Source organism: Xanthomonas sp. LF06-19 (assembly GCF_034105425.1).
Classification (GTDB): domain Bacteria; phylum Pseudomonadota; class Gammaproteobacteria; order Xanthomonadales; family Xanthomonadaceae; genus Xanthomonas_A; species Xanthomonas_A sontii.
Genome location: NZ_JAXGGH010000016.1, coordinates 1 through 45658 on the forward strand (window position 1 = coordinate 1; position 45658 = coordinate 45658).

33 protein-coding genes and 1 pseudogene are annotated in these 45658 nt (G+C 69.8%); 29 read left to right on the plus strand and 5 right to left on the minus strand.

Annotated elements, in window-relative coordinates; all coding sequences use genetic code 11:
* Positions 1–363: 363 nt before the first annotated feature.
* The 11 genes and pseudogenes from SLW55_RS20310 (at position 364) to SLW55_RS20360 (ending at position 14899) form a co-directional block, all read left to right on the plus strand.
* A complete protein-coding gene (locus tag SLW55_RS20310) occupies positions 364–2304 on the plus strand; it encodes a M1 family metallopeptidase (protein WP_320745627.1) in 1941 nt (646 codons plus the stop codon).
* Positions 2305–2723: 419 nt separating this feature from the next.
* The gene (locus SLW55_RS20315) at positions 2724–3074 is read left to right on the plus strand and encodes a cupin domain-containing protein (protein ID WP_267123418.1); all 351 of its coding nucleotides are present in this window, start codon (positions 2724–2726) and stop codon (positions 3072–3074) included.
* Positions 3075–3107: 33 nt separating this feature from the next.
* A complete protein-coding gene (locus SLW55_RS20320; RefSeq protein ID WP_267092830.1) occupies positions 3108–4127 on the plus strand; it encodes an alpha/beta hydrolase in 1020 nt (339 codons plus the stop codon).
* A complete protein-coding gene (locus SLW55_RS20325) occupies positions 4124–4843 on the plus strand; it encodes a hypothetical protein (protein ID WP_320745628.1) in 720 nt (239 codons plus the stop codon). The genes SLW55_RS20320 and SLW55_RS20325 overlap by 4 nt, the downstream gene beginning before the upstream one ends.
* A 5-nt stretch (positions 4844–4848) precedes the next feature.
* Entirely contained in the window at positions 4849–5487 is a 639-nt protein-coding gene (locus SLW55_RS20330; protein WP_017914832.1) for an HAD family hydrolase, read from the plus strand.
* Between the two features lie 405 nt (positions 5488–5892).
* Entirely contained in the window at positions 5893–7905 is a 2013-nt protein-coding gene (locus tag SLW55_RS20335; RefSeq protein WP_267109885.1) for a methanol/ethanol family PQQ-dependent dehydrogenase, read from the plus strand.
* 80 nt (positions 7906–7985) lie between these two features.
* Positions 7986–9650: pseudogene (locus SLW55_RS20340) on the plus strand (quinoprotein dehydrogenase-associated putative ABC transporter substrate-binding protein); the annotation flags it as partial.
* 77 nt (positions 9651–9727) lie between these two features.
* Positions 9728–10306, plus strand: coding sequence for a c-type cytochrome (locus SLW55_RS20345; RefSeq protein WP_320745630.1), 579 nt, complete (start codon positions 9728–9730; stop codon positions 10304–10306).
* Positions 10303–11322: a beta-propeller fold lactonase family protein gene (locus SLW55_RS20350; protein WP_320745631.1), complete on the plus strand. Its 1020-nt coding sequence runs from the start codon at positions 10303–10305 to the stop codon at positions 11320–11322. Before SLW55_RS20345 ends, SLW55_RS20350 begins: the two co-directional genes overlap by 4 nt.
* A gap of 53 nt (positions 11323–11375) precedes the next feature.
* A complete protein-coding gene (locus SLW55_RS20355; RefSeq protein ID WP_043094692.1) occupies positions 11376–12485 on the plus strand; it encodes an S-(hydroxymethyl)glutathione dehydrogenase/class III alcohol dehydrogenase in 1110 nt (369 codons plus the stop codon).
* A gap of 17 nt (positions 12486–12502) precedes the next feature.
* Positions 12503–14899, plus strand: a complete 2397-nt coding sequence (locus SLW55_RS20360; RefSeq protein WP_017912441.1) for a TonB-dependent receptor — start codon at positions 12503–12505, stop codon at positions 14897–14899.
* A gap of 446 nt (positions 14900–15345) precedes the next feature.
* Here the strand turns inward: SLW55_RS20360 and SLW55_RS20365 are convergent, their stop codons facing one another.
* From SLW55_RS20365 to SLW55_RS20380, 4 genes are all read right to left on the minus strand, one after another.
* Positions 15346–17328 (minus strand): sigma-54-dependent Fis family transcriptional regulator, encoded by a 1983-nt coding sequence (locus SLW55_RS20365; protein ID WP_043094693.1) that lies wholly within the window; start codon positions 17326–17328, stop codon positions 15346–15348.
* 312 nt (positions 17329–17640) lie between these two features.
* Positions 17641–19386 carry an XVIPCD domain-containing protein gene (locus SLW55_RS20370; RefSeq protein ID WP_295918651.1) on the minus strand — a complete coding sequence of 582 codons (1746 nt, stop codon included), beginning with the start codon at positions 19384–19386 and terminating at the stop codon, positions 17641–17643.
* Positions 19387–19429: 43 nt separating this feature from the next.
* Entirely contained in the window at positions 19430–19942 is a 513-nt protein-coding gene (locus SLW55_RS20375) for a hypothetical protein (RefSeq protein WP_152180764.1), read from the minus strand.
* A gap of 505 nt (positions 19943–20447) precedes the next feature.
* A complete protein-coding gene (locus SLW55_RS20380) occupies positions 20448–21380 on the minus strand; it encodes a carbohydrate kinase family protein (protein ID WP_017911561.1) in 933 nt (310 codons plus the stop codon).
* A gap of 260 nt (positions 21381–21640) precedes the next feature.
* On the opposite strand from SLW55_RS20380, the gene SLW55_RS20385 reads away from it, so the two are divergent.
* The 14 genes from SLW55_RS20385 to SLW55_RS20450 all read left to right on the plus strand — a co-directional run bounded on the left by SLW55_RS20385 (position 21641) and on the right by SLW55_RS20450 (position 39484).
* A complete protein-coding gene (locus SLW55_RS20385) occupies positions 21641–22687 on the plus strand; it encodes a rod shape-determining protein (protein ID WP_010343692.1) in 1047 nt (348 codons plus the stop codon).
* A 170-nt stretch (positions 22688–22857) separates the two neighbouring features.
* Positions 22858–23964 (plus strand): rod shape-determining protein MreC, encoded by a 1107-nt coding sequence (mreC, locus tag SLW55_RS20390; RefSeq protein ID WP_267092826.1) that lies wholly within the window; start codon positions 22858–22860, stop codon positions 23962–23964.
* Entirely contained in the window at positions 23961–24446 is a 486-nt protein-coding gene (mreD, locus tag SLW55_RS20395; RefSeq protein WP_010343694.1) for a rod shape-determining protein MreD, read from the plus strand. Before mreC ends, mreD begins: the two co-directional genes overlap by 4 nt.
* A 1-nt stretch (position 24447) precedes the next feature.
* Positions 24448–26508 (plus strand): penicillin-binding protein 2, encoded by a 2061-nt coding sequence (mrdA, locus tag SLW55_RS20400; RefSeq protein WP_017907586.1) that lies wholly within the window; start codon positions 24448–24450, stop codon positions 26506–26508.
* The gene (rodA, locus tag SLW55_RS20405; RefSeq protein WP_017907587.1) at positions 26505–27611 is read left to right on the plus strand and encodes a rod shape-determining protein RodA; all 1107 of its coding nucleotides are present in this window, start codon (positions 26505–26507) and stop codon (positions 27609–27611) included. The genes mrdA and rodA overlap by 4 nt, the downstream gene beginning before the upstream one ends.
* A 325-nt stretch (positions 27612–27936) precedes the next feature.
* A complete protein-coding gene (locus tag SLW55_RS20410; RefSeq protein ID WP_320745632.1) occupies positions 27937–29277 on the plus strand; it encodes an AcvB/VirJ family lysyl-phosphatidylglycerol hydrolase in 1341 nt (446 codons plus the stop codon).
* On the plus strand, positions 29274–30704 hold the full coding sequence (locus SLW55_RS20415) for a glycosyl hydrolase family 28 protein (RefSeq protein ID WP_267121999.1): 1431 nt from the start codon (positions 29274–29276) through the stop codon (positions 30702–30704). Before SLW55_RS20410 ends, SLW55_RS20415 begins: the two co-directional genes overlap by 4 nt.
* Before the next feature lie 274 nt (positions 30705–30978).
* On the plus strand, positions 30979–32118 hold the full coding sequence (locus SLW55_RS20420; protein ID WP_295943047.1) for an NAD(P) transhydrogenase subunit alpha: 1140 nt from the start codon (positions 30979–30981) through the stop codon (positions 32116–32118).
* A gap of 3 nt (positions 32119–32121) precedes the next feature.
* Positions 32122–32436, plus strand: a complete 315-nt coding sequence (locus SLW55_RS20425) for an NAD(P) transhydrogenase subunit alpha (RefSeq protein ID WP_017909700.1) — start codon at positions 32122–32124, stop codon at positions 32434–32436.
* Positions 32437–32440: 4 nt separating this feature from the next.
* Positions 32441–33847 carry an NAD(P)(+) transhydrogenase (Re/Si-specific) subunit beta gene (locus SLW55_RS20430; RefSeq protein WP_320745633.1) on the plus strand — a complete coding sequence of 469 codons (1407 nt, stop codon included), beginning with the start codon at positions 32441–32443 and terminating at the stop codon, positions 33845–33847.
* A gap of 65 nt (positions 33848–33912) precedes the next feature.
* Positions 33913–35304, plus strand: coding sequence for an NAD-dependent succinate-semialdehyde dehydrogenase (locus SLW55_RS20435; protein WP_267103894.1), 1392 nt, complete (start codon positions 33913–33915; stop codon positions 35302–35304).
* Between the two features lie 195 nt (positions 35305–35499).
* The gene (gene mltB, locus SLW55_RS20440; RefSeq protein WP_152180747.1) at positions 35500–36636 is read left to right on the plus strand and encodes a lytic murein transglycosylase B; all 1137 of its coding nucleotides are present in this window, start codon (positions 35500–35502) and stop codon (positions 36634–36636) included.
* Positions 36633–38123: a septal ring lytic transglycosylase RlpA family protein gene (locus tag SLW55_RS20445; RefSeq protein ID WP_267122002.1), complete on the plus strand. Its 1491-nt coding sequence runs from the start codon at positions 36633–36635 to the stop codon at positions 38121–38123. Before mltB ends, SLW55_RS20445 begins: the two co-directional genes overlap by 4 nt.
* A gap of 149 nt (positions 38124–38272) precedes the next feature.
* Positions 38273–39484, plus strand: coding sequence for a D-alanyl-D-alanine carboxypeptidase family protein (locus tag SLW55_RS20450; RefSeq protein ID WP_017913472.1), 1212 nt, complete (start codon positions 38273–38275; stop codon positions 39482–39484).
* Between the two features lie 158 nt (positions 39485–39642).
* Here SLW55_RS20450 and SLW55_RS20455 read toward each other — a convergent pair whose 3' ends face one another.
* Positions 39643–40698 (minus strand): lipid A deacylase LpxR family protein, encoded by a 1056-nt coding sequence (locus tag SLW55_RS20455; RefSeq protein ID WP_150409629.1) that lies wholly within the window; start codon positions 40696–40698, stop codon positions 39643–39645.
* Positions 40699–41054: 356 nt separating this feature from the next.
* Between SLW55_RS20455 and SLW55_RS20460 the strand changes: the two genes are divergently transcribed.
* The 4 genes from SLW55_RS20460 (at position 41055) to SLW55_RS20475 (ending at position 45471) form a co-directional block, all read left to right on the plus strand.
* Positions 41055–41333, plus strand: a complete 279-nt coding sequence (locus SLW55_RS20460) for a YbeD family protein (RefSeq protein ID WP_010343116.1) — start codon at positions 41055–41057, stop codon at positions 41331–41333.
* Positions 41321–42028: a lipoyl(octanoyl) transferase LipB gene (gene lipB, locus SLW55_RS20465; protein WP_267099716.1), complete on the plus strand. Its 708-nt coding sequence runs from the start codon at positions 41321–41323 to the stop codon at positions 42026–42028. The genes SLW55_RS20460 and lipB overlap by 13 nt, the downstream gene beginning before the upstream one ends.
* Before the next feature lie 22 nt (positions 42029–42050).
* Positions 42051–43061: a lipoyl synthase gene (gene lipA / locus SLW55_RS20470; RefSeq protein ID WP_043094712.1), complete on the plus strand. Its 1011-nt coding sequence runs from the start codon at positions 42051–42053 to the stop codon at positions 43059–43061.
* Positions 43062–43293: 232 nt separating this feature from the next.
* Positions 43294–45471: a carboxy terminal-processing peptidase gene (locus SLW55_RS20475; RefSeq protein WP_017908122.1), complete on the plus strand. Its 2178-nt coding sequence runs from the start codon at positions 43294–43296 to the stop codon at positions 45469–45471.
* Positions 45472–45658: the final 187 nt, after the last annotated feature.

Sequence of the window (45658 nt, forward strand, 5' to 3'; positions counted from 1 at the left end):
AGCCGGGATTCGGGAATCGGGATTCGGGAATCGTAAGAGCAGGCGATCGGTGCTGACTGATCGCGGGCCCTGTGCCGTCTTTGTGGGAGGGACTTCAGTCCCGACGCGCGGTCCGACGGTGCCGGCGCAGCATCTGCCACAGGACGCGAAGGCAAGGGTGGAAGCAGCCGGCTTCGCCCGCAACCACTACAAGAACCTAGCCGGCGGCATCGTGGCGATCCACTCGGCTACAAGATCTGAGTGGAGCCGGGATTGGGGAGTGAAGATTCGGGATGCGTAAGCGCGCCGGCTGTTCGCTGCTGCGAATCCCCAATCCCGGCCTTCCGGTAGACTTCGGGTTTTCCCGAACCGGTGCTGTCCGCCATGCGTTCCCCGTTCCTGTTGTTGTCCCTGGCCGCGGTGATCGCGTCCGGGTGTTCCCGTGAAGCGTCCGCGCCCGATGCGGCCGCCACTGCCGCCAAGCCGGCACCCGCCGCGGCCAAGCCGGCCGACCGCAGCCACGACGAGACCTCCTACGCCGAGCCGTCCAAGGTCGTGATCAAGGATCTGGCGCTGGATCTGAAGCTGGATTTCGACAGCAAGCAGATCGGCGGCACCGCCACCTACACGCTCGACTGGAAGGACAAGAGCGCCAAGCAACTGGTGCTGGATACGCGCGACCTGACCATCGAGAAGGTGCAGGCCGACGACGGCAAGGGCCAGCAGGCGCCGCTGCAGTACGCGCTGGCGCCGGCGGACAAGATCTACGGCAGCAAGCTGACCATCGAGGCGCCGACCCAGCCGCAGACGATCAGCATCACCTACCACACCGCGCCGACCGCCTCGGGCCTGCAGTGGCTGGAGCCGTCGATGACCGAGGGCAAGAAGCTGCCCTTCATGTTCAGTCAGTCGCAGGCGATCCACGCACGTTCGTGGGTGCCGCTGCAGGACACGCCGAGCGTGCGTTTCACCTACAGCGCGCACGTGGTCTCGCGTCCGGACGTGATGGTGCTGATGAGCGCCGACAACGATCCCAAGGCGGTGCGCAACGGCGACTACCGCTTCAAGATGCCGCAGCCGATCCCGTCCTACCTGCTGGCGATCGCCGCCGGCGACCTGGTGTTCAAGCCGATCTCGGCGCGTTCGGGCGTGTGGGCCGAGCCGGCGATGGTCGACAAGGCGGCCAAGGAGTTCGAGGACACCGAGAAGATGATCGTGGCCGCCGAGACGCTGTACGGTCCGTATCGCTGGGGCCGTTACGACATGCTGGTGCTGCCGCCGTCGTTCCCGTTCGGCGGCATGGAGAATCCGCGCCTGACCTTCGCCACCCCGACGGTGATCGTCGGCGACAAGTCGCTGGTGTCGCTGATCGCGCACGAACTGGCGCATAGCTGGTCCGGCAACCTGGTGACCAACGCCAGCTGGAAGGACATCTGGCTCAACGAAGGTTTCACTACCTACGTGCAGGCGCGCATCACCGAGGCGCTGTACGGCCCCGAAGCGGCGGAGATGGAGCGCGAGATCGACCAGACCGATCTGCTGGCCGAACTGAAGGGCATGAGCCCGGCCGACCAGGCGCTGGCGCTGCCGGCGCTGACCGAGCGCGATCCGGACGAGGCACTGAGCCAGGTCGCCTACGTCAAGGGCGCATGGTTCCTGCAGTTCCTGGAGCAGCGCTTCGGTCGCGACACCTTCGATCCGTTCCTGCGCGGCTGGTTCGACGACCACGCGTTCCAGAGCGCCAACACCGACCAGTTCGTCGAGTACCTGAAGACCCACCTGCTGTCGAAGAAGCCGAACGCGGTGACCGCGCAGGAACTGCATGCGTGGCTGGACGAGCCGGGCATTCCGGCGTTCGCGCAGAAGGCGCGTTCGCGCAACTTCGCCATGGTCGACACCGCGCGCATCGCCTGGACCGGCAGCGGCACGTTGCCGGGCAAGCAGGTGACCGATGCCTGGAGCACCCAGGAGTGGACGCGCTTCCTCAGCGGCCTGGGCGAGAAGCTGACCCCGGCGCAGCTCAAGCAACTTGACGACGCCTACCACTTCACCGGCACCGCCAACGGCGAGATCGCCATGCGCTGGTATCCGCTGGCGATCCGCAGCGGCTACGTGGACGCGCGCCCGGCCGCCGGCGAGTTCATCGCCCGCGTCGGCCGCCGCAAGCTGATCCTGCCGATCTACGCCGAACTGGTGAAGACGCCGGACGGGCTCGCTTTCGCCGAAGAGGTGTTCGCCAAGGCCAAGCCCGGCTACCACCCGATCACCACGGTGTCGGTGCAGGACATGCTGGACAAGGCCAAGGCCGGCAGCACCGCGCACTGACGCAAGTCGCCCGCGAAAGACCGCGCACACGGCGCCGGGAGCACTCCCGGCGCCGTGTGCGTGTGTGCGGCCGGCGTGTTGCGACGATCGCGTCGCGCGGGGAGGGTGCGATGGTGGCGGCATGGCCGCGCCTGCGTTGCAGGACGTCGTCATCTGCGGCGTCGCATGCGCCGCCGGCATGAGGCGCGTGCCTGTGCAGTGCCGCCTTAACGGATTCCACACGCAACGCCGTCGATCAGCACGACCTGCTGCCACGCATTCGCGATATCCTCGGCAGTCCCGATGGTCCTCGGTCCATGCGCGCATGACATCGTTCGCCACCGCCGCCCCGGTCTCCGCTGCAAGCGCCAGTGCCATGGCAGGTCGTTGCCGGCGCCGATGCGCGCGGGCCTGCATGCGCCCCCCGAGGGGCTGCTGAGATGACCGACGCGCCCGTGCTGTCCGGTTCCTTGCTGGACGCATTGCCCGATGCCCGCGGTGGCGAAATCTTCACCGAACTGCTCCGGCGCTCCGGTTGCCGCGTCGAGCGCATCGTCTCGCACGGGCAGACCACGCCGCAGGAGTCGCCGTACCTGCAGGCGCACGACGAATGGGTGCTGGTGCTGCGCGGTCGCGCGCGGGTGGCGCTGTGCGATCGCGAGGTCGCGCTGGCGCCGGGCGACCATCTGCTCATCCCGGCCGATACGCCGCATTGGGTGACCTTCACCGATCCCGGGCAGCCGACCGTGTGGCTGGCCCTCCATCTCGGCGAAGCCGACGTGGTGGCGTGAGCGCATGAGCGACCTGCGCGCTCCGGTGTCCCCATGGTGATGGCGACCCTGGTCTTGATGATGCTGCTGCTGCTGGCTGGCGCCCTGGCGTTGCTGGTGTCGCTGCTGTGCGTGGCGCTCGTGGCGATGCCGATCGGGGCGCTGCTGGTGGCGCGCGATCCCTTCCTGCTGGTGCGCCTGGAGAGCCTGCGCCAGCGCCGCGGCAGCGGGCTGCGGCGGCGCCAGTCGCAGGTCGCCGGGCACACCTGGACCTATCTGGTGCGCGCCGCGGCCGATCCCGCCGCGCCGACCCTGCTGCTGGTGCATGGCTTCACCGGCAGCAAGGAGAACTGGCTGCCGCTGGCGCGCGCGCTGGGCACGCGCTATCACCTGGTGATCCCGGATCTGCCCGGCTGGGCCGAGAGCCAGCGCATCGCCGGGCAGGACTACGGCTTTGTGGCGCAGGCCGAGCGCGTGGCCGCGTTCGCCATGCAGTGCGCGCGCCGTGCGGGCAGCGAATGCGTGCTGCTCGGGCATTCGATGGGAGGCGGCATCGCGGCGCTGGCCGCGGCGCGCCATCCGGCGGTGTTCGACCGGGTCGGCCTGTTCAACGCCGCCGGCGTGCGCTTCGCCGACAACGTCTTCGGCCAGGCGGTGCTGGACGGGCACAATCCGTTCGCGGTGCACGATGCCGCATCGCTGCAGCGCTACATCGACACCGTGTTCCTGCTCGAGCGCGCCAAACCGCGCATCCCGCGCTGGGCGGTGCCGGCGGTGGTGGCCTGGCGTCGCCGCGAGGCCGATTTCGAGCAGCAGGTGCTGGCGCGCATCGGCCGCGGCGAGGAGGCGTTCCTGCCGTTCGAGGAGGCCGCGCGCATTCGCCAGCCGGCGCTGCTGCTGAATTGCGTGCAGGACGCGGTGATCGACGCCAGCGCGCTGGCGCTGTACGCGCAACGCCTGCCGCAGGCGATCCAGGTACTGCTGGACGGCAGCGGCCACATGTCCATCGTCGAGAAGCCCGTCGAGGTCGCGCAGGCCATCGACACCCTGATCCAACGAGGAACCCCACGATGAAACGCATCCTGCTCGGCGCGCTGTGCGCCGTCGCCCTGGCCGCTTGCGGCGATCACGAGGCCGAGCGCAAGGCGCAGGCCGCGGCCGAAGCGCAGGCCAAGGCGCAGGCGGCCGACGACCTGGCCAAGCAGTACGACGCCGCGGTGAAGTCGGGCAACTGGGACCTGGCCCGGATCCACGGCGCGGCGCTGCTGCAGCAGTACCCCGGCTCGGACGCGGCCGAACGCATCCAGCCCGGCTACGCAGAGGTCAAGGCCAAGGGCGAAGCGGCGCGCGAGCTGCGGCGCATGCAGGCGGCCTGGCAGTACTCGCAGGTGCCGGCCGGCAAGGGCGTGCAGCGCTCGGCGATGCTGTACAGCCGCGACAAGGTTGATGTGGACGGCAGCGGACCCAAGCCGGTGCAACTGGTGTTCCGCGACCATCCGGAATGGAAGCGCAGCGCCTACCTCGTGCTGCAGTCCGGCGATTTCCGCTGCGCTGGCGGCTGCAAGGTGGAACTGAAGGCCGACGACGCGCCGCCGCACGCGGCCGCGGCCTGGCGGCCCAAGACCGACGAGGCCATCGCCATGTTCATCAGCGACGACAAGGCGCTGTGGAAGCTGGCGCGCAAGACCACGGTGCTGCAGATCACCTTCCCGGTGAAGGCCGGCGGCACCCGCACCGCGGTGTTCGAGACCGGCGGCCTGGACGGCGCGCAGATGCCGGACTGGGATTGAGCGCGATGCATGCCGCCATGCCACCGCCGGCCGAGGCGCTGTGCCAGGTGCGCCACTGGGTGTTCGACATGGACGGCACCCTGACCCGTGCCGTGCACGATTTCGCGCTGATCCGCCGCGAACTGCAGATCCCGCCGCAGGCCGACATCCTGCAGCACCTGGCGGCGCTGCCGGATGCGCAGCGCGCCAGCAAGCACGCCTGGCTGCTGGAGCACGAGCGCGTGCTTGCCCAGGAGGCCACCGCGGCCAACGGCGCGCCGGCGCTGCTGCGCACACTGCACGCGGCCGATTGCCGGCTGGCGGTGCTCACCCGCAACGCGCGCGAGCTGGCGCAGCTGACCCTGGAAGAGATCGAGGTCGACGACCTGTTCGAGGACGTCACCATCCTCGGCCGCGACGAGGCGCCGCCCAAGCCGCATCCCGGCGGCCTGCTGCAGTTGGCCGAGCACTGGGGCGTGGCGCCGCAGGCACTGGCGATGGTCGGCGACCACGCCTACGACCTGCAGTGCGGGCGCCATGCCGGCGCCACCACCGTGCTGCTGCATCCGGACAATCCCTGGCCGGCGCTGGCCGACCTGCATTTCGCCGATTGCGCCGCGCTGCTGGCGTGGTGGCAGGACCGCGTCGGGCCGCAGTCGCACTGACTGCTGCGCGGCGGCTGACCGCCGCCGCGCGCCGGACCCTCCTTGGCGAGATCGGTGCAGGCGTGCCGGATGCGCACTCCCCGTCGCGCGCCTCGCCGTGCGCATCCGTGTGCGCCAGTGTGGCAAGCGCAGCGATGGCGCAGGGTGTGCCACCGGCACATGTGCTCACACTGCGCCACGTCCGGTGCAACCGTGTGGCGCAAAGTGTCACGTTTCTGAGACACCCTCGACCGCGCTGGTGGGCGTCTCCGCGACGACAACCGGCGTCGTGATCCGCACGTCAAGGGATGTTGCATCGCAGCGCCACGATGGCATGGACGTTGCTCGTATACATCCACGCTTCAGGTTCCGTGGCACACGCCGATAGGTGAAGTGACGCGGCTCTTCAACGAGGGGAGTAGAACGATGCACAGTCATTCACGTCGTACCCAGGCTTGTACGCTGCTCGCGCTGGCCACTGCGCTGGCATTGGCGGGTTGCAAGAAGCAGGAAGAGGCTCCGGCGCCGGCCGCACCGGCCGCCGCACAGCAGCCACCGGCCGCCGCGCCGGCCGCGGTTGCCGATACCGACAGCGAGTTCGCCACCAATGCCGCCAACCCCGACAACTGGGGTGGCATCGGTCGCGACTTCGGCCTGAACCGGCACAGCCCGCTGGCCGAGATCAATCGCGACAACGTCAAGAACCTGAAGATGTCGTGGGAGATGAAGACCGACGCCACCCGCGGCCACGAAGGCCAGCCGCTGGTGATCGGCAGCACCATGTACATGGTCAGCGCCTATCCGAACAACGTGTTCGCGATCGACCTGTCGCAGGAAGACAACGGCAAGGTGCTGTGGAAGTACACCCCGCAGCAGGACGAGCGCGCGGTGGCGGTGGCCTGCTGCGATACGGTCAACCGCGGTGCGTCCTACGCCGACGGCAAGGTGGTGTTCGGCAGCCTCAGCGGCGACGTGATCGCGCTCGATGCCAAGACCGGCAAGGAAGTGTGGAAGCAGAAGCTCGCCTATCCCGAGAAGGGCGAGACCATCACCATGGCCCCGATCATCGCCGACGGCAAGGTCGTGGCCGGCATCAGCGGCAACGAGTTCGGCGTGCGCGGGCGCGTCGCCGCGTACGCGCTGGCCGACGGCAAGCAGGCCTGGTCCTGCGAAGCCACCGGCACCGACAAGGACATCTGCCTCGGCCCGGACTTCAACAAGGCCAATCCGCAGCACGGCCAGCTCGGCGACCTCGGCCAGAAGACCTACCCCGACGAAGGCTGGAAGCGCGGCGGCGGCGCGGCCTGGGGCTGGTACAGCTACGACCCGAAACTCAAGCTGGTCTACTACGGCACCGGCAATCCCGGCCTGTGGAGCCCGTCGTACCGCTGCGGCAAGACCACGCAGAAGGAATGCGATACCGGCGAGTACGACAACAAGTGGTCCATGACCCTGTTCGCGCGCAAGATCGACACCGGCGAGGCGGTGTGGGGCTACCAGAAGACCCCGTTCGACCAGTGGGACTACGACGGCATCAACGAGCCGATCTTGGTCGACCTGACCATCGACGGCAAGCAGGTGCCGTCGGTGGTGCAGTTCGACCGCAACGGGTTCGCCTACGTGCTCGACCGCCGCGACGGCACGCTGCTGCGCGCCAACAAGTTCGTGCCGGCCAACTGGGCCGAGCGCATCGACATGAAGACCGGGCGCCCGGTCAAGGTCGCGGCGCATTCGCCGCTGGAACGCGGCCGCAAGGTGGAGGCGTTCCCGTCGGCGATGGGCGGCAAGGACCAGCAGCCATGCTCGGTGGATCCGGCCAATTCGGCGGTGTTCTTCTGCGGCACCAACAACTGGCACATGGAGCTCGACCCGCAGGAGCGCGGCAACACCATGATGGGCCTGCCGTACGTGTTCGCCAACGTGTTGATGAAGCCCAACGAGCCGGGCGCACTGGGCATCGTCAAGGCGTTCGACGTGGTCGAAGGCAAGTCCAAGTGGGAGATCAAGGAGAAGTTCCCGGTGTGGAGCGGCACCCTGGTCACCGACGGCGGGCTGGTGTTCTACGGCACGCTGGACGGCTGGTTCCGCGCCGTGGACAAGGACACCGGCAAGAAGCTGTGGGAGACCAAGCTGCCCTCCGGCGTCATCGGCAATCCGATCGCCTACAAGGCCAACGGCCACCAGTACGTGGCGGTGTTCTCGGGTATCGGCGGCTGGATCGGCCTGCCGGTCGCCGCCGGCCTGGATCCGGGCGATCCGTACGGCGCGTTGGGTGCCGCGGGCCTGGCCTTCAGCAACGGCTTCGACAAGATCCCGTTGGGCGGCATGGTGCACACCTTCCGCATCGACGGCGCCGGCAAGACCGTCACGCCCACCACGACCGCCACTGCGGCCGCCGGTGGCGGCAGCGCGGCGGTCGCCGCCAAGACGGTGCGATGAGCCGGCGGCGCCGCGTCCAGGGTGCGAGCGGGTGCCGGATGGCACCCGCCTCGCGGCGCCTGCCTGCGGGCGCGCGCGCCGTGTTGCTGTTGTGCAGCCTCGGACTCGTCGCCGCGGGCTGTACGCGCGAGCCGTCGTCCGCGACGGCTCGCGCTCCTGCTGCCCCGCCCGCCGTTGCGGCACCGGCATCCGCCGCGCCCGCCACGACGCTGCCGGCCGATGCGCCGGTGCTGCGGGTCTGTGCCGATCCCGGCAACATGCCGTTGTCCGATCGTGCAGGCGAGGGCTTCCAGAACAAGATCGCCCAGGTGGTGGCCGCGGAGATGGGCCGGCGCCTGGAGTACGAGTGGCGCAGCTACTACCAGCGCGGCCTGGCGCGCAGCACGATCAACGCCGGGCGGTGCGACGTGCTGATGGACATGAACAGCGATTTCGAGATGGGCCTGCCCACGCGCCCGCTGTATCGCTCCACCTATGTGCTGGTCACCCGCAAGGGCCTGGACCTGCGTCCTGCCTCGCTGGACGATCCGGCACTGAAGAAGCTAAAGGTCGGCGTGTTCCAGAGCTCGCCGGCGCGGCAGGCGCTGTTCGACCATGGCGTGCAGGGTGAAGTGCAGTACCTGTTCTACGATTCGGCCAGCGCGCCGCAGGAACATCCCGGCAAGCTCGCCGAACAGGTCGCCGCCGGCAAGCTCGATGCCGCCGAATCCTGGGGACCGGTGGCCGGCTACTACGCCGCGCGCGGCGGCCTCGGCGTGGTCCCGCTGAACGTCATCGACAACGAGGTGCTGGAGTATTCGATGGCGTGGGCGGTGTCGCGCAAGAACGCGGCATTGCGCGATGCGCTGAACGCGGCGATGCAGCGCAGCGCCGGCAAGATCGACGCGATCCTGCGCGACTATCACGTGCCGCTGGTGGCCTGCGCCGATTGCATCGTTGCCGGCAACCTGCGCTCGCACGGCTCCTACGCGGTGCCCGACGACCAGGACGACACGCCGAGCGCGCAGGCCTCGTCGGACATGCTGGCGCAATTGCAGTTGCGCATCGCCGGTGGCGCCGATCCCAACGAGGAGTTGGCGCACGCGCTGGATGCCGGCGATGGCGTGCGCGTGGCCTGGCTGCTGCGTCATGGCGCCAGCGCCGACAAGCCCAACCTGCTCGGCGAGCCGCCGCTGCAGCAGGCGATCCGCAACCAGGCGCCGCTGCTGGTCGGCGAGCTGCTGGCCGCCGGCGCCAAGGTCGAAAACCGCGACAGCAATGGCTGGACGCCGTTGATGAAGGCGGCCTGGTCCAACGACGGCAAGAGCGCCGCGCAATTGCTGGCGCATGGCGCCAAGGTCGAGGCGGTGTCCGCCGACGGATGGACGCCGCTGGACCTGGCCATCTCCTACGCCGACGCCGACCTGGTACAGGCATTGCTCACCGCGGGTGCCAGCGTGCGCCGTGTCAACCCGGCCGGCTTCACCCCGGTGATGTTCGCGGTGGCGCGCAACGACCCGAAGATCCTCGATCTGCTGCTCAAGCGCGGTGCCGAAGCCGACCGTGCCAACCGCGCCGGCGTCACGCCGTTGATGCTGGCTGCCGCTGCCGGCCGCGAGGACAGCGCCCGGCGTCTGCTCGCCGCCGGCGCCAGCGCCGATGCGCGCGACGCCGACGGCAAGACCCCGGCGGCGCTGGCCCAGCAACGCGGCAATGCCGAACTCGCCCACCTGCTGACGGAGGCCCAGCACCGACGCACGCAATGACCGCTTTCCGCCGTTCCGTACACGCCGCTCGCGCGGCCTGCTCCTCCCATCGTGCACTCCGCAAAGGTTCTGCTCCCATGCGCTCTGCTTCCGTCCGTCGTCGTGCCGTCTCCGTGCTGTTGCCCGTGTCCCTGTTCGCCTCGCTCCTGTTGCTGGCCGCCTGCGGCAAGCAGGAGACGCCCGCCGCGCCAGCGGCCACACCCGAGCCGGCTGCGGCGCCGGCGCCTGCACCGGCCTCTGCGCCGGCGGCGACCGCGCCCGCCGCCGCTGCTCCTGCCGCCGCACCGGCCCCCGCTGCGGCGGTGACGCCGATTCCGAAGGGACCGCCGGTCAAGGTCACCCCGGAACTGGTCGCCGAAGGCAAGGTGCTGTTCAACTCCGCCGGCTGCACCGCCTGTCACGGCGGCACCGGTGGTGGCGGCATGTGTCCGCCGCTGACCAACGACATCTGGGTGTACGGCAGCGACGACGACACCTTGCGTACGCTGATCACCGAAGGCACCGCCGGCATGACCGCGCACGGCAAGACCCGGATCGGCCACGAGAAGGTGGTCGGGCAGATGCCGCCGTTCGGTCCCGTGCTCAAGCCGGGCGATACCGAGAAGCTGCTGGCCTTCATCCATTCCATCAACAAGACCGCAGGCGCCACGCAATGAGGAAAGCGTTGCGCCTGTCCGCCGTCGTCGCGCTGTCGCTGTTCGCTGCTGCGTGCCAGCGCACCACCGCGCCGACGGCGGGGGCCGATGCGGCGGCGGCCGCGCCAGCGCCTGCGGCCGCGACCGCGGCGCTGGCCTACGTCCCGAACCAGCGCAGCGGCACCATCTCGGTGATCGACACCGGCAGCGACCGCGTGGTGCGGACGCTGTCGGCGCAGGGCCAGCTCGGCAAGCGCCTGCAGCAGGTGGTGCCGGGGCCGCCCGGGCATCTGTACGTCATCGACGCGCAGGGCCATCGCCTGCTGGACCTGGATACCGTGCAGGACCGGGTGCTGCGCAGCGTCGACATCGGCGAGAACGCCGAAGGCGTGGCCGCGTCGCCGGACGGCCGCCAGCTGGCGGTGTGCGTGGAGGGGCAGAACCAGGTGATGCTGATCGACCCGGCCAGTTTCACCATCGGCGCGCACATCGCCACCCGCGGGCAGGCGCCGGAACACTGCGTCTACACGCCGGATGGCGCGCTGCTGCTGACCAGCAACGAAGGCTCCAACGACCTGGACGTGATCGACCTGAAGGCCGGCACCTCCACCGGCGTGATCGCCACCAGCGGGCATCCGCGCGGCATGGCGTTCGCGCCCGACGGCAAGACGGTCTATGTGGCGCAAGAAGCGGCCAACGTGGTCGACGTGATCGACCTGGCGGCGCGCACGCGCGTGGCCAGCATCCCCGCCGGGCAGCGCACCGCCGGCATCGCCATCGCCCGCGACGGCAGCCGCGTGTACGCGTCCAATGGCGCCGGCACGGTCAGCGTGATCGATCCGGCCGCGCGCCGTGCGTTGGCGGAGATCCCGGTGGGGCAGCGGCCCTGGAACCCGGCGCTGAGCCCGGACGGCAAGAAGCTGTATGTGGCCAATGGCCGTTCCGACAGCGTCAGTGTCATCGACACGGCGGCGATGAAGGAGATCAAGCAGATCGCGGTGGGCGAGATGCCATGGGGTGTGATCGTGGCGCAGTGAGGTGAGGCGAGCGGCGCTCTCGGGCGCCGCGACGGGAGGCGGGGAGAGCCGGAATGAAGACGCGAGCCGCGGTCGCCTGGGCGGCGAACCAGCCGCTGGCCATCGAAGAGGTGGATCTGCAGCCGCCCAAGGCCGGCGAAGTGCTGGTGCGCATGGTCGCCAGCGGCATCTGCCACGGCGACGACATCGCCCTGTCCGGTGCCGATGCCGATGCGGCATTCCCGGTGATCCTGGGCCAGGAAGGCGCCGGCGTGGTCGAAGAGGTCGGCGTCGGCGTCACCAGCGTGCGCCCGGGCGATCACGTGATCCCGCTGTACATGCCCGAATGCGGCGTGTGCAAGTACTGCCGTTCCAACCGCACCAACCTGTGTCAGGCGATCCGAAGCACCCAGGACCGCGGGCTGATGCCCGACGGCAGCAGCCGCTTCTCGCTGCATGGACGCCCGCTGCTGCACTACATGGGCACCAGCACCTTCGCCGAGTACACCGTGCTGCCGGAGATCGCGGTGGCCAGGATCCATCCGGCCGCGCCGCTGGACAAGGCCTGCCTGCTCGGCTGCACGGTCACCACCGGCATCGGCGCCGTGCTCAACACCGCGCGGGTGCGTCCGGGCGAGAGTGTGGCGGTGTTCGGGCTCGGCGGCATCGGCCTGTCGGTGGTGCAGGGCGCGGTGATGGCGCGCGCCGAACGCATCATCGTGGTCGACATCAACCGCGACAAGTTCCCGCTGGCGCGCGCGCTGGGCGCCACCGACTGCCTGGATCCGAAGGATTTCGGCGCGCCGGTGCAGCAGGTCATCGTCGACCTCACCGACGGCGGCGCCGACCACAGCTTCGCTTGCGTCGGCGACGTGCGCGCGATGCGCGCGGCGCTGGAGTGCTGCCACAAGGGCTGGGGCGAAAGCATCATCCTCGGCGTGGCGCCGAGCGCGCAGGAGATCAGCACGCGGCCGCTGCAACTGGTCACCGGCCGCGCCTGGCGCGGCAGCGCGTTCGGCGGGGTCAAGGGCCGCAGCGAGCTGCCGGCCTATGCCGAGCGCTACCTGGCCGGGGAGATCCGCATCGACGAACTGATCAGCGAAACCCTGCCGTTGGACCACATCAACCGCGGCTTCGAGGCGATGCGCGCCGGCCGCGGCATCAAATCGATCGTTCTCTACTGAGCCCTCAAGGAACCGGCATGACCCACACCCCAGGACCGCATACTCCGCCGCCGAGCCTGCTCGCGCTGGCCGTCGCCACCGCCATCGGCCTGCTCGCCGCACCGGCGCACGCGCAGACCACGGTCAATGCCGACGATGCGCAGATCACCGCGCTGGACCGGGTCGAGGTCACCGCCACGCCGATCCCCGGCACGCTGATCGATGCCGACCTGCTGCCGTACACGGTGCAGACCGCCAATGCCGACGACATCGCACGCAGCCAGGCCGGCAACCTCACTGACTTCCTGCTGCGCGAAATGAACGGCGTGGACACCAACGAGGTGCAGGGCAGCCCGTTCCAGACCGACCTGACCTTCCGCGGTTTCCGTGCCTCGGCCTTGCCGGGCGCCTCGCAGGGCGTGTCGGTGTACCTGGACGGTGTGCGCATGAACGAGCCGTTCGCCGACATCGTCAGCTGGGACATGATGCCGGAGGCGGCGATCCGCAGCGTCGCGCTGATGCCGGGCTCCAACCCGCTGTTCGGTCCCAACACGCTGGGTGGCGCGCTGGCCTTCACCACCCAGTCCGGCCTGACCGCGCCGGGCCTGCGCGCCGACCTGTCGGTGGGCAGCGGCGCGCGCAAGCGCCTGGATGCGTCCTACGGCTACGCCGGTGCCGACGGCCTGCATGCCTTCGTCGCGGCTACCGGTTTCGACGAGAACGGCTGGCGCGACGCCTCCGCCGGCCGCCTGGGGACCGTGTTCGGCAAGTTCGGGCGGCAGGGCGAGCGCACCGACTGGGACGTGTCGCTGCTGCACGGGCGCAGCCGCCTGGTCGGCAATGGCCTGCTGCCGAGCTATCGCTACACCGACGAGGGCACCGAGCCGGGGCTGTACGAGGCCGATCGCGCCGCGGTCTACACCTCGCCGGACCTGACCCGCAACCGCAACACGCTGCTCACCGGACAGTTCGACCATCGCTTCGACGAGCGCACCGCACTGCATCTGCTCGCCTACTACCGCCAGGGGCGGCGCGACACCGTCAACGGCGACATCAACGACGACTACGAAGAGTTCGTCGACGATTGCGCCGACGGCTACGCCGCCGACGGCACGCCGCTGGACGCCGGCTGCACGGTGTCGCGCGCCGATGCCGACGCGCTGCACAGCGGCGTGCTCAACACCACGCAGATGCGCCAGCACGCCGAGGGCGTGGCACTGAACCTCAGCCACCAGGCCGGCGCGCACGCGCTCAGCATCGGCGCCACCTACGACCGCAACCGCGTGCGCTACCGCCAGTACGAGCAGGAGGCGTTCGTGCAGGACGATCGCTCGGTGGTCGCCGATCCGGACGAGGATCGGGAGTTCTTCTCCGGCGTCGACGGGCGCAGCAGCACCCTGGGCCTGTTCGCCGCCGATACCTGGGAGCTGAGCGAGGCCACCCACCTCAATGCCGCGCTGCGCTGGAACCGCGTCGCCGTCGCCAACACCCTGTCCACCGCCGACGACGGCGTGCTGCCGCGCGAGCGCTTCGTGTTCGCCAAGGCCAATCCCTCGCTGGGCATCACCCAGCGCCTGGGCGACGGCTTCACCGCGTTCGCCTCGGCCTCGCAGAACAGCCGCGCGCCGACCGCGATCGAACTCGGCTGCGCCGACCCGGAACAGCCGTGCCGGTTGCCGACCGGGCTGCAGGCCGACCCGCGCCTGGAGCAGATCGTCTCGCGCACCTACGAGCTCGGCCTGCGCTGGAACCCGACGCCGGCGCAGACGCTGAACGCCTCGCTGTACCGCGCCGACAACCGCGACGACATCCTGTTCCTGCGCGCACCCAATTCCCAGCAGGGCTATTTCGACAACGTCGACCGCACCCGCTATCAGGGAGCCGACCTCAGCTACCGCGGCAGCCACGGCGCGCTGCGCTGGTTCGCCGGCTACAGCTACCTGGACGCCACCTACCGCAGCGCCGGCGAACTGCTCTCCGGCGAGCGCACGGTGACCTTGCGGCCGGGCACGCGCATCGCCGGCCTGCCGCGCAACACGCTGAAGCTGGGCGTGGACTGGCAGGCGCTGGCGCAGCTGACGCTGGGGGCCGACTTGCGCGCGGTGTCGCGGCGCGTGGCCAGCGGCAACGAGGACGGCCTGGTCGAAGACCCCGAGGAAGGCGAGGCGCCGGCACGCCACGACCTGTCCACCGGCGGCTATGCCTTGCTCGACCTGCACGGCACCTGGGAACTCGCCGAAGGCCTGTCGTTGTACCTGCGGGTCAACAACGTGTTCGACCGCCGCTACGAGACGTATGCGGCGATCGCCGAGGACCTGTTCCCGGGCGGCGCCCTGGCGCGCCCGCAGGACGCTGCGGTCGAGGACGGCCCCTCGCGCTTCGTCGCCCCCGGCGCCCCGCGGCAATACCAGGTCGGTTTGCGCTGGCGCTTCTAGCGGGCGGTTTGCGGTTCGTGTGGTGGCACCGCTCGGCGCGTGCCATCCGCCGTGTTCAAGACGGCTGCAGGCCAGTCGGCGCGGGCGACTGGCGCGGCTGACGCCGCTCCTGCCTGGGTTCGCGCTTGGTCACCGGCGCAGGGCTTCCTGCAGGAGCGGCGTCAGCCGCGACCTCGGACGGAACCTATCCGGCTCCGTCCGCAGTCGGGACTGAAGTCCCTCCCACAGTGTGCGATCTCAACGACCCGCAAGCTGTTGTCGTAAAAACGGTTGTCGTAGGAAGCGGCTTCAGCCGCGACATCGAAGCCAGACGTCCTCCAGCCGCCTCAACGGTTGGGACTCCAATACCCCACAGCACTCACGCCGCTACCGAATGGCAAGACGCGACAGGCGGGGCTTCATTCGCGACACGCAGCAAACCCCTTGAATCGCGATGCCGCCGCCGCTCAAGCCGTCGCCAACCCGTGCTTGCGCAGCTTGCGATACAAGGTATTGCGGCTGATGCCCAGCGCATCGGCGGTGCGGCTGACGTTCCATCGGTGACGCTCGAGCTGCTGCTGCAGCACGCTGCGCTCGGCACTGTCCAGGGCGACGCGGCCGGGCATGCCGTCGCCGGCATGCGCATCGTCGCCGAGCAGGCATGGGCCGCTGTCGGCATCGACGATTTCCTGCGGCAGGTTGGGGATGCGGATGACGCCATCGGCGCACAGCACCGCCGCGGTACGCAGCACGTTGCGCAGCTGCCGCAGGTTGCCGGGCCAGGCATAGCTGAGCAGCTTGTGCAGGGCGTCCTCGCTGATGCGCACCGTCTGCTCGCCGCTCTCCTCGCGCAGCAGGGTGCGGATCAGTTCGGCCTTGTCGCTGCGCTCGCGCAGCGGCGGCAGGTGCAGCACCACGCCGTTGAGGCGGTAGTACAGGTCCTCGCGGAAGCCGCCGCTGCCGACCATCTGCGCCAGGTCGCGGTGGCTGGCGCTGATCACGTGCAGTTCCAGCGGCACGGCGCGGTCGCTGCCCAGCGGGGTCACGCTCTGTTCCTCCAGCACCCGCAGCAGGCGCGTCTGCAGCGGCAGCGGCATGTCGCCGATCTCGTCCAGGAACAGGGTGCCGCCGCTGGCCTGCAATAGCTTGCCATGCCGTCCTTCGCGCGCGGCATCGGTGAAGGCGCCGCGCGCATAGCCGAACAGCTCGCTCTCGATCAGCGCTTCCGGGATCGCCGCACAGTTCACCGCCACGAACGGGCGGTCGGCCCAGGGCGAGCTGCGGTGCACCGCCTTGGCGAACTCTTCCTTGCCGGTGCCGGTGGCGCCGCACAGCAGGATCGACACGCGGTGCTTGGCCAGCTTCAGCGCATTGTCCAGGTTGTGCAGCATGCGCGGATCGGAGCCGACATGATCGTTGGCGCGCGCGGCCTGGCCGTCCTCGCCCGCGGCGCGCGTTCGGCCGGCAGCGCTGCGCGCACGCGGCGGCTGCGCCAGGGCGAAGAAGCGGCGGCCGTGGCAGGCGCAGCGGATCGACCACAACGTGCTGGCGTCTTTGCGCGCGCGCTGCTCCAGCGTGTCGAAATCCAGCTGCATCACCTGGGCGATGTCGCGCCCGACCAGTGGCGAACGGTCGGGCTTGCCGAGCTGTTCCAGCGTGGCCTCGTTGACCGCCAGCACGCGGCCGTCGCCGCCGACCGCGATCAGCGCCTCGTGCAGCAGGCCGGCGAACTCGGGGCGGCTGTGGAAGCGCAGGATCCACGCATGCCGGTACTGCTCCAGGAAGTACGCGCGGGCGATCTGCGCCGCCGACATGCGCACCAGCGCGCCGGTATGGCGCTGCACCAGCTTGGTATCGCGTGCGTCGGGCGTGGAGGCGTCCAGCACCGCCAGCAGATGGCCTTGCGGGTCCAGGATCGGCGCGCCGCTGCAGGACAACGGCAGGTGCCGCTCCAGGTAGTGTTCGCCGCGGTGCACGCTCAGCGCACTGCCCTCCACCGCACAGGTGCCGATGCCGTTGGTGCCCTGGTAGCGTTCGGCCCAACTGGCGCCACAGAACAGCCCGGTCTCGCGGAACGCGCGCAGCAGCGCCGGATCCTGCACGCTGTGCAGCACCGTGGCCTCGGTGTCGGCGAACACCACCGCGTAGCTGCCGCCGGCGATCTGTTCGTAGAGATTTTCCATCTCCACCTTGGCGATGCGCAGCAGCGCCTCCAGCCGCTGCTGGCGCTCGCGCAACTCACCGTCGTCATGGACCATCGGCGAGGGGTGGGTGTCCGGGGCCAGGCCGTACTCGTCGAGGCAGCGCCGCCACGAGCGTGCCAGCGCCGGCGGCAAGGACTCGATCTGGCGGAAATGGCGCATGCGCGCCAGCGGCGCGCAGTCGGCCTCGGCGGCGGATGGTGCGACGACCTTGGCTTGCGCGAGGCTGGCGACAGTCGACTCGGACATGGGCGCGCTCTCGTCCCCCCCAGGGGCCCTTGCGCAAGTGACGCACAAACCAGGCCTGGGCTCAACCCGCAGTGCAGCAAAGCGATGGCGTCGCCCGCCGTCGATCCCCCGGTCGCGCTGGGATCCTCGCTCCATCATGACTGTCGGTGGGCGTGCAGGACACGCCGCGCTCCGGCAGCGCCATGTCGTAGTGCATCCGCATCCACCGTCGCGCGGGGGGGACGGCGACGGTGCGAATCGAATCGAGTGCCGCACCGCCTGCTACGCAGACGGCGCGCTGCGCGCTGCCGCATGCGCCCGGCCGAAGTCGGGTTATGCCAGTGCCGGGCCGTTGCGGCTCGGTGCGTCCCGCTCGCGCGCCAATTCCTGCTGTTGCGTGAGTTGCCGTTCGCGGTCGATCGCCTGGTTCGCGGCCTGCAGTCGCTGGTCGGACTGCTCCACCGGAGTGGCGAGCGCCACTTGCACATCCACGCTGGCGCGCTTTTGCGCCGGGTCGCGCTGTTCACCTTCGACCACCACCAGATGGCCCTTCTCGGTGAGCGCCACGCGATCGGCCCGTTCCAGTGCGTTCGACGCCAGCGGCGCGTTGCCGGGGCCGCCATTGTCCCGGCAAGCGGCCAACGCAGCACGGCTCAGGCGTTCGCTGGCCGCATCGTACGGTTTGCCCAGATCCTGGTCGATCCTTCTGACGCCCTCGCGGATCTGCTCGAGCAGCGCATGATTCGGGTGGCTGGCGTCGTTCGGGCCGGGCGCCGACGCCGGGGTGCGATCCGGCGCAGGCGTTTGCGGTTGCTGCTGCTCGCTGCGTTCGCGCAACTGCGCCGGGGTCGGTACGTGCAGCAGCGTTTCGCTCTTGCCGTCCTTGCGCAGTTGAAGATCCACGCTCTGATCGGCATTGCCGACGCGCTTGACCTCGTCGCGCTGCACCGCGCTCCACTTGCCGCCGACGAAGGCGGTACCGTGACCGTTCCCATCGAAGACGACCACATCGTTGTCCGCGCCGAACAGGCTCGACGACTGCGCCACCGTCTTGCCGTTCCGGCCTTTGAGGTTGTAGCCGAACGCACTGTCCTGGTCGAGGGCGCTGATCAGTTTTGGCGACTGGCCGTTCTGCAGGAACAGGGTCTTGGTCGCGTTGTACTGATGCAGCGCATCCGCGTGGGCGGTATCGCCCTTCAGGTCGACCGGGCTGCGCAATGGGTCGGCGGAGACCGCCGCAAAAGCATCATGCAGGGGATTTCCAGGCTGCGCCGCACGGAGCTTGTTGAACACCTCGGTACCTGCGAGCGCGTGGTGGACGCCGCTCTCGATGTAGTCGGGCACCACCTCGCCTTTCTTGTTGGTCTTGTTCGGCAGCAGCGCGTCGACCTTGTTCACCACGTCCTCGACGCTGCCGAGGCTGCCGTCGTTGATGCCCTTGAGGATCTTCGGATACTGACTCTTGCCGGCCTGGTTCTCCAGCTTCATCAGCACGGTGGCGTACTTGGCCTGGTCGTCCAGGCTCGCGTTCTTGTACAACTCCGTCTGGCGCAATTGGTGCAGCGCGCCGCCATGGTCCTTCTTGCCGTCGCCTTCGCGCATCAGATGGTCGATCTGCGTGCGGTCGCGATCGTGCACGAATTGCACGCCTGCATCGGAGGCCAGGAAGGTATTGAGGTTCTTGAGCACGGTTGCATCGGGTGCGCGGCCGTTGTCCGCGCGGATGGCATCGCCATTGCGCTGCAGGTCGGAGATCGTCTGTGTTCTTTGGTTTTCCGACAGCGCCAGGCTCGGAGTCTGCCGGGCGGCCCATGTCTGGTAGGCATCCACCAGCGTCGGGACGACGTCCGGATGTGCGCCCAGGTCGGTCTGCAGCGTGCCGATGCTGAAGCCGCTGTTGGCCACCGGCTTGAGCGTGTTGCCCTCGACCGATCCGGCGAACGACAGGTGATAGGCCACATTCTTGGAGCCCAGGCTGCCTTCCGAGGCCACGCCGATGGCGAAGTAGCCCAAGGTCTTGAGTTGCGCGTCGGTGAGTTGCGGCCTTGCCGCGGTGGGGGCGGTGTTTGGATCGGACATGTCGCTGTTCCGCGATGGTGTGTCGTCCCTGTAGACGCTCGCGTTAGCCTCTGCCTTCTCCGCAGAGCTTGAGGTTGGTGCGTGCGGCGCGGATCACGCGGAGGTAATCGTCGACGAGGGCGGGCGTCATGCCCTCGCTGATGGCGTCGTCGCTGCGCTTGGCGTCGTCCTGGTAGGGCGCCAGCGTCTGCCGGCATCCGGCATCGTCGCCGAGTTTATGCTGGGTCAGCGCGTAGTCGTTGCGGATGGCGCCGGCGTCGCTGAAGCTGAGGGCCGCCACGCAGTCGCGATAGAGCGGCGCGAGCGCCGCTTCGGCACCCGCATAGTCCTTGCGATCGTAGGATGCCTGGAAGGCCTTGCGCGTTCGCTGCATGGCTTCAGGCGTGCAGGTCGCAGCCTGTTTCAGATAGTCGCCTGCGAAGCTGCCGTTGCCGCCGCAGTACTCCCGGCACGCGCTCTCGGCGCCGGCCGTGGCGGACACCGCCACGCCGTCTGCCTTGGGTGCGAACTGCAGCGTGCAGGTGCCGTCGTCGACCGCGGCCTGGGTTCCGTGCAGCGTGCCGCTGAAGCTGCAACCGGCATCGACATTCTGCGTTTCGAGGGTGAAGCGTGCATCGGGCTGCACGGTCAGCTGGCCCCAGCCGGGCTGGGTGGCATAGTGGCCGGGGGGCACTTGCGCGGTCGCCGCATCGTGCGTCGCAGCAGGCGCCGTCGGGCCGTTCGCGGCAGGCGCGGGGGCGGTCGGGGGCACGGAGGGAGTCGCGCTCGCGGGTGCCTGGGCGGCGTTGCCGCAGGCGCACAGGGTCGCCGCGCAGCACATGGAGAGCAGCAGTCCACGCGGGATCGGTGCGGCGGCCAGGATCCTGGCGGTCCAGCGAGGCGCGGTGTCCATCCGATCATTCCATCGACGCGGGCGGCCGAGTCTAGCCCCGCCCGGATCGGCGCCGCAAGCCTGGATGCCGCGTCGCAATCGGTCGTGGAACGGCGGCCCGCCGGGTAGGCGTCCGGCAAGCGCGATGGCCAGGTGTCGACGCTGCCGTTCCGCCGGTAGTGCCCCAGCCTTACAACGCGTAACCGAACTGCTGCTTGAACTGGTCGTTGAATTCGTCGAAGTCGAAGCGCTGGTTCTGCGTGCCCGGGTGCTCGACCTTCAGGGCGCCCATCAGGTTGCCCATGCGGCCGATGGTCAGCCAGTCGCAGCCGCGCTGGATGCCGAAGATCAGGCCGGCGCGGAAGGCGTCGCCGCAGCCGGTGGGGTCGACCACGCGGCGCTCGTGCGCCGGCGGGATGTCGTAGGTCTTCTCGGGGGTGTGGACCAGGGCGCCCTTGGGGCCCTGGGTGGTGATGTAGGCCTGCACGCGCGAGACGATGTCCTTCTCGTTCCAGCCGGTGCGCTCCTGCAGCAGGTTGGACTCGTAGTCGTTGACCACCACGTAGTCGGCCTGCTCGATGAACTGGCGCAGCTCCGGGCCGTTGAACAGCGGCATGGCCTGGCCGGGGTCGAAGATGAACGGCACGCCGCCGGCGCTGAACTCCTCGGCGTTCTGGATCATGCCCTCGCGCCCGTCCGGGCCGACCAGGCCCAGGGTCACGCCCGGCACGTCCTTCACGTGATTCTCGTAGCTGCGCATCATCGCGCCCGGATGGAACGCGGTGATCTGGTTGTTGTCGTGGTCGGTGGTGATGAACGCCTGCGGGGTGAACAGCTCCTCGATCACCTTGACCCGCGACAGGTCGATGCCCAGCGCCTGGAAATGCTCGCGGTACGGGCCGAAGTCCTGGCCCACCGTGCCCATCGGGATCGGGTGGCCGCCCAGCAGGTGCAGGTTGTAGGCGATGTTGCCGGCGCAGCCGCCGAACTCGCGGCGCATCCGCGGCACCAGGAACGACACGTTCAGGATGTGCACCTTGTCCGGCAGGATGTGGTTCTTGAACTGGTCCGGGAACACCATGATGGTGTCGTAAGCGAGAGAACCACAGATCAGTGCAGACATCGGGCAGGCCTTGGCGGAGGAATGAGCCCGCATTCAGGCGGGCGAGGGGCGGGGTCGCCGCGGCGCAAAGGGTAACGGCTGCGGCCCGGCAGGGCCAGAACCACGATCCATCGCGGTCCCGCCGATACCACGCAACGCGTGGTTTTAGCGAGAATTTTCCTTGCCCGCACCCAGGCGGGTTGCTAGGCTAGCGGACTTCGTTTTCTGCCCATTTTTTCGCCATTCTGGCGACGGCGCGCGCCCCAGGACCCAATCCCCCGATGTTCAAGAAACTCCGCGGCATGTTCTCCAACGACCTGTCCATCGATCTGGGCACGGCCAACACCCTCATCTACGTGCGTGGCCAGGGCATCGTGCTGAACGAACCGTCGGTGGTGGCGGTGCGCCAGGACCGGGCGATCGGCGGCACCCGCTCGGTGGCCGCGGTCGGCGCCGAGGCCAAGCAGATGCTCGGCCGTACGCCGGGCCACATCACCACCATCCGCCCGATGAAGGACGGCGTCATCGCTGACTTCACCTACACCGAGGCGATGCTGAAGCATTTCATCAAGAAGGTGCACAAGTCGCGCTTCCTGCGCCCCAGCCCGCGCGTGCTGGTGTGCGTGCCGGCCGGCTCCACCCAGGTTGAGCGCCGCGCGATCAAGGAATCGGCCGAGGAGGCCGGCGCCCGCGACGTGTACCTGATCGAGGAACCGATGGCCGCGGCGATCGGCGCCGGCATGCCGGTCACCGAGGCGCGCGGCTCGATGGTCATCGACATCGGCGGCGGCACCACCGAGGTCGCGGTCATTTCGCTGAACGGCATCGTCTATTCGCAGTCGGTGCGCATCGGCGGCGACCGCTTCGACGAGTCGATCACCAATTATGTGCGCCGCAACCACGGCATGCTGATCGGCGAGGCCACGGCCGAGCGGATCAAGCTGGAGATCGGCTGCGCCTACCCGCAGGCGGTGGTGCAGGAGATGGAGATCTCCGGCCGCAACCTCGCCGAGGGCGTGCCGAAGATGATCAAGATCAACTCCAACGAAGTGCTGGAAGCGCTGCACGAGCCGCTGTCGGGCATCGTCTCGGCGGTCAAGCTGGCGCTGGAGCAGACCCCGCCGGAACTGTGCGCCGACGTCGCCGAGCGCGGCATCGTGCTGACCGGCGGCGGCGCGCTGCTGCGCGACCTGGACCGGCTGATCTCCGAGGAAACCGGCCTGCACGTGCAGGTCGCCGACGATCCGCTGACCTGCGTGGCCCGCGGCGGCGGCCGTGCGCTGGAGCTGGTGGACATGCACGGCAACGAGTTCTTCGCGCCGGAGTGAATGTGAGGCCGGGAATGGGGAGTCGGGAATGGGGAATAGAATGGCCCCTCCGCCTCCGCACTGCCGGCTCCCTCTCCACTCGCCTGCCTGCGCCCCGGCCCGATCGAGCCGGGAGCGCGCCGTTGTTGTTCGATTCCCCACTCCCGATTCCCCATTCCCGGCTTTAGCCCGTGCCTCCTTACGCCGGTCCTCCCGTCACCGCCCGCCCCGGCGAATCCGCCAGCACGCCGCGCCTGTTGGCCTACCTGGCGTTGGCGCTGGTGCTGATCGTGCTCGACGCGCAGGCCGACTGGCTGGCCCGCCTGCGCAGCCAGGCCACGGTGCTGGTGCAGCCGATCTGGGCGCTGGCCGGCCTGCCCGGGCGGCTGGGGTCGCAGGTGCAGGAGAACGCGGCCAGCCACGCGCAGCTGGTCAAGGAAAACCGCGCGTTGCGCAACGAACTGCTGATCGCCAAGGCGCGCCTGACCCGGCTGCAGACCGCGGCGCTGGACAACGCGCAGCTGCGCGAACTGCTGGGCGTGGCCGAGCGCCGCGGCCTGGACGTGCAACTGGCGCCGATCCTGGACATCGACCTGGACCCGACCCGGCAGCGCCTGGTGCTCGATGCCGGCAGCCGCGACGGCGTGCACGTCGGCCAGGCGGTGATCGACGCCGGCGGCCTGATGGGCCAGGTGATCGCGGTGACCCCGCTGCACTCCACCGTGCTGCTGCTGACCGACCCCGACCACGCGGTGCCGGTGACGGTGGCGCGCAACGGCGTGCGCCTGATCGTCTACGGCCGCGGCGGCAGCCTGGAACTGCGCGACATCCCGCTCAGCGCCGGGGTCGAGGTGGGCGACGAGATCGTCACCTCCGGGCTGGGCGGCCGCTTCCCGGCCGGCTTCCCGGTCGGCACCATCTCCGCCCTGCGCCCGGACGACACCCACGCCTTCCTGGTCGGCGAACTGAAGCCGGCGGCGAAGCTGGACCGCGGGCGGGATGTGTTGTTGTTGAAGAGCCGGGAATGGGGAATCGGGAATCGGGAATTGGCGACGCCTGCCGCAGCGGCAGCGGAAGGAGCTTCGCCCGTGGCTGGAGCCGCACAAAGCGGTGACGCCAAGCCAGCGCAGGGCGTGACTCAAGCCCCCGCAACCGGCGCCGCCGCCTCGACATCGCCGAACGTGCACCCATCCGCCACCGCGTCCACCCCGCCGCCGACCAAGCCGGCACGCGCGACATCCGATTCCCGATTCCCGAATCCCGATTCCCGCCCGGCTCCAAAGGAGACGGGCCAATGAGCCGCCTGCGCAGCAAAGGCTGGGTGCTCCCGGTCAGCGTGATCGTGGCGCTGTTGCTGGGGTTGATGCCGTTGCCGTTGGTGGTGCAGCCGCTGCGGCCGTACTGGCTGGCGCTGGTGGTGGCGTACTGGGTGATCGAGACCCCGGACAAGGTCGGGCTGGGCTTCGCCTTCGCGGTCGGGGTGCTCGCCGATCTGCTGTACGGCGGGGTGCTGGGCGAGCAGGCGCTGCGCCTGGTGATCCTGAGCTTCATCCTGCAGCGCTTCCGCGCGCGCATCCGCTTCTTCCCGATGTCGCAGCAGGCGCTGGCGATCGGCGGCCTGCTGGTCAACGACCGCATCGTCGCCGCGGCGGTGCACCTGGCCGTCGGCGAGCCGACCCTGCCGTGGAACTACTGGTGGGCGCCGCTGCTGGGCATGGCGCTGTGGCCGCCGCTGTTCGTGCTGCTGGACGCGCTGCGGCTGGGCCGGCGGAGCAAGTAGCATGGCCCTGCATCCGCGTCGCGCGCAGAAGAACCCGCACGCCGAGGCCGAGCAGTTCCGGCGCCGCGCGGCGCTGGGCTTCCTGTGCGTGCTGCTGGCGCTGCTGGGCCTGGGCGCCTGGTACTTCAAGCTGCAGGTGCTGGACCACGACATCTACGCCACCCGCTCGGACGCCAACCGCATCAAGCCACGGCCGGTGGTGCCCGGGCGCGGCATGATCTACGACCGCAACGGCCGCCTGCTGGCCGAGAACGTGCCCGCGTTCCGGCTCGACGTGACCCCGGACAAGGTCGCCGACATGGACGCGCTGCTGGCCGAGCTGGGCAAGGTCATCGCGCTGTCGCCGGAAGACATCGAGCGGTTCCAGGCCGCGCGCAAGGCCAGCCGCAGCTTCCGCCCGATCACCCTGAAGCTGCGTGTCAGCGAGGAGGAGCGGGCGCGCTTCGCGGTGGACCGCTGGCGCTTCCCGGGCGTGGAGCTGGAACCCTACCTGACCCGGCACTACCCCTACGGCGACCTGTTCGCGCACATCATCGGCTACGTCGGCCGTATCGACGAGAAGGACCTGGAGACGCTGGGCGAGGGCAACGCCGCGCTGACCCACATCGGCAAGTCCGGGCTGGAGCGCTATTACGAGGAGCAACTGCGCGGCAAGGTCGGCTACGAGCAGGTCGAGACCAACGTGCAGGGCCGCGCGATCCGCACCGTCGGCCGGGTGCCGGCGCAGTCCGGCGCCGACCTGCGCCTGTCCATCGACGCCGACCTGCAGCGCGCCATGGTCGCCGCGTTCGGCGACTACCAGGGCTCGGCCATCGCCATCGATCCGCGCACCGGCGAGATCCTGGCGATGGTCAGCCTGCCGTCCTACGACCCCAACCTGTTCGTCAACGGCATTTCCCACGCCGACTTCCAGGCGCTCAACAGCGACCCGTCGCGGCCGCAGTTCAACCGCCTGGTGCTGGGCGGCGTGGCGCCCGGCTCCACCATCAAGCCGTTCATGGGCCTGGCCGGCCTGGACAGCGGCACCCGCCGCCCGGAGGACAAGATCCTCTCCACCGGCATGTTCTATCTGCCCGGGGTCAGCCGCGGCTGGGGCGACTCGCACCGCGGCGGCCACGGCTGGACCGACCTGCGCAAGTCGATCGCGCAGTCGGTGAACACCTACTACTACAAGCTGGCCATCGACATGGGCATCACCAAGGTCGACCAGTACATGACCCGCTACGGCTTCGGCGTGCCCACCGGCATCGACCTGGTCGGCGAGACCGGCGGCATCGTGCCCTCGCCGGCGTACAAGGCCAAGAGCCGCAAGGAAGCCTGGTACCCCGGCGACACGGTCAACATCGCCATCGGCCAGGGCGACTGGAAGGTGACGCCGCTGCAACTGGTGCGCGGGGTCGCCGGCCTCGCCGACGGGCAACTGCGCACGCCGCATCTGGTGATGGCCACGCGCCAGGCCTTCGATCAGCCGTGGGCGCCGGTGCAGCCGGAGCCGAGCAAGCCGATCAGCGACAACCCCAGCAACCTGCAGGCGGTGCGCGAGGGCATGATGGACACCATGCGTCCGGGCGGCAGCGGCTATGCCATCACCGTCGGTGCGCCGTACCAGATGGCTGGCAAGACCGGTACCGCGCAGGTGGTCAGCCGCAAGGGGCTGGCCGCGGTCGATCCGCGCAGCCTGCCGATGCACCTGCGCCACCGTTCGCTGTTCGAGGGCTTCGCGCCCGCCGAGCGGCCGACCATCGCCCTGGCGATCGCGGTGGAAGGCGGCGGCTACGGCGCCAGCACCGCCGCGCCGATCGCGCGCAAGATCTTCGATGCCTGGCTACTCGGCCGGTTGCCGCCCGGCGTCGAACCGCTGGACAGCCTGCGCGGCGCCACCGCGTTCGGCAGCCACCTGTACTACGCAGAAGATCCCGGCTCGCGCGCCGCCGCCGATGCGGTCGCCCTGGCCGCCGGCGAACGCCCGGTGCTGATCGGCCAGGCAGAGGTGGATGCGGCGGTGGTGCCGCTGCAGTCCGCAGCGCCGGCGATCCCCGACGAGATTCCGGACGAGCGATGAAGGATTTCCTGCGCTGGCTGGTCGACATCGGCGGCCGCTTCACCCGTACCCTGGACTGGCCGCTGTGCCTGGCCCTGGGCGCGCTGATGGCGATGGGGCTGGCGGTGCTCAAGAGCGCCGGCGGCATGCACCTGGTGATGGCGCAGGGCGCGCGGTTCGCCATCGGTGCGGCGGCGATGTGGAGCCTGTCGCGGGTGTCGGCGCTGCGCCTGCGCGCCTGGACCCCGCTGATCTACGCGCTGTCGATGCTGCCGCTGCTGGCGGTGTTCGTGCTGGGCACCGGCAAGTACGGGCGGCAGTGGCTGGACCTGAAGGTGTTCTACCTGCAGCCGGCCGAGCTGTTGAAGATCAGCATGCCGATGATGGTGGCCTGGTACCTGCACCGCATGCCGCTGCCGCCGCGCATCCCGACCGTGCTGGTCAGCGCGGTCATCATCGGCATTCCCACCGCCTTGATCATGCTGCAGCCGGACTTCGGGACCGGCGTGCTGATCGCCGCCAGCGGCGGCTTCGTGCTGCTGCTGGCCGGCCTGCCGTGGTGGTGGGTGGGCATCGCCGTCGGCGGCGTCGCCGCGGCCGCGCCGGTGGCCTGGCTGTGGCTGCTGCGGCCCTACCAGAAGGACCGCATCATGATGTTCCTCAACCCGGAGAACGACGCGCTCGGCGCCGGCTGGAACATCATCCAGTCCAAGATCGCGATCGGTTCCGGCGGCCTGCACGGCAAGGGCTGGGGCATGGGCTCGCAGTCGCACCTGAACTTCATTCCCGAGCAGACCACCGACTTCGCGTTCTCCGTGCTCAGCGAGGAGTTCGGCTGGATCGGCGTGGCCACGGTGATGACCCTGTACCTGATCGTGATCGGGCGCTGCCTGTGGATCGCCTCGCAGGCGCGCGACACCTTCTCGCGGCTGCTGGCCGGCGCCACCGGCCTGGCGTTCTTCGTCTACGTGCTGGTCAACGGCGGCATGATCTCCGGACTGCTGCCGGTGGTCGGCGTGCCGATGCCGCTGATGAGCTACGGCGGCACCTCGGCGGTGTCGCTGCTGGCCGGGCTGGGCCTGGTGATGGCGGTGAAGGCGCACCGTCCGGTGCACGGCTACTGAACCAGCGCACGGCGTTCGACGCGCCCTGGCTTAACCGCAACCTTGCAGGCAGGTGACGGCATTATTGCGGCGCATGTCGTGCATCCGCACAATGCGCGTCGATGCCACGTGACGCGGGCCGCTCCCCCCGGCCCACAGGTGTGCAGGAACTTCCGGGTAGGCAGGTGCGACCCCGCGCATCCATCCCAGCCCACATCGCCGAGGCATCCTCCGCAGCGCATCCGCCGATCCGGGCTCCGGCCCACCCGTCTGCGTCGTCCGCCGCTGCCTCGTCGTTCCCGTGGTTGTCCAGAGGCTCGGCGTTGGCCGGGATGGATGCGTGTCGATGAAATTCCTGCGCGTGTTGCTGTTGACGAGCGTGGTGCTGGGCCTGAGCGGCTATGCACTGCTGCGCTATTACTTTCCGCCGGGGGCGCTGCATGCCCGTGGCTACGGGCGCACGACCCTGGTGCATCCGCAGGGGGCGCCGCAGGGGCTGGTGATCCTGCTGGCCAGCGGCAGCCCGGCGCAGCGGCAGGACGCCGCGCGGCGCATCGCCGCCAGCGGCGCGCTGGTCGCGGTGGTCGACGGCCAGCGCTATCTGAAGCACTTGCGTCATGGCGGCCACGGCTGCGACAAGGCCTGGCACGATGCCGAACGGCTGAGCCGGCGGCTGCAGCGGCAGTTGCACGGCGACAGCTACTACCTGCCGGTGCTGGCCGGCACCGGCACCGCCGCGACCCTGGCCGCGCGCATCGTCGGCGCGGCGCCCTCCGCGACCCTGGGAGGCGCCATCGGCGTGGCGCCGGCACCCACCGAGGTCTGTGCCGGCACCGCCGCCGCGACCGCTGCGCAGGGCTTTGTCGACACCGTGGCCGCGCCGGCCGACGGCGGCGTGGATGCCGCGCTGGCCGCGCGGGTCGCCGCGCATCTGCATGCGCGCGGCCGCGGCGGCGCGCTGGACGATCTGCCGCTGACCGAGCTGCCCTCGGCGACCCCGGGCGCACCGCTGGCCATCGTGCTGTCCGGCGACGGCGGCTGGCGCGACATCGACAAGGGCATGGCCGAAGCGCTGCAGCGCCGCGGCATCGCCGTGGTCGGCTGGGACAGCCTGCGCTACTTCTGGCGGGCCAAGCCGCCGGCGCGGGCCAGCGCCGACCTGAGCCGGGTCATCGCCTACTACCAGCAGCGCTGGCGTCCGCAGAAGATCCTGCTGGTCGGCTATTCCTTCGGCGCCACCACCCTGCCGTTCATGGTCAACCGACTGCCACAGGCGCAGCGCGAGCAGGTCGGCCTGGTCGCGTTGCTGGGCCTGGAACACAAGGCCGATTTCCAGATCCGCGTGCGCGGCTGGCTCAACCTCGGCGACGACGACGACGCACTGCCGGTGCAGCCGGAACTGGCGCGCATTCCCGCGGCGCAGTTGCTGTGCGTGTACGGCGACAAGGAAAAAGATACGCTCTGCCCGCAATTGCGCGCGCGTGGAGCGGAGGTGGTGGTGTTGCACGGCGGTCACCATTTCGATCAACACCCGGCCGGGCTGGCGACGATCGTCGACGACCGCTGGCAGCAATTGTCCGCCGACGCGCGCCTGCCGGTCGCCGAGCTGCCGGAGCCGCATCCTGCGGCCGCTGCGGCGTCGCCCGCCGCCACGCTGCCGCCGTCGCACGCCGCGCTCCGGCAATGAGCAAGCCTGTGCGCGTCGCGCTGGTGTCCGGCGGCGTACTCGCCGCCGCTGCGTTCGTTGGCGCTGCCGCGACCGGCGATTCCCGCCACGTGGTCGAACCGCACTTGCCGCCGGTGTGCATGGCGCTGGATGCCACCCTGCAGGCGCAGCAGCGCCGCTTCGCCGACGCGCAGGAGCGCAGCGCGCCGGACACTGCGCGCATCCAGGCCGCGCTCGACCGCTGCGCCGCCGGTGCGCACGGCGCGGTGCTGCTGCGCGCCGGCAGCGGCAACGCCTTCCTCAGCGGACCGTTGACGATCCGCAGCGACACCACGCTGGCGATCGACAGCGGCGTGACCCTGTTCGCCTCGCGTCGGCCCGCCGACTACCAGGTGCCCGGCCGCAACGCCTGCGGCCAGGCCGCGGCCCGCAGCGGCGGCTGCCGCGCGCTGATCACCCTGCAGGGGCGCAGCCTGGGGGTGATGGGCGTGCGCGACGGCGCCGGCCACCAGGGCACTATCGACGGCCGCGGCGACCTGCCGATGCTCGGCGGCAGCGACAGCTGGTGGCAGTTCGCGCGCGGCGCCAAGGCCGCCGGCCAGACCCAGAACGCGCCCGACCTGATCCGCGCGCAGGACGTCGCCGATCTGCAGCTCTACCACGTCAACCTGGTCAACGCGCCGTACTTCCATGTCTTCGTGCACGGCGGCGACGGCGTCACCGTGTGGGGCGTGCGGGTCAGGGCGCCGGCCAACAGCCCCAACACCGACGGCCTGGATCTGGACAGCGTGCGCAATGCGACCCTGGCCGACAACGACGTGATGGCCGGCGACGACGGCATCGCGATCAAGACCAGCGCGGCGCGCTCGGCCGACATCACCGTGCGCGACTCGCGCTTCTACGGCACCCACGGCATCTCCATCGGCAGCGAGGTGATGTACGGCGTCGGCAACGTGCTGGTGGACGGCAATCGCCTGGTCGGCCACGACGCCGACGGCATCGTCGCCACCGACAACAACGGCCTGCGCATCAAGACCGGCCTGGCCAAGGGCGGACCGGTGCGCGACGTGCTCTACCGCAACACCTGCCTGTTCGATGTGGCCAGGCCCCTGGTGATCACGCCGCTGTACGGCCACGACCACGGCGGCAGCCGCAGCGGCAGCGTGCCGAGCTTTGCCGGGATCGTGGTCGACGGACTGCGCGCGCAGGACACGCCCGCCGGCAAGGGCAGTACGGTGCAGGGCTACAGCGCCGCGACACCGCTCGAGCTGGTGCTGGCGCACGTGGCCGCCGATGTCGCCACGCTGCATGCCAGCAATGCGCGCATCGGCGTGGACCAATCCGACCTGCGCTTGAGCGAGGACAGCAGCGCGGCCTCGACCTATGCGACCACGCTCGCCGGGTCGATTCCAGCCTGCAGCAGCGCGCCGGTGTTCCCGGCCCTGTAGCCCGCGCGCGCAACGCCGGCGGCCACTCGGCGCGCGCCCGCGTGGCGCGAGCGGTCGGTGCCCGCGTCTTGCGGCTTTGATGGCGTGCGCCGCCACGCACTGCAATCGTCCGCACGTGACGCCATGGCCCTGTCACACCACAGCGTTCCGCCGCCTAGCTGCGGACATCGCGCGCGTTCTTTTGCGCGTGATGCGGCAGCGCGCTTGATCCGGATCAATGCCCGCGCGTCGGCCGGCGCGCACAGTGCACGCGTCCTCCAAGCGAGCCGCGATCATGGCGTTCACTGTTGCAGTCCTGAGGGAAGAACAGGCCGAGGAGCGCCGCGTGGCGATGGTGCCCGCGGTGCTGCCGAAGCTGGCCAAGTTGGGCGCGCAATTGCGCCTGCAGGCCGGTGCCGGCGGCGGTTCGCGGCTGCCGGATGCGGCCTATGCCGGCGCCACCGTGCTCGACGATGCGCAAGAGGTGGTGGCCGGTGCGGACCTGCTGCTGGCCGTGCAGGCGCCATCGCTGCGCACGGTGGCGGCGCTGCGCCCGGGCAGCATGCTGATCGCGATGCTGTACCCGGCCAAGCTGCCCGGCCTGCTGGAGCTGCTGTGCGAACGCCGCATCACCGCCTTCGCGATGGAGACGGTGCCGCGTATCAGCCGCGCGCAGGCGCTGGATGTGCTGTCCAGCCAGGCCGCGCTGGCCGGCTATTACGCGCCGCTGCTCGGCGCCGTGCATCTGCCGCGCATCCTGCCGATGATGACCACCGCGGTCGGTTCGCTGCGTGCCGCGCGCGTGCTGGTGATGGGCCTGGGCGTGGCCGGCCTGCAGGCGCTGGCCACCGCGCACCGGCTTGGCGCGATCACCGAAGGCTACGACGTGCGTCCGGAAACCCGCGAACAGGCGCAGTCGGTCGGCGCGCGCTTCGTCGACACCGGCATCGATGCGCGCGGCGAGGGCGGCTATGCGCGCGAACTCAGCGCCGAGGAGCGGGTCAAGGCCGCGGCGGTGCTGACCCAGCACATCCAGCAGGCCGATCTGATCATCACCACCGCCAACGTGCCCGGGCGCACCGCGCCGATCCTGATCGACCGCGAGCAGATCGCCGGCATGAAGCCCGGCGCGGTGATCGTGGATCTCGCCGCCGACAGCGGCGGCAACTGCGAAGGCAGCGTGCCGGGGCAGACCGTGGAGGTCGGACCGGTCACCCTCGTCGCCCCGCGCAACGTGCCTTCGGCGCTGGCCCAGCACGCCAGCGAGCTGTACGCCAAGAACCTGCTGGGGCTGCTCGACCTGCTGGTGCGCGACGGCGCACTGGCGCCGGACTTCGACGATGCGGTGGTCGCCGGCACCGCGCTCACCCATGACGGCCGCCTCTGCCACCCACCGGTGCCGGCCGCCGCGCCCGTTCCCACCAAGGAGTCCTGAGTCATGTCCCTCGATCTGTCGATGAGCTGGCTGATCGCGTTGTACGTGTTCATGCTGGCCGCGTTCACCGGCTACGAAGTGATCGGCAAGGTGCCGTCGATCCTGCACACGCCGCTGATGTCCGGGTCCAACTTCGTCCACGGCATCGTCGTGGTCGGCGCGATGCACGCGCTGTTCAATGCCGACACCGTCGCCGGCCAGGCGATCGGTTTCGTCGGCGTGCTGCTGGGCGCCGGCAATGCCGCCGGCGGCTACGTGGTCACCGACCGCATGCTGGCGATGTTCAAGCCCAGCGCCGCGCCGGCCGCGAAGGAGTAGCGCCATGCTCTCGCTCCTGGTGGAATTGAGCGGGTTCGCCGCCGCGTTGCTGTTCATCCTCGGCCTCAAGCGCATGTCCTCGCCGGTGACCGCGCTGCGCGGCATCGTCCTGGCTGGGATCGGCATGCTGGTGGCGGTGGCCGCCGCCTTCGGCTATCTCGCCGACCTGCAGCCCGCGGCGCGTCCGCACGCGCTGACCAACCTGGCACTGGCGCTGCTGGCGTTGCTGCTGGGCGGTGCCTGGGCCTGGCGCAGCGGCCGCCGTGTCGCGGTGACCGCGATGCCGCAGATGGTGGCGCTGTACAACGGCATGGGCGGCGGCGCCGCCGCGGCCGTGGCCGCGGTCGCGCTGACCGCGCGGCAGCCGCAGCAGGGCGGCCTGCATCTGGCGGTGACCGTGCTCGGTGCGCTGATCGGCGCGATCTCGTTGTCCGGCTCGGTGATCGCCTGGGCCAAGCTCGATGGCCGCATCGACACCGCGTGGCGGTTCAAGGGCCAGAGCGCCTTCAATGCTGCGGTGTTCCTGGCCGCGCTGGTGCTGGGCACGCTGGTGGTCACCGGCACGGGCGGCGCCTGGGCGGCGCCAGCGTTCTTCATCGCCGCGCTGGGCTTCGGCGTGCTGATGACGCTGCCGATCGGCGGCGCCGACATGCCGGTGGTGATCTCGCTGTACAACGCCTTCACCGGCCTGGCGGTGGGCCTGGAAGGCTTCGCCCTGCAGAACCCGGCGCTGATGATCGCCGGCATGGTGGTCGGCTCGGCCGGCACCCTGCTGACCGTGCTGATGGCCAAGGCGATGAACCGCTCGCTGGGCAACGTGCTGTTCAGCAATTTCGGCGACGGCGCCGCGGTCGTGCAGGGCGACGTGCAGGGCCGCATGACCGCGGTCGAGCCGGGCGATGCGGCGACGTCGATGCGCTACGCCTCCAGCGTGATCATCGTGCCCGGTTACGGCCTGGCCGTGGCGCAGGCGCAAGGGCGGCTGTACGAACTGGTGAAGCTGCTGCAGGCCGCCGGCGTCGACGTGAAGTTCGCCATCCATCCGGTCGCCGGGCGCATGCCCGGGCACATGAACGTGCTGCTGGCCGAAGCCGGGGTGCCCTACGACCTGATCTACGACATGGAGGACATCAACGACAGCTTCGCCAGCACCGACGTGGCGCTGGTGATCGGCGCCAACGACGTGGTCAACCCGGCGGCGCGCACCGACAAGGCGTCGCCGATCTACGGCATGCCGATCCTCAACGCCGACCAGGCGCATCAGGTCTACGTGATCAAGCGCGGCCAGGGCAAGGGCTACGCCGGCGTAGAGAACCTGCTGTTCTACGGCGACAACTGCGACATGGTCTACGGCGACGCCGCCGCGGTGCTCAACCGCATGGTGCAGGCGGTGAAGGAACTGGCCGCCTGACCCAACCGCTTCCCGCGCCGGCGCGAGGCGTCCGGCGCTTTCCGACCTTCCACGAGGACACCACCATGACCTATGCGACCCGCAATCCCTATACCGGCGAATTGCTCGCCAGCTTCCCGGAGGCCACCGATGCGCAGGTACTGGCCGCGATCGATGCCGCCGACGCCGCGTTCCAGCAATGGAAGCAGGCCCCGTTCGCCGAACGCGCCAGGGTGATGCATGCCGCGGCGCGGCTGCTGCGCGCCAACACCCGCGAGTACGCATGCCTGCTGACGCTGGAGATGGGCAAGCTGATCGGCGAGGCCGAAGCCGAGGTGCGGCTGTCGGCGGACATCTTCGAGTACTACGCGGTCAACGCCGAGCGCTTGCTGGCGCCGGAGCATCTGCCGGTGGCCGATCCGGCCGAGGGCAGGGCGATGGTGGTGCACGAGCCGCTGGGCGTGCTGCTGGCGATCGAACCGTGGAATTTCCCGTACTACCAGATCGCGCGGATCATCGCCCCGCAACTGTCGGCCGGCAACACCGTGCTGCTCAAGCACGCCTCCAACGTCCCACAATGCGCGGCCAAGTTCGAAGCGCTGATGGCCGAAGCCGGGCTGCCGGCCGGGGCCTTCGCCAATCTCTACGCCACCCGCGGCCAGGTGGAGACCATCCTCAACGATCCGCGCGTGCACGGCGTGGCGCTCACCGGGTCGGAAGGCGCCGGCGCCATCGTCGCGGCCCAGGCGGCCAAGGCACTGAAGAAGTCGACCATGGAACTGGGCGGTGCCGACGCCTTCGTGGTGCTGGACGATGCGCCGCTGGAGAAGACGGTGAAGTGGGCGGTGTTCGGCCGCCACTGGAACGGCGGGCAGGTCTGCGTGTCGTCCAAGCGCATGATCGTGGTGCAGGAGGTGTACGACGAATTCCTGCAGCGCTACCGCGCCGGCGTGGCGGCGCTGCGTGCCGGCGATCCGATGGATCCGGCGACCACTCTGGCGCCGCTGTCTTCGCAGGGCGCCGCCGACGACCTGAAGCGGCAGATCGCCGAGGCGGTCAGGCATGGCGCCACCGCGACCGAGGTCGGGCCGCCGGTACCCGTGCATGGCGCGTTCGTGCAGCCGACCCTGCTCACCGACGTCGCCCCGGACAACCCGGCCTACCACCAGGAATTCTTCGGCCCGGTGTCGATGCTGTTCCGCGCCCGGGACGAGGACGACGCGGTACGCATCGCCAACGATTCGCCGTTCGGCCTGGGCGGCTCGGTGTTCACCGGCGACGATGCGCGCGGCGTGGCGGTGGCCAGGCGCATCTCCACTGGCATGGTGTTCGTCAACCACCCGACCATGGTCAAGGCCGACCTGCCGTTCGGCGGCGTGCGCCGTTCCGGCTACGGGCGCGAACTGATCGGGCTGGGCATCAAGGAATTCGTCAATCACAAGCTGATCGACGTGGTCGACATCGACGCGCCGTTCTGACTGGGCGCCATGCGTAGGCCAGGCCGCCGGGGGCAACCCCGGCGGCTTTTTTGTGCCGTCGCCACGCCCGGGCCGGGGCGCGCACTCGGTGCATGCGGGCGGGTCATGCTGCGGGCGCACTTGACCTGGGGCAAAGTTCTTTTGTTTCATGGCGTTATTGGTAGAAATTCATCTTGAATCTGTTAGTCTGCCGGCATGATCCGACGCTCGCTGATTTGCCTGCTCACGCTTGGCCTGGTCGCATGCGCGACCCAGCCCAAGGCGCCTCCGTCGCCGCCGCAGGCCAGCGCGCCGCCGCCTGCACCGCGTCCGGCTCCGCCGGCCGAGGCCGCGCCGGAAGTGGTGCAGGCGCCACCGGTGGACCTGACCCCGGTGCCGTTCGAGGTCGCCCGCGCCAACTTCGTCCGCGACACCGCGGCCAGGTACGGCATCGATCCGGCGCAGATCGAGGCGACCCTGGCGCAGGCGCAATTCAAGGATGCGATCGTCGCGGCGATGTCGCGCCCGGCCGAGCGGGTCAAGCCGTGGAGCGAGTACCGGCCGATGTTCATTAGCCAGGCGCGGATCGACGGCGGTCGCGCGTTCCTGGCCACGCACCGCGACGAATTGCAGCGGGTGCAGGCGCGCACCGGCGTGCCGGCCGAGGTCATCGTCGCGATCATCGGCGTGGAAACCAGCTACGGCAAGAACGCCGGCTCCTACCGCGTGCTGGATGCGCTGTACACGCTGGCGTTCCGCTATCCGCGCAGCGGCGACCCGGCCAAGCTCGAGCGCGAGGTGCGCCGTGAACTGTTCTTCCGCGATGAGCTCGGCCAGCTGTTCGCGCTGGCCCGCGAGGAGAACCTGGACATCACCGGCCTGATCGGCAGCTATGCCGGCGCGATGGGCCTGGGCCAGTTCATGCCGTCCAGCTACCGCCAGTTCGCGGTCGATGGCGACGGCGACGGCAAGCGCAACCTGTTCACCGACTACGATGACGCGTTCTCGTCCATCGCCAACTACTTCGTCAAGAAGGGCGGCTGGGTGCGCGACGGCGTGGTCGCGGTGCCGGCGACGCTGCGCCCGGGCGCCGAGGAATTCAATCCGACCGACTGGACGCCGACCTACACCCTGGCCGATCTGGCCGCGCGCGGCTACACGCCGACCGCGCCGGTGCCGGCGGCCGCTGGCGGCGCCACGCCGATCACGCTCGACGGCAGCGCCGGCAAGCAGTACTGGCTGGGCTTTCAGAACTACTACGCGATCACCCGCTACAACAATTCCAAGATGTACGCGATGGCCGTCTACCAACTGTCCCAGGCCATCGCCGGCAAGGAGTTACCCCCGGCATGAACCCGAACGCGCTGCTCCGGATCGCTCCCGTCGTCGCTGTGCTGGCGCTGGCCGCCTGCAGCAGCGCCCCGAAGAAGACCGCCGGCGGCGCCGGGCCCGGCATCCGGGTCGAGGGCAAGGGCCCGGCGCACGTCGCCACCGGTTGTCCGTCGACCTCGCCCTACGCGCCGGCCAAGGAAGATCCGTCCAAGCGCGGCAACTACACCGCCGGTGGCCTGTATGCGCCCGGCGTGCGCGACAGCACCCCGGACTACGTGCCCAACGTCGCCTGCATTCCCGAGCCGCTGGTCACCGACGAGCCGCGCTCGGCGATCGGCAACCGCTCCCCGTACATGGTGCTGGGCCGCGAGTACGTGGTCATCGACGATCCGCACAGCTACGTCGAGCGCGGCACCGCCTCTTACTACGGCAGCAAGTTCCACGGCCGGCTGACCTCCAACCGCGAGGTCTACGACATGTACGCGTTCACCGCCGCGCACAAGACCCTGCCGCTGCCCAGCTTCGCCCTGGTCACCAACCTGGACAACGGCGAGTCGGTGGTGGTGCGGATCAACGACCGCGGTCCGTTCCACGACGACCGGCTGATCGACCTCAGCTACGCGGCGGCGGTCAAGCTCGGCATCACCGGCAAGGGCACCGGCCGCGTGGAAGTACGCGGACTCACTCCGGCCGACAACGGCGACCTGCTGGCGCGGCGCGGCACCGGCCGGCGCCCGGCGACGCTGCTGGCCAGCGCGTCCACCGCCACCGCCACACGCGATCCCGCGGCGGTGCGGCGCGCGGCGGACATGGACAATCTGGTCAAGACCCTGCCGGTGACGTCGGCCGGATCGGCCGGCGGCCGCGTGGCCGCCGCCGCGACCACGCCGGCGCGTGCCGTGCCGGTGGCTGCCGTGGTCGCGCCTACCGCCGCCGCGGCGACCGCCACGGCCGCGGCGCTGCCGGAAGGCGAGCGTTGGCGCTATCGCGTGCAGGACGCGCCGGGCCGGGTCGGCGATGCCGATCGTTTCGACGCCTGGATGAAGTCGCGCGGTGTGCGCGTGGCCACCGGCAAGCCGGCCACGCCCGCGCCCAGCGTGGCCGCAGCGAGCACCCCGGTGCGCGGATCCCGCGGCACCGCGACGGCCAGGCCCGCTGCCACTGCGACCGCCGTCCTGGCTGCCCCGGCCGTCGCAGTGGCGACGCCGGCAGCGCCGCCTCCCGCACCGGTCGCCAGCGCCGCGTCGCGCGCCGACGATGACAGCGCGCGCGGACCGCTCGGCATCCTGCTGCAGGTGGCCAGCTTCGCCAGCCGCGAGAACGCCAACCGCGCGCTGTCGCAATTGGCCTCGGCCGGCATCGTCGGCGCCAGCATCAGCGACATCGTCTCCGGTGGCCGCACCCTGTGGCGGCTGCGGGTGGCGGCCGAGGACCATGGCCGCGCCGCCGAGCTGGCCACGCGCATCGCCGGCCTGGGCTTCGGCCGGCCGCAGATCGTCAAGGATTGAGGCCGCGTGCCCGCCACGGCGGGCGGTCGGCGCGCCGATGGCTTAACGCCGGTTCGCGCGCGTGCCCGCGCCGCGCCTGCCCGGGCGCCGGCTCGGCCTACAATGTCGCGTTTTCCATCGGCCTTCGGGCCCGCCAGGAGTCGTTTTAGATGAAATTCCGCTTCGCCGTCGCTGCCGTGGCCACGTTCGCCGTCGGCCTGGTTTCCGCGCAGACGCCCGGCCCGGTTCCCGCGCCGCCGGCCGCCGCTGCCGCCGCTCCGGCCACCGTGGCGATCCCGCCCGCGCCCAAGCCGGCCGTCTCCAAGTCCTGGGTGCTGATGGATTACGCCACCGGCCAGGTGCTGGCCGGCGAGAACGAGCACGAACGCGTGGCCCCGGCCAGCATCACCAAGGTCATGACCTCGTACGTGATCGCGGCCGAATTGAAGCTGGGCAAGATCACCCGCGACGACCAGGTCATGCTCAGCGAGCGCGCCTGGCGCGAGGGCGGCGCCGGCACCGACGGCAGCTATAGCGGCTTCCCGGTCAACAAGACCGCGCGCCTGGAAGACATGGAAAAGGGCATGGCGATCCAGTCCGGCAACGACGCGGCGATCGCGCTGGCCGAACACACCGCCGGCAGCGAGGAAGCCTTTGCGTCGCTGATGAACGAGTACGCGAAGAAGATCGGCATGACCGGCTCGCACTTCGTCAACGCCCACGGCCTGTCGGCCGACGGCCACTACACCACCGCCTACGATCTGGCGCTGCTGGGCCGGGCGATGGTGCGCGACTATCCGGAAACCTACGCGTACAACAAGATCAAGGAATTCCGCGTCGGCGACATCACCCAGCCGAACCGCAACCTGCTGCTGTGGCGCGACCCCAGCGTGGACGGCATCAAGACCGGCCACACCTCCGAGGCCGGCTACTGCCTGCTCAGCTCGGCCAAGCGCGGCGACCAGCGCCTGATCGCGGTGGTGATGGGCGACAGCTCCGAGAAGCAGCGTGCCGAGGACAGCCTGGCGCTGCTGAACTGGGGCTTCCGCTTCTTCGAGACCCACAGCCTGTACGAGCCGGGCAAGCAGGTCGCGCAGCAGCGCGTGTGGAAGGGCACCGAGAAGCAGGTGCTGCTGGGCGTGGCGCAGCCGCTGCTGGTCAGCGTGCCGCGCGGCCGCTACAACGAACTGAAGCCGGCGATCGAAGTGCCCAAGACCCTGGAGGCGCCGATCAAGCAGGGCCAGCAGATCGGCATGGTCAAGGTGAGCCTGGACGGCAAGGTGGTGGCGCAGGCCCCGCTGGTGGCGCTGAAGGCGGTCGACGAGGCCGGTTTCTTCAAGCGCCTGTGGGACAGCTTCTGGATGTGGTGGGAATCCGAATGATTTGTTTGAAAAAAGCCGGCTGACGCCGGCTTTTTTCTTGGGAATGGAGAATCGGGAATCGGGAATGGGTAAAGCGGTGTACTGCCACCTGCCGGTTTGGTGGGGAGATCGGAGGCCCGCTTTTGCCATTCCCTATTCCCCATTCCCCATTCCCAGCCTCAAAGCTTCCGACTCACCGTAAAGCTCCCGAACACCGGCGTCTGCCGCTGCAGGTCGAACTCGCGGGTGCGCCAGTAGCGGGCGAGGGCGAACTTCCATTTGCCGCGCATCACCGCCAGGCCGATGCCGGCGTCGCCGACGAAGGGGCGCTTCTTCACGCTGTGGCTGTCGCGGAAGGTGTTGCCGTCCAGGGTGATGTCGCGCAAGACCCAGCGTCCATCGCTGGTCACGAACAGATGCGCCGACCAGCCGCTGCCGACGCTGTCGGCCGGCGGGGCGACGTTCTCGCCGGCGGGGCGCAGCGGCGAACTGCCGAAATCGTCCGGCAGCTTCCAGCCCAGGCGCAGTTCCATGCCGGCATTGGCGTGGGTGTCCAGCGTGCCCAGCGCGCCGCCCCAGTGGCTGATCGCGTCCCACCCCCAGCCGTCGCGGCTGCCGTCGCCGGACCAGCGGCGCAGCCGTTCGTGCAGCACGCGGAACACCGGTTCGTCGTGCAACTGGTTGTCCCAGCCCTGGAACTTGGCGTCGCCGAGCAGGGCGTGCACCGCATCCTGCACCTGCTTGCCCTGCGCCGACGGGCCGATCAGGCCCAGGGTGAGTTGGGTGGTACGCAGGCGGTCGTCGTTGCGCGCGTTGTAGCCGATGTTCATCAGCAACAGGCCGGCGTAGGGGCGGTCGTCCTCGATCAGGTCGCGGCGGGTCTTGTCGGTGGGGGTGAACAGCGCTTGCCCGACCGCGAAGGTCATGTTGCGCTGGGTGAAGTCGCTGTTCGGCTGCAGCCAGGTCAGGGCGCGGTTCGCCGCCCGCGCCAGCCGCGGCAGGCAGGGGTCGTCGGTGTAGTCGCGCAGGTTCGGCGAGACGATGATCAGGCCGAACCCATTGGTATAGCCCTGGTCCTGGCCGGCGCCGCCGAACAGGTCGTTGTCGACGCGGACGTTGACCGTGGGCGCGGTCGCTTCCAGGGTGTCGCGTGGGCATTGCGCGGTGGCGACGGCGGGCGCAGCCGCGGCGGCGAGGGCGACAGCCAGCGGAAGCAACGGGCGGGATGACGGCATGAGCGGCGTCTCTGATCGGAAAGGGAGTGAGCGGCGATGTACGCCTGCAGGCAGTCGGTGCCGGCGCCACCCCGGACCATGAACGCAGCCCGTGCAGTGAAGGATAGGCAAAAGCGCCGTAGCGGACAAATTCGTCCGTTTGGGTTTGTCTGTCCCATTCGCCCTCTTGCCGCGTGAAGGCGATGGTGCGCAATGACCCGCGCAGGAGGGGGGCACCCCCGCGGCGCGCGGCCGCGCCGCACTGGTGTCTTGCGCGCGGTCGGATCTCCGTGCTGCGCGGCTCCGGGATCCCGGGGCGCTGTCTGCGCACCGCGGCCGGCCTTGGGTTTGCCCGGCGCCGGCCCGATAATGCGGACATGGACATCACTTCCGATAACCCCGATCACGGTTTCCAGTTCCCCGGCGTGTTCGAACTCAGCGCCATGGGCACCGCCAACACCGGCCTGGAGGCCGAACTGCCGCGCCTGCTCGCCGCGGCCGGCGTGGAGGTGATGGAGGAGCGCATCAGCTGGAAGCATTCGTCCAACGGCAAGTACGTGTCGGTGCGCATCGCCTTCCGTGCCGTGGACCGCGCCCAGTACGACGCCGCGCATCAGGCGCTGCGCGAACACCCGGAAGTGAAGTGGACGCTGTAGCCGGGGACGCGCCAGTGGCGCCGGCACTGACGCTGCCGCCGTGCGGCGTCCGCCAGCTCGGCCGCCAGCCCTACGAGCCGGTGTGGCGGGCGATGCAGCGCTTCACCGATGCGCGCGACGAGGCCACCCCCGACGAACTTTGGGTTGTCGAACACGAGCCGGTGTTCACCCTCGGCCAGGCCGGCAAGCCGGAACACGTGCTGGCGCCCGGCGACATCCCGGTGCTGCAGGTCGATCGCGGCGGCCAGGTCACCTATCACGGCCCCGGCCAGCTGGTGGTGTACCCGCTGCTGGACCTGCGCCGCCTGCACATCGGCGTGCGTGACTACGTGTGCCGGATCGAGCAGGCGATCATCGACACCCTCGACGAATGGAACATCCTCGGCGAACGCCGCGACGGCGCGCCGGGCGTCTACGTCGGCGGCGCCAAGGTCGCCGCGCTCGGCATCCGCGTGCGCCGCGGCTGCACCTTCCACGGCCTGTCGTTCAACGTGGCGATGGACCTGGAGCCGTTCCACCGGATCAATCCCTGCGGCTACCAGGGCCTGCAGGTGACCGCGGTGCTAGACTTGGGCGGTCCCTCCGGCATGCAGGCGGTCACTCCGGTCCTGCTGGCCCAACTGGCGCGCCAGTTCGGGCTGACCCTGCAGCCGCTCGACGCCTTGCCCGATCTTTCGCTCACGCACGCGGCTTGACCGCCTGCCCGCCGACCACGCCATGACCCAGCCCAGCGCACGCTCCATTCCCTTGCAGGTCCTTTCCGGCGACAGCGCGCCCGCGCCGCTGCAGACCGGCGTCAAGCAGTTGGGCGGCGACAAGATCGCGCGCTCGCCGGTGCAGTTCGCCGACGCGCCGGTGCTGCGCAAACCGTCGTGGATCCGCGTGCGCATTCCCTCCGGCAATGCGGTGCAGAACCTCAAGGCCAAGCTGCGCGAGAACCGCCTGGTCACCGTCTGCGAAGAGGCCAGCTGCCCGAACATCCACGAGTGCTTCGGCCACGGCACCGCCACCTTCATGATCCTCGGCGAGGTCTGCACCCGCCGCTGTTCGTTCTGCGATGTCGCGCACGGCCGGCCCAAGCCGCCGGACGCCGGCGAGCCGGCCAGCCTGGCGCAGACCGTGGCCGACATGGGCCTGAAGTACGTGGTGGTGACCAGCGTCGACCGCGACGATCTGCGCGATGGCGGTGCCCAGCATTTCGCCGACTGCATCGGTGCGATCCGCGTCGCCGCGCCGACCACCCGCATCGAGATCCTGACCCCGGACTTCCGCGGCAAGGGCCGCATGGACCGCGCGCTGGAGATCCTGGCGACCAATCCGCCGGACGTGTTCAACCACAACATCGAGACCGTGCCGGACCTGTACCCGAACGTGCGTCCCGGCGCCGACTACCAGTGGTCGCTGACCCTGCTGAAGAAGTTCAAGGCGCAGCATCCGGCCATCGCCACCAAGTCCGGCATCATGCTCGGCCTGGGCGAGACCCTGGAGCAGGTGCAGGCGACCCTGCGCGACCTGCGTGCGCACGACGTGGACATGGTCACCATCGGCCAGTACCTGCAGCCGACCGCCCATCACCACCCGGTGATGCGCTACTGGACGCCGGACGAATACAAGGCGCTGGAGGAATACGGCAACGCGCTGGGCTTCAGCCACGTCGCCTCCGGGCCGATGGTGCGTTCGTCCTATCACGCCGATCGCCAGGCGGCTGGCGCCGGCGTCGCCGCCTGAATCGCGTCCTCCTGAGCCGCGTCGTCGATCGCGCCTTTGCGCGGCGGCGACGCGCGTTCGTCGCCGCAGGACGACCGTCCGCGCGGCTCGCACCGGCAGCGTTCACATTTCTGCGCAAGCCGGCAGCTAGTCTGCTTCATGAACAGGTGACACGGCCTGCAACTTGCGTCACTGTCGTGTTGTCTCACGCGATGTGCTGCCCCCCTGACGGCCTGGTGCCGAGAGTCCCCAGATGAAATTCAAAGCTTCCGCCTTCCTGCTGGCGTTTGCGCTGACCGCACCGCTGGCGCTGTTCGCCCGTACCGATGCGCCCGCCCTGCCGGCCGCTGCCACCGCCGACCAGGCCACCACCGCCAAGCTGGTATACGGCCTGCTCTCCGACAGCCGCTACGCCTACCGGCCGCGCGCCCTCGACGAGGCGACCTCCAAGGAGGTCTTCAAGAAGTATCTGGAGACCCTGGACGGCAGCAAGCAGTTCTTCACCCAGGCCGACGTCGACAAGTTCGCCAGCTTCCAGAACAACCTTGGCGCCAACATCGCCTCCGGCCAGCTGGAACCGGCGTTCCAGATCTTCGCCGTGTACCGGCAGCGGGTGGACGAGCGCATCGCCTACGCGCGCAAGCTGCTCAAGCAGGACTTCAACTTCGACGGCGACGAGAAGTTCGAGTACGACCGCAAGAATGCGCCGTGGGCCAAGGACGACCAGGAACTGGATGCGCTGTGGCGCAAGTCGGTGATGAACGACTGGCTGCGGCTCAAGCTCGCCGGCAAGAAGCCGGAGGACATCCGCAAGACCCTGGACAAGCGCTACGCCAACCTCGACGACTCGGTGAAGGAACTGAAGAGCGAGGACGTGTTCCAGTTCTTCATGAACGCCTACACCAACACGGTCGATCCGCACACCGACTACTTCACCCCGCGCACCGCCGAGAACTTCAACCAGCAGATGTCGCTGTCGCTGGAAGGCATCGGCGCGCAGCTGCAGAAGCAGGATGACCTGGTGGTGATCCGCGAGGTGATCCCGGGCGGTCCGGCCGCGCTGGACGGCACGCTCAAGCCGGGCGATCGCATCGTCGGCGTCGGCCAGGGCAAGAGCGGTCCGGTCGAGGACGTGATCGGCTGGCGCATCGACGACGTGGTCGCCAAGATCCGCGGCGACAAGGACACCCAGGTGCGCCTGGAGTACATCCCCGCCGAAGCCGGCGTGGACGGCAAGCATCGCCAGGTGCTGCTGACCCGGCAGAAGGTGCGCCTGGCCGAACAGGCCGCCAAGGGCGAGACCATCGAGCTGCCGGCCAAAGACGGCGAGCCGGCGCGGCGCATCGGCGTGATCAAGCTGCCCGCGTTCTACCAGGACTTCGAAGGCCGCCGCCGCAACGCCAAGGACTATGCCTCGGCGACCCGCGACGTGGCCAAGCTGCTGGCCGGGTTCAAGACCGACAAGGTCGACGGCGTGGTGCTGGACCTGCGCAACAACGGCGGCGGTTCGCTGGACGAGGCGATCGAGCTGACCGGCCTGTTCATCGAGCAGGGCCCGGTGGTGCAGGTGCGCGAATCCGGCGGCCGCGTCACCGTCAACAGCGACCAGAACCCGGCCGTGGCCTGGGACGGCCCGCTGGCGGTGCTGATCAACCGCGGCTCGGCTTCTGCGTCGGAGATCTTCGCCGGCGCCATCCAGGATTACGGCCGCGGCCTGATCATCGGCGAGACCAGCTTCGGCAAGGGCACGGTGCAGAACATCGTCGACCTGGACCGCTGGCCGGCCAACGAGACCGACCGCTTCGGCCAGGTCAAGCTGACCATCGCCCAGTTCTTCCGCGTCAGCGGCAGCAGCACCCAGCACAAGGGCGTGGTGCCGGACATCGCCTTCCCGGCCAGCGTCGATGCCACCGAGTTCGGCGAAAGCACCTACGACAACGCCCTGCCGTGGAGCCGCATCGCCGCGGTGCCGCACACCCAGTACGGCAATTTCGCGCCGCTGCTACCCAAGCTGGAGGCGCTGCACACCACGCGCATCGCCAACGACAAGGAATTCCAGTGGTGGGAAGAGGACGTGCGCCAGTTCCGCACCGAGGCGGCGAAGAAGTACGTGGTGCTCAACGAGGCCGAGCGCCGCGCCGAGCGTGAAAAGCAGGACGCGCAGCGCAAGCAGCGCCAGGAGATCCGCAAGCAGCTCGGCCTGCCGCTGGATCCGCTGGCCGACGACAGCAGCGACGACGGCCTGACCGGCAACGAGCGCGACATCGTCAAGGACGCCGCGCGCGAGAAGCTGGTCGACAAGCGTCCGGATCCGCTGCTGCGCGAATCGGCCTCGATCCTGAGCGATGCGGTCAACCTGCTGGAGAAGGACCGCCCGCTGTCGGTGCAGGTGCTGCCGCAGTCCACCGGCCCGGGGCGCTGGGCCGACTGAGCCCGCGCGCTAGCGTCGCAAAAGCCAACGCGCCATCGCCCAGCGGTGGCGCGTTTTTTGTGGGAGCGGCTTCATGGCATCTCTCGCAATCTGTTTCCGCCACGGGCAGGCGGATTCTGCTTGCCCGGTAGGAGGGTAATTTCGCGATCAGGTTGCTCCCACATCCCGCGTCGTCGCGACGACGCGA

Coding starts and splice junctions, on each gene's coding strand:
- SLW55_RS20430 (WP_320745633.1), top strand. CDS start 32,441: ATGCTCTCGCTCCTGGTGGAATTGAGCGGGTTCGCCGCCGCGTTGCTG.
- SLW55_RS20420 (WP_295943047.1), top strand. CDS start 30,979: ATGGCGTTCACTGTTGCAGTCCTGAGGGAAGAACAGGCCGAGGAGCGC.
- SLW55_RS20450 (WP_017913472.1), top strand. CDS start 38,273: ATGAAATTCCGCTTCGCCGTCGCTGCCGTGGCCACGTTCGCCGTCGGC.
- SLW55_RS20385 (WP_010343692.1), top strand. CDS start 21,641: ATGTTCAAGAAACTCCGCGGCATGTTCTCCAACGACCTGTCCATCGAT.
- SLW55_RS20330 (WP_017914832.1), top strand. CDS start 4,849: ATGCATGCCGCCATGCCACCGCCGGCCGAGGCGCTGTGCCAGGTGCGC.
- SLW55_RS20445 (WP_267122002.1), top strand. CDS start 36,633: ATGAACCCGAACGCGCTGCTCCGGATCGCTCCCGTCGTCGCTGTGCTG.
- lipA (WP_043094712.1), top strand. CDS start 42,051: ATGACCCAGCCCAGCGCACGCTCCATTCCCTTGCAGGTCCTTTCCGGC.
- mltB (WP_152180747.1), top strand. CDS start 35,500: ATGATCCGACGCTCGCTGATTTGCCTGCTCACGCTTGGCCTGGTCGCA.
- mreD (WP_010343694.1), top strand. CDS start 23,961: ATGAGCCGCCTGCGCAGCAAAGGCTGGGTGCTCCCGGTCAGCGTGATC.
- SLW55_RS20370 (WP_295918651.1), bottom strand. CDS start 19,386: ATGTCCGATCCAAACACCGCCCCCACCGCGGCAAGGCCGCAACTCACC.
- rodA (WP_017907587.1), top strand. CDS start 26,505: ATGAAGGATTTCCTGCGCTGGCTGGTCGACATCGGCGGCCGCTTCACC.
- SLW55_RS20355 (WP_043094692.1), top strand. CDS start 11,376: ATGAAGACGCGAGCCGCGGTCGCCTGGGCGGCGAACCAGCCGCTGGCC.
- mrdA (WP_017907586.1), top strand. CDS start 24,448: ATGGCCCTGCATCCGCGTCGCGCGCAGAAGAACCCGCACGCCGAGGCC.
- SLW55_RS20320 (WP_267092830.1), top strand. CDS start 3,108: ATGGTGATGGCGACCCTGGTCTTGATGATGCTGCTGCTGCTGGCTGGC.
- SLW55_RS20455 (WP_150409629.1), bottom strand. CDS start 40,698: ATGCCGTCATCCCGCCCGTTGCTTCCGCTGGCTGTCGCCCTCGCCGCC.
- SLW55_RS20415 (WP_267121999.1), top strand. CDS start 29,274: ATGAGCAAGCCTGTGCGCGTCGCGCTGGTGTCCGGCGGCGTACTCGCC.
- SLW55_RS20310 (WP_320745627.1), top strand. CDS start 364: ATGCGTTCCCCGTTCCTGTTGTTGTCCCTGGCCGCGGTGATCGCGTCC.
- SLW55_RS20315 (WP_267123418.1), top strand. CDS start 2,724: ATGACCGACGCGCCCGTGCTGTCCGGTTCCTTGCTGGACGCATTGCCC.
- SLW55_RS20380 (WP_017911561.1), bottom strand. CDS start 21,380: ATGTCTGCACTGATCTGTGGTTCTCTCGCTTACGACACCATCATGGTG.
- SLW55_RS20335 (WP_267109885.1), top strand. CDS start 5,893: ATGCACAGTCATTCACGTCGTACCCAGGCTTGTACGCTGCTCGCGCTG.
- SLW55_RS20325 (WP_320745628.1), top strand. CDS start 4,124: ATGAAACGCATCCTGCTCGGCGCGCTGTGCGCCGTCGCCCTGGCCGCT.
- SLW55_RS20350 (WP_320745631.1), top strand. CDS start 10,303: ATGAGGAAAGCGTTGCGCCTGTCCGCCGTCGTCGCGCTGTCGCTGTTC.
- SLW55_RS20360 (WP_017912441.1), top strand. CDS start 12,503: ATGACCCACACCCCAGGACCGCATACTCCGCCGCCGAGCCTGCTCGCG.
- SLW55_RS20365 (WP_043094693.1), bottom strand. CDS start 17,328: ATGTCCGAGTCGACTGTCGCCAGCCTCGCGCAAGCCAAGGTCGTCGCA.
- SLW55_RS20410 (WP_320745632.1), top strand. CDS start 27,937: ATGAAATTCCTGCGCGTGTTGCTGTTGACGAGCGTGGTGCTGGGCCTG.
- SLW55_RS20460 (WP_010343116.1), top strand. CDS start 41,055: ATGGACATCACTTCCGATAACCCCGATCACGGTTTCCAGTTCCCCGGC.
- SLW55_RS20345 (WP_320745630.1), top strand. CDS start 9,728: ATGCGCTCTGCTTCCGTCCGTCGTCGTGCCGTCTCCGTGCTGTTGCCC.
- SLW55_RS20475 (WP_017908122.1), top strand. CDS start 43,294: ATGAAATTCAAAGCTTCCGCCTTCCTGCTGGCGTTTGCGCTGACCGCA.
- SLW55_RS20435 (WP_267103894.1), top strand. CDS start 33,913: ATGACCTATGCGACCCGCAATCCCTATACCGGCGAATTGCTCGCCAGC.
- SLW55_RS20425 (WP_017909700.1), top strand. CDS start 32,122: ATGTCCCTCGATCTGTCGATGAGCTGGCTGATCGCGTTGTACGTGTTC.